At 70.5% G+C, this 55,498-nt stretch carries 53 protein-coding genes (1 of these 53 only partly in view); 34 read left to right on the top strand and 19 right to left on the bottom strand.

Translation table 11 applies throughout. The features are described from left to right. Positions 1–89: 89 nt before the first annotated feature. From ACWDEW_RS13715 to ACWDEW_RS13740, 6 genes are all read left to right on the top strand, one after another. Positions 90–1,154 carry an alpha/beta hydrolase gene (locus ACWDEW_RS13715; protein WP_450512531.1) on the top strand — a complete coding sequence of 355 codons (1,065 nt, stop codon included), beginning with the start codon at positions 90–92 and terminating at the stop codon, positions 1,152–1,154. After that, complete coding sequence (locus ACWDEW_RS13720) at positions 1,147–2,337, top strand: acyltransferase family protein (RefSeq protein WP_450512532.1); 1,191 nt, start codon at positions 1,147–1,149, stop codon at positions 2,335–2,337. Before ACWDEW_RS13715 ends, ACWDEW_RS13720 begins: the two co-directional genes overlap by 8 nt. A 187-nt stretch (positions 2,338–2,524) precedes the next feature. Then, positions 2,525–3,892: a sensor histidine kinase gene (locus tag ACWDEW_RS13725; RefSeq protein ID WP_450512902.1), complete on the top strand. Its 1,368-nt coding sequence runs from the start codon at positions 2,525–2,527 to the stop codon at positions 3,890–3,892. Then, the gene (locus ACWDEW_RS13730) at positions 3,889–4,566 is read left to right on the top strand and encodes a response regulator transcription factor (protein WP_450512534.1); all 678 of its coding nucleotides are present in this window, start codon (positions 3,889–3,891) and stop codon (positions 4,564–4,566) included. The genes ACWDEW_RS13725 and ACWDEW_RS13730 overlap by 4 nt, the downstream gene beginning before the upstream one ends. A gap of 101 nt (positions 4,567–4,667) precedes the next feature. Next, on the top strand, positions 4,668–6,011 hold the full coding sequence (locus tag ACWDEW_RS13735) for a sensor histidine kinase (protein WP_450512536.1): 1,344 nt from the start codon (positions 4,668–4,670) through the stop codon (positions 6,009–6,011). Further along, entirely contained in the window at positions 6,008–6,676 is a 669-nt protein-coding gene (locus ACWDEW_RS13740; RefSeq protein ID WP_450512538.1) for a response regulator, read from the top strand. Before ACWDEW_RS13735 ends, ACWDEW_RS13740 begins: the two co-directional genes overlap by 4 nt. Before the next feature lie 90 nt (positions 6,677–6,766). Here ACWDEW_RS13740 and ACWDEW_RS13745 read toward each other — a convergent pair whose 3' ends face one another. Further along, positions 6,767–7,045, bottom strand: coding sequence for a hypothetical protein (locus tag ACWDEW_RS13745; protein WP_450512540.1), 279 nt, complete (start codon positions 7,043–7,045; stop codon positions 6,767–6,769). 231 nt (positions 7,046–7,276) lie between these two features. Between ACWDEW_RS13745 and ACWDEW_RS13750 the strand changes: the two genes are divergently transcribed. Further along, entirely contained in the window at positions 7,277–8,482 is a 1,206-nt protein-coding gene (locus ACWDEW_RS13750; RefSeq protein ID WP_450512542.1) for a cytochrome P450, read from the top strand. Between the two features lie 84 nt (positions 8,483–8,566). Here the strand turns inward: ACWDEW_RS13750 and ACWDEW_RS13755 are convergent, their stop codons facing one another. Both ACWDEW_RS13755 and ACWDEW_RS13760 read right to left on the bottom strand, forming a co-directional pair. Beyond that, entirely contained in the window at positions 8,567–10,183 is a 1,617-nt protein-coding gene (locus ACWDEW_RS13755) for an ABC transporter permease (protein WP_450512544.1), read from the bottom strand. After that, positions 10,180–11,067: an ABC transporter ATP-binding protein gene (locus tag ACWDEW_RS13760; protein WP_450512546.1), complete on the bottom strand. Its 888-nt coding sequence runs from the start codon at positions 11,065–11,067 to the stop codon at positions 10,180–10,182. Before ACWDEW_RS13760 ends, ACWDEW_RS13755 begins: the two co-directional genes overlap by 4 nt. A 73-nt stretch (positions 11,068–11,140) precedes the next feature. Between ACWDEW_RS13760 and ACWDEW_RS13765 the strand changes: the two genes are divergently transcribed. Continuing rightward, on the top strand, positions 11,141–11,638 hold the full coding sequence (locus tag ACWDEW_RS13765) for a GbsR/MarR family transcriptional regulator (protein WP_450512548.1): 498 nt from the start codon (positions 11,141–11,143) through the stop codon (positions 11,636–11,638). Positions 11,639–11,699: 61 nt separating this feature from the next. Here the strand turns inward: ACWDEW_RS13765 and ACWDEW_RS13770 are convergent, their stop codons facing one another. Then, positions 11,700–13,211: an APC family permease gene (locus ACWDEW_RS13770; protein WP_450512550.1), complete on the bottom strand. Its 1,512-nt coding sequence runs from the start codon at positions 13,209–13,211 to the stop codon at positions 11,700–11,702. A gap of 160 nt (positions 13,212–13,371) precedes the next feature. On the opposite strand from ACWDEW_RS13770, the gene ACWDEW_RS13775 reads away from it, so the two are divergent. The 3 genes from ACWDEW_RS13775 to ACWDEW_RS13785 are packed head-to-tail and all read left to right on the top strand — an operon-like array spanning position 13,372 to position 16,168. Continuing rightward, the gene (locus ACWDEW_RS13775) at positions 13,372–14,760 is read left to right on the top strand and encodes an ethanolamine ammonia-lyase subunit EutB (RefSeq protein WP_450512552.1); all 1,389 of its coding nucleotides are present in this window, start codon (positions 13,372–13,374) and stop codon (positions 14,758–14,760) included. Then, positions 14,757–15,524, top strand: coding sequence for an ethanolamine ammonia-lyase subunit EutC (gene eutC, locus ACWDEW_RS13780; protein WP_450512554.1), 768 nt, complete (start codon positions 14,757–14,759; stop codon positions 15,522–15,524). The genes ACWDEW_RS13775 and eutC overlap by 4 nt, the downstream gene beginning before the upstream one ends. A 35-nt stretch (positions 15,525–15,559) precedes the next feature. Beyond that, positions 15,560–16,168 (top strand): Uma2 family endonuclease, encoded by a 609-nt coding sequence (locus tag ACWDEW_RS13785; RefSeq protein WP_450512556.1) that lies wholly within the window; start codon positions 15,560–15,562, stop codon positions 16,166–16,168. Here the strand turns inward: ACWDEW_RS13785 and ACWDEW_RS13790 are convergent. Then, positions 16,149–17,009, bottom strand: coding sequence for a diacylglycerol kinase (locus ACWDEW_RS13790; protein WP_450512558.1), 861 nt, complete (start codon positions 17,007–17,009; stop codon positions 16,149–16,151). The genes ACWDEW_RS13785 and ACWDEW_RS13790 overlap by 20 nt on opposite strands. Before the next feature lie 187 nt (positions 17,010–17,196). On the opposite strand from ACWDEW_RS13790, the gene ACWDEW_RS13795 reads away from it, so the two are divergent. The 3 genes from ACWDEW_RS13795 to ACWDEW_RS13805 all read left to right on the top strand — a co-directional run bounded on the left by ACWDEW_RS13795 (position 17,197) and on the right by ACWDEW_RS13805 (position 20,795). Beyond that, positions 17,197–18,480, top strand: a complete 1,284-nt coding sequence (locus ACWDEW_RS13795) for an adenylosuccinate synthase (protein ID WP_200691664.1) — start codon at positions 17,197–17,199, stop codon at positions 18,478–18,480. Between the two features lie 163 nt (positions 18,481–18,643). After that, positions 18,644–20,464: a bifunctional metallophosphatase/5'-nucleotidase gene (locus ACWDEW_RS13800; protein ID WP_450512560.1), complete on the top strand. Its 1,821-nt coding sequence runs from the start codon at positions 18,644–18,646 to the stop codon at positions 20,462–20,464. Between the two features lie 40 nt (positions 20,465–20,504). Continuing rightward, the gene (locus tag ACWDEW_RS13805; protein WP_450512562.1) at positions 20,505–20,795 is read left to right on the top strand and encodes a hypothetical protein; all 291 of its coding nucleotides are present in this window, start codon (positions 20,505–20,507) and stop codon (positions 20,793–20,795) included. 1 nt (position 20,796) lies between these two features. Here the strand turns inward: ACWDEW_RS13805 and ACWDEW_RS13810 are convergent, their stop codons facing one another. Next, the gene (locus ACWDEW_RS13810; protein ID WP_450512564.1) at positions 20,797–21,399 is read right to left on the bottom strand and encodes a hypothetical protein; all 603 of its coding nucleotides are present in this window, start codon (positions 21,397–21,399) and stop codon (positions 20,797–20,799) included. 179 nt (positions 21,400–21,578) lie between these two features. Here ACWDEW_RS13810 and ACWDEW_RS13815 point away from each other — a divergent pair, with 179 nt between their 5' ends. Next, on the top strand, positions 21,579–21,869 hold the full coding sequence (locus ACWDEW_RS13815) for a hypothetical protein (protein ID WP_450512566.1): 291 nt from the start codon (positions 21,579–21,581) through the stop codon (positions 21,867–21,869). Between the two features lie 4 nt (positions 21,870–21,873). Here ACWDEW_RS13815 and ACWDEW_RS13820 read toward each other — a convergent pair whose 3' ends face one another. Continuing rightward, positions 21,874–22,089: a tautomerase family protein gene (locus tag ACWDEW_RS13820; protein WP_450512568.1), complete on the bottom strand. Its 216-nt coding sequence runs from the start codon at positions 22,087–22,089 to the stop codon at positions 21,874–21,876. Positions 22,090–22,245: 156 nt separating this feature from the next. Here ACWDEW_RS13820 and ACWDEW_RS13825 point away from each other — a divergent pair, with 156 nt between their 5' ends. Then, positions 22,246–23,121 (top strand): helix-turn-helix transcriptional regulator, encoded by an 876-nt coding sequence (locus ACWDEW_RS13825; RefSeq protein ID WP_450512570.1) that lies wholly within the window; start codon positions 22,246–22,248, stop codon positions 23,119–23,121. 34 nt (positions 23,122–23,155) lie between these two features. Here the strand turns inward: ACWDEW_RS13825 and ACWDEW_RS13830 are convergent, their stop codons facing one another. Then, positions 23,156–23,785: a TetR/AcrR family transcriptional regulator gene (locus tag ACWDEW_RS13830; RefSeq protein ID WP_450512572.1), complete on the bottom strand. Its 630-nt coding sequence runs from the start codon at positions 23,783–23,785 to the stop codon at positions 23,156–23,158. A gap of 88 nt (positions 23,786–23,873) precedes the next feature. Here ACWDEW_RS13830 and ACWDEW_RS13835 point away from each other — a divergent pair, with 88 nt between their 5' ends. After that, positions 23,874–24,608, top strand: coding sequence for an SDR family NAD(P)-dependent oxidoreductase (locus ACWDEW_RS13835; protein ID WP_450512574.1), 735 nt, complete (start codon positions 23,874–23,876; stop codon positions 24,606–24,608). A gap of 31 nt (positions 24,609–24,639) precedes the next feature. Here the strand turns inward: ACWDEW_RS13835 and ACWDEW_RS13840 are convergent, their stop codons facing one another. From ACWDEW_RS13840 to ACWDEW_RS13855, 4 genes are all read right to left on the bottom strand, one after another. Continuing rightward, the gene (locus ACWDEW_RS13840) at positions 24,640–25,290 is read right to left on the bottom strand and encodes a hypothetical protein (RefSeq protein WP_450512576.1); all 651 of its coding nucleotides are present in this window, start codon (positions 25,288–25,290) and stop codon (positions 24,640–24,642) included. Between the two features lie 89 nt (positions 25,291–25,379). Further along, positions 25,380–27,812: a dolichyl-phosphate beta-glucosyltransferase gene (locus ACWDEW_RS13845; protein ID WP_450512578.1), complete on the bottom strand. Its 2,433-nt coding sequence runs from the start codon at positions 27,810–27,812 to the stop codon at positions 25,380–25,382. 26 nt (positions 27,813–27,838) lie between these two features. Next, positions 27,839–28,540, bottom strand: a complete 702-nt coding sequence (locus ACWDEW_RS13850; RefSeq protein WP_362980869.1) for a GntR family transcriptional regulator — start codon at positions 28,538–28,540, stop codon at positions 27,839–27,841. Between the two features lie 222 nt (positions 28,541–28,762). Beyond that, entirely contained in the window at positions 28,763–30,118 is a 1,356-nt protein-coding gene (locus ACWDEW_RS13855) for an aminotransferase class III-fold pyridoxal phosphate-dependent enzyme (RefSeq protein ID WP_450512580.1), read from the bottom strand. A gap of 290 nt (positions 30,119–30,408) precedes the next feature. On the opposite strand from ACWDEW_RS13855, the gene ACWDEW_RS13860 reads away from it, so the two are divergent. Continuing rightward, positions 30,409–31,287, top strand: coding sequence for a helix-turn-helix domain-containing protein (locus ACWDEW_RS13860; RefSeq protein WP_450512582.1), 879 nt, complete (start codon positions 30,409–30,411; stop codon positions 31,285–31,287). On the opposite strand, the gene ACWDEW_RS13865 is transcribed toward ACWDEW_RS13860, so the two are convergent. Next, positions 31,242–31,673: a DUF397 domain-containing protein gene (locus ACWDEW_RS13865; protein ID WP_450512584.1), complete on the bottom strand. Its 432-nt coding sequence runs from the start codon at positions 31,671–31,673 to the stop codon at positions 31,242–31,244. The genes ACWDEW_RS13860 and ACWDEW_RS13865 overlap by 46 nt on opposite strands. A gap of 412 nt (positions 31,674–32,085) precedes the next feature. Between ACWDEW_RS13865 and ACWDEW_RS13870 the strand changes: the two genes are divergently transcribed. Both ACWDEW_RS13870 and ACWDEW_RS13875 read left to right on the top strand, forming a co-directional pair. Next, a complete protein-coding gene (locus tag ACWDEW_RS13870) occupies positions 32,086–32,211 on the top strand; it encodes a hypothetical protein (RefSeq protein ID WP_403644961.1) in 126 nt (41 codons plus the stop codon). Positions 32,212–32,469: 258 nt separating this feature from the next. After that, the gene (locus ACWDEW_RS13875; protein ID WP_450512586.1) at positions 32,470–34,716 is read left to right on the top strand and encodes a serine/threonine-protein kinase; all 2,247 of its coding nucleotides are present in this window, start codon (positions 32,470–32,472) and stop codon (positions 34,714–34,716) included. Between the two features lie 108 nt (positions 34,717–34,824). On the opposite strand, the gene ACWDEW_RS13880 is transcribed toward ACWDEW_RS13875, so the two are convergent. Continuing rightward, a complete protein-coding gene (locus tag ACWDEW_RS13880; protein ID WP_450512588.1) occupies positions 34,825–35,544 on the bottom strand; it encodes an SLATT domain-containing protein in 720 nt (239 codons plus the stop codon). Positions 35,545–35,818: 274 nt separating this feature from the next. Here ACWDEW_RS13880 and ACWDEW_RS13885 point away from each other — a divergent pair, with 274 nt between their 5' ends. From ACWDEW_RS13885 to ACWDEW_RS13900, 4 genes are all read left to right on the top strand, one after another. Further along, the gene (locus ACWDEW_RS13885) at positions 35,819–36,166 is read left to right on the top strand and encodes a YbaB/EbfC family nucleoid-associated protein (protein WP_200690759.1); all 348 of its coding nucleotides are present in this window, start codon (positions 35,819–35,821) and stop codon (positions 36,164–36,166) included. 72 nt (positions 36,167–36,238) lie between these two features. After that, entirely contained in the window at positions 36,239–36,838 is a 600-nt protein-coding gene (gene recR / locus ACWDEW_RS13890; RefSeq protein WP_019070339.1) for a recombination mediator RecR, read from the top strand. Continuing rightward, positions 36,831–37,493, top strand: coding sequence for a DUF5063 domain-containing protein (locus ACWDEW_RS13895; protein ID WP_381245312.1), 663 nt, complete (start codon positions 36,831–36,833; stop codon positions 37,491–37,493). Before recR ends, ACWDEW_RS13895 begins: the two co-directional genes overlap by 8 nt. Positions 37,494–38,510: 1,017 nt before the next feature. Beyond that, positions 38,511–39,587: a hypothetical protein gene (locus ACWDEW_RS13900; protein ID WP_450512591.1), complete on the top strand. Its 1,077-nt coding sequence runs from the start codon at positions 38,511–38,513 to the stop codon at positions 39,585–39,587. 81 nt (positions 39,588–39,668) lie between these two features. Here the strand turns inward: ACWDEW_RS13900 and ACWDEW_RS13905 are convergent, their stop codons facing one another. After that, positions 39,669–40,388, bottom strand: coding sequence for a TSUP family transporter (locus ACWDEW_RS13905; protein WP_450512593.1), 720 nt, complete (start codon positions 40,386–40,388; stop codon positions 39,669–39,671). Positions 40,389–40,487: 99 nt separating this feature from the next. On the opposite strand from ACWDEW_RS13905, the gene ACWDEW_RS13910 reads away from it, so the two are divergent. Both ACWDEW_RS13910 and ACWDEW_RS13915 read left to right on the top strand, forming a co-directional pair. Beyond that, entirely contained in the window at positions 40,488–40,679 is a 192-nt protein-coding gene (locus ACWDEW_RS13910) for a hypothetical protein (protein WP_019070330.1), read from the top strand. Between the two features lie 105 nt (positions 40,680–40,784). Then, positions 40,785–41,285: an SgcJ/EcaC family oxidoreductase gene (locus tag ACWDEW_RS13915; RefSeq protein WP_450512595.1), complete on the top strand. Its 501-nt coding sequence runs from the start codon at positions 40,785–40,787 to the stop codon at positions 41,283–41,285. Here the strand turns inward: ACWDEW_RS13915 and ACWDEW_RS13920 are convergent. Further along, positions 41,251–42,540 (bottom strand): ATP-binding protein, encoded by a 1,290-nt coding sequence (locus ACWDEW_RS13920; RefSeq protein WP_450512597.1) that lies wholly within the window; start codon positions 42,538–42,540, stop codon positions 41,251–41,253. The two genes, ACWDEW_RS13915 and ACWDEW_RS13920, sit on opposite strands and share 35 nt — an antisense overlap. After that, positions 42,537–43,223: a response regulator transcription factor gene (locus ACWDEW_RS13925; RefSeq protein WP_450512599.1), complete on the bottom strand. Its 687-nt coding sequence runs from the start codon at positions 43,221–43,223 to the stop codon at positions 42,537–42,539. The genes ACWDEW_RS13920 and ACWDEW_RS13925 overlap by 4 nt, the downstream gene beginning before the upstream one ends. Before the next feature lie 187 nt (positions 43,224–43,410). Between ACWDEW_RS13925 and ACWDEW_RS13930 the strand changes: the two genes are divergently transcribed. The 4 genes from ACWDEW_RS13930 (at position 43,411) to ACWDEW_RS13945 (ending at position 48,176) form a co-directional block, all read left to right on the top strand. After that, positions 43,411–44,685, top strand: coding sequence for an aspartate kinase (locus ACWDEW_RS13930; RefSeq protein ID WP_450512601.1), 1,275 nt, complete (start codon positions 43,411–43,413; stop codon positions 44,683–44,685). Then, positions 44,685–45,752, top strand: coding sequence for an aspartate-semialdehyde dehydrogenase (locus ACWDEW_RS13935; RefSeq protein ID WP_450512603.1), 1,068 nt, complete (start codon positions 44,685–44,687; stop codon positions 45,750–45,752). The genes ACWDEW_RS13930 and ACWDEW_RS13935 overlap by 1 nt, the downstream gene beginning before the upstream one ends. Positions 45,753–46,230: 478 nt before the next feature. Continuing rightward, a complete protein-coding gene (locus tag ACWDEW_RS13940; protein ID WP_450512904.1) occupies positions 46,231–46,806 on the top strand; it encodes a SigE family RNA polymerase sigma factor in 576 nt (191 codons plus the stop codon). Beyond that, positions 46,803–48,176 (top strand): hypothetical protein, encoded by a 1,374-nt coding sequence (locus ACWDEW_RS13945; protein WP_450512605.1) that lies wholly within the window; start codon positions 46,803–46,805, stop codon positions 48,174–48,176. The genes ACWDEW_RS13940 and ACWDEW_RS13945 overlap by 4 nt, the downstream gene beginning before the upstream one ends. 55 nt (positions 48,177–48,231) lie before the next feature. Here the strand turns inward: ACWDEW_RS13945 and ACWDEW_RS13950 are convergent, their stop codons facing one another. Then, positions 48,232–49,026 carry an SURF1 family protein gene (locus tag ACWDEW_RS13950; protein ID WP_450512607.1) on the bottom strand — a complete coding sequence of 265 codons (795 nt, stop codon included), beginning with the start codon at positions 49,024–49,026 and terminating at the stop codon, positions 48,232–48,234. 159 nt (positions 49,027–49,185) lie between these two features. Between ACWDEW_RS13950 and ACWDEW_RS13955 the strand changes: the two genes are divergently transcribed. Beyond that, complete coding sequence (locus ACWDEW_RS13955) at positions 49,186–51,003, top strand: prolyl oligopeptidase family serine peptidase (protein WP_450512609.1); 1,818 nt, start codon at positions 49,186–49,188, stop codon at positions 51,001–51,003. 105 nt (positions 51,004–51,108) lie between these two features. On the opposite strand, the gene ACWDEW_RS13960 is transcribed toward ACWDEW_RS13955, so the two are convergent. Further along, complete coding sequence (locus ACWDEW_RS13960) at positions 51,109–53,004, bottom strand: NAD-binding protein (protein ID WP_450512906.1); 1,896 nt, start codon at positions 53,002–53,004, stop codon at positions 51,109–51,111. 180 nt (positions 53,005–53,184) lie between these two features. Here ACWDEW_RS13960 and ACWDEW_RS13965 point away from each other — a divergent pair, with 180 nt between their 5' ends. The 3 genes from ACWDEW_RS13965 to ACWDEW_RS13975 form a co-directional block, all read left to right on the top strand. Continuing rightward, positions 53,185–54,309: a permease gene (locus ACWDEW_RS13965; RefSeq protein ID WP_450512611.1), complete on the top strand. Its 1,125-nt coding sequence runs from the start codon at positions 53,185–53,187 to the stop codon at positions 54,307–54,309. Then, positions 54,306–55,103 carry a TIGR03943 family putative permease subunit gene (locus ACWDEW_RS13970; protein ID WP_450512613.1) on the top strand — a complete coding sequence of 266 codons (798 nt, stop codon included), beginning with the start codon at positions 54,306–54,308 and terminating at the stop codon, positions 55,101–55,103. The genes ACWDEW_RS13965 and ACWDEW_RS13970 overlap by 4 nt, the downstream gene beginning before the upstream one ends. Positions 55,104–55,312: 209 nt before the next feature. Further along, positions 55,313–55,498, top strand: partial view of a hypothetical protein gene (locus ACWDEW_RS13975; RefSeq protein ID WP_450512615.1) — the beginning only. 483 nt of this gene lie beyond the right edge of the window; the window shows 186 of its 669 coding nt (coding positions 1–186); the start codon lies at positions 55,313–55,315; its stop codon lies off the right edge, out of view.

Below are 55,498 nucleotides of genomic sequence, written 5' to 3' on the forward strand. Positions count from 1 at the left end.
TCCCTGGCGGGACGCGGACGACGACCGCGGATCCGTAATTTCCCTTCCAGATCGGCCCGACGGCGGCCGGTGCGGGAGGGGAGACGGACATGGGGGTCGTTGATACCTGGGCGGAGACCGGTAAGACGGTGGCCGACCCGGTGGAGAGGGGCCCGGCCGGGGAGCCCGAGGCAGCACGCGCCGACCACAACAAGAGTGGCCGTAAAGGCAGTTGGGGTCGCGCGCTCCTCGCCGCGCTCGTGATGGGCGCCGTCGTGATCCCCCTGTCGGCCGCGGCCCGGCCCGAGATCCCCGCCCCCGCCCCGGCCGCGCTCGCCCCGCTCACCGCGGACACCTTGGACGAGACGTACGCGGCGAACGGCGCCAACGCCGCCGAGGCGTCCCGCATGGCCGCCGCCGACGGAGACGAGCGCCGCGCCGCCACGGACCGCGCCCTGGCCGACCCGGCCCGGCACCTCCTCGCCTACGACGGCCGCGGCCCGGGCCTCGCGACGGAGGTCCTCGGCGACCTGGCCCACGCCGACCGCATAGCCGTCCTGGTCCCCGGCTCGGACACCTCGCTCGACACCTACGACCGCTTCCGCGCCACCGCGCTGAACCTCCGCCGCCAACTGACCCACGACGCCCCGGACTCCCGTACGGCGGTGGTGTCCTGGCTCGGCTACGCCACCCCGCGCACGGTGAGCGCCACGGTGCTGACCGCGGGCCGGGCGGACCGAGCGGCCCCGCACCTACGGGAGTTCATACGGCAGCTGCGCGGCATCACCGGCCGCACGGCGCGGATCGCGCTGCTGTGCCACTCCTACGGCACGGTCGTCTGCGGGCGGGCCGCCGCCGGCCTGGACGTGTCCGACCTCGTGCTCGTCGGCAGCCCCGGCACGGGCGCCGGCTCCGCCGCGGGACTGCGTACCGCGGCCCGTGTCTGGGCGGCGCGCGGCGCCGACGACTGGGTGGGGGACGTCCCGCACGTCCGCGCCGACCTGTTCGGCACGACCGTCGGCTTCGGCACCGACCCGGTCTCCCGGGAGTTCGGCGCCCGCGTCTTCGCGGCCGGAGCCGGCGGCCACAGCGACTACTTCTCACCGGGCTCGGTCTCCCTGGCCAACCTCGCCCGGATCGTCCTCGGCGAGACCAGGGAGGTGACCCATGCGTGAACGCCTCCGCCGGGCCGCCCTCCGCCTCGACGCCGCGACCCCGCCCGACCGGGACCGTGCCGTGGACGCCCTGCGCGCCTTCGCGATCCTCGGAGTCGTCCTCGGCCACTGGCTGGTGACCGCGCTGGTCGCGGACGGCGGCACCCTGCACACGGCGAGCCCGCTGCGGGACATGCCGTGGCTGGCGCCCATCTCCTGGGTGTTCCAGACACTGGCGGTGTTCTTCCTGGTGGGCGGCCATGTGGCGACCCGGGGTTACGCCTCCGCACGCGCCCGGGGCACGACGTACGGACAATGGCTGGCCGCCCGGCTGGCCCGGCTGTTCACCCCGGTCGCCGCGGTCCTCGTCGTGTGGACGGTGACGGCGCTCGCGCTGCTCCTGTCCGGCACGGACTTCGACACGGTCCGCGCCCTGGTCAAGCTGGCGCTGTCACCGATGTGGTTCCTGGTCGTGTTCGCGGGCCTGACCGCGGCCACCCCGCTGCTGGCCCGGCTCAACCCGCTGTGGCCGCTGGCCGTCGTACTGCATGTGGACCTGATCCGTTTCGGGCTCGGCGGCCCGTCCTGGCTCGGCTGGGTCAACGTGGCGGCGGGCTGGCTCGTGCCCTACACCCTCGGCGCGGCCTGGACCCGGGGCGAGCTGGACCGGGCCCGGGCGGGCTGGGTCCTGCTGGCCGGCGGTACGGCGGCGACGGCGGCACTCGTCCTGTGGGCGGGCTACCCGGCGTCGATGGTCGGCGTCCCCGGCACCACGATCTCCAACCTGGACCCGCCGACCCTGGCCGCCGTCACCTTCGGCCTGGCCCAGTGCGGCCTGGCCCTGCTGCTCCGGGACCGGCTGCGCCGCGCGCTGCGCAGGCCGCTCGCCTGGTCGGCGGTGGCCCTGGTCAACCTCTCGGCGATGACCGTCTTCCTCTGGCACCAGACGGCCCTGATGGCCACCACGGCAGTGACCCTGCCCGCCGGCCGTCTGGCCGGCCTGCACACCCGCCCCGACGACCTGACCTGGGTGGCGGCCCGACTGGCCTGGCTCCCGGTGTTCGCGCTGGCGCTGACGGTCTGCTGGGCGGCCTTCCGGATGTACGAACAGGGGCCGCGGAACCGCTCGTTCAGCCGCTCCCGCGTCGTCCGGGCCCACACCCGACCGTCTCACACGCCGCCGAAGAGGCCGCACCGTGCCTAGGGTTGACGACGTGACCAGTGAGGAGCCTCGGAACCGGAGCGACGAACCCGCCACGGGCCGCGCGTTCCACGCCTCCGAGTCGGACGCCCAGGGGGTCCCCGGAACCGACCGGCTCCGTGGCGCACGCGTCACCCGCGTACCGGAGCAACGCTTCGCCCCCGTGCTGCGCGGTGTGCTGAAAGACCTCATGTCACCGTCGGCCGCACCACTCCCGCCGTTGTCCAGGCCCCGGTTCCTGCGCCGACTGCCGCACGTCTTGGTGTGCGCGATCGCCGTGGGGTTGGCGTTCGGTGACATCCACGACATGAAGGTGAACTACCAAATCGGCCTCCCGCTGGCCGCGCTGACCGGCTTGGCGCAGGGTGCGGCGATGGTCCTCGCCCTGTGGCGTCCGGTGCCGGCCTGGTGGATCTCGCTGGGCGCCACTGCGCTGGCCGCCTCGGCGGCCAGGACGCACTTGGGGGTGGACATTCCGTCCCCGGGCCCGGACTGGCCGTGGACCACGCCCGCGACGGTCGTCCAGGCCTTCGTGCTGTTCCTCCTCGCCCTGCGGGTGCCGACGCTCGTGGCCGCCGGCGCGCTGTTCGGGACCGCCTCGGTCACCTACGTGATGGAGGGGCTGGTCGGTGGACAGGTCTACCGCGCCACGGGGCTGCAGGCGATGGTTCTGCTCGCCCTGGTCGTCTTCTTCGGCACCGCTCTCCGAGGGCGCCGCGAGGCCCGTACGCAGCTGGTCGAACAGGCCTCGTTGACCGAGGAGGAGCGCGCCCGCCGCACCCTCCTGGAGGAGCGCAGCCGTATCGCCCGCGAGCTGCACGACGTGGTCGCCCACCACATGTCGGTGATCTCCATCCAGGCGCAGGTGGCGCCCCTCCTGGTCGAGAACCCGTCGGAGGAACTCAGGGAGAACCTCGCCGGCATCAGACAGAACGCCCTCGAAGCCCTCGCCGAACTGCGCCGGGTCCTCGGCGTGCTCCGCTCCGAGAACCCGGAGTATCCCGACGACCCCTACGCCCTGGGCGGCCCCGGCACCGGCGCGGCCCCCGACGCCCCGCAGCCCACCCTCGACCGCCTGGACGCCCTGATGGAGAACACCCGGGCCGCCGGTCTCGACGTGCGCGGCGACGTCAGGGGCGAGGTGCGTCCGCTGGCACCCGGCGTGGAGCTGTCGGCGTACCGGATCGTCCAGGAGGCCCTGAGCAACGCGCTGCGGCACGCCCCCGGTTCCACCGTCTCCGTCGAGGTCGCCCACGATCCCGACGGACTGCGGCTGATCGTCACCAACTCCCGCCCGCAGCAGGCCGCCCCGCCCTCCCCGGGCGCCGGACACGGCCTGCTCGGCATGCGGGAGCGCGCGGCGATGCTCGGCGGACACCTGACCGCGACGAGAACGTTCCAGGGCGGCTTCGCGGTCGTCGCGTTCCTCCCCAGGGACGGCGTCACACTCCCCGAGGGATCCGAGGGCCCCCACGGCCCCGACGGGCCTGCCGCCCCCGGCGCCTCCGCATCCGCCGCCCCCGAGATCATCTTCCCGACAGGAGACGAGACCCCATGACGAGCGGCACCATCCGTGTACTCATCGCCGACGACCAGCAGATGGTCCGCCAGGGCTTCACCGTGCTGCTGAACGCCCAGCCCGGCATAGAGGTGGTCGGCCAGGCGGTCGACGGCCTGGACGCGGTGGCCAAGGTGGCCGAACTCGCCCCGGACGTCGTCCTCATGGACATCCGCATGCCCGAACTCGGCGGCATCGAGGCCACCCGCCGCATCACGGAGGACACCCCGCACATCAAGGTGCTGGTGCTCACCACCTTCGACCTCGACGAGTACGTGTACGAGGCGCTGCGCGCCGGTGCCTCGGGTTTCCTCCTGAAGGACGCGTCCGCGGAGCAGCTGGCCGAGGCGGTGCGGGTGGTGGCGGCCGGTGACGCACTGCTCGCGCCGGGCGTCACCCGCCGGCTGATCGCCGAGTTCTCCCGGCTGAACGGGACACCGCGCACCCCCCTCAAGTCACGCGTCGGCGACCTCACCGAACGCGAGACGGAGGTGCTCGCACTGATCGCGCAGGGCCTGTCCAACGCGGAGATCGCCGAGTACCTGGTCGTCGCCGAACAGACCGTGAAGACCCATGTCGGCCGGATCCTGGTGAAGTTGGGCCTGCGCGACCGCACGCAGGCGGCGGTGTTCGCGTACGAGTCGGGGTTGGTGCGGCCGGGCGGGGGCCGCTGAAGCCCGGTCGTCGGGCATACCCGTAGTACTTGAGAAGGACGCCCCAGGACCCTTCTCACAGGTGACGACGGCTACCCGCCCCTCCGCCTACCGTTTTGAATGTGACCGAGACGACCCAGCAGTTGCCGCAGACGGGCGGGGCCAAGCCGCGCAGCCCGGAGTTCAGGCTTGCCGCGGACGCCCTGCGCGGACTGCGGCAGGACCTGTTCCACGACGCCTTCGCCTACCGCCCGTTGCCGCCCTCCACCGCCGACGGCCTGCTGACCCGGCGCTTCAAGGGGCGGCTCGGGGAGTACGCGGCCTGGGGCCCGCACGCCCTGATCACCGCGATCGGCCTGCTCGCGATGTTCGTCGCGACGAACGACGAGGCCCGCGGCGCGGGCGGCAACCTGATCCTCGGCCTGCTCGCCCTGGTCCCGGTGCTGCTGACCATGATGCGGCCGGTCGGCGCGTTCTGGCTGTCCATGGCCGCGACCCCCGTCGCCACCGCCCTTTCGACCGGGTTCGACGACGAGTGGCCGTGGCGGAACGGCAGCTTCCTCTGCCACCTGTCCGTGCTCGCGATCGTGGCGATACGCACCCGACCGCGCACGGCCGCCTGGATGTGGGTGCTGACAGCGGTCTATGGCATCGGCGCCACCAGCTTCGCCGGCGGACACGCCTTCGGTTCGAACAGCGCGCAGATGCTGTTCCTCTCCGCTCTGGTGCTGCTCGGTGTCGCCGTCTGGCAGATACGTCGGGAGGCTCGCCAGGAGGTGACCGCGCAGCAGACGGTGACGGCGCACGAGCGGTCCCGGCGCACCCTCCTTGAGGAGCGCACGACGATCGCCCGTGAGCTGCACGACGTGGTGGCCCACCACATGTCGGTGGTCGCCATCCAGGCGGAGGCCGCGCCCTACCGGGTGGAGAATCCGCCGCCGGAGCTGGAGCGCGCGTTCGTCACGATCCGGGAGAACGCGGTGGCGGCCCTGACGGAACTGCGCCGTGTCCTGGGCGTGGTGCGCGCGGAGGACTACGAGGCGCCGGACGCCCCGCAGCCCACCCTCGCCGACATGGACGCGCTGCTGGCCAATGTGCGCGACGCCGGCCTGAGCGTCGAGAAGGCGGTGACGGGGGCGGTGCGTGAACTCCCGCAGGGCGTCGAGCTGTCGGCGTACCGGATAGTGCAGGAGGCGTTGAGCAACACCCTGCGGCACGCGCCCGGTGCGAGCGCCCGCGTCGAGATCGGTTATGTGCTGGGCGGGCTGGGCCTGCGGATAGTCAACGGCCCGATGCCCGAGCCGAGTCTGGTGAAGCCCTCGCCCGGTGCGGGGCACGGCATCACGGGGATGCGGGAGCGGGTCTCCATGCTGAACGGCGAGATGACGGCGGCCCCGGCGGACGGCGGCGGCTACGAGGTGACGGTGTTCCTGCCGGTTCCGAGTGCGGGCGAAGGTGAGGCATGACGATCCGCGTGCTGATCGCGGACGACCAGATGATGGTGCGCGAGGGCTTCTCGGTCCTGTTGGGCGCGATGCCGGACATCGAGGTCGTCGGCGAGGCGGTGAACGGACGGGACGCGGTCGAGCGGGTGCGTGAACTGGCCCCGGACGTCGTCCTGATGGACATCCGGATGCCCGAGATGAACGGCATCGAGGCGACCCGGGAGATCGTCGCGGCGGACGGCGCGGCGAAGGTGCTGGTGCTCACCACCTTCGACCTCGACGAGTACGTGTACCAGGCGCTGCGCGCGGGAGCCTCCGGTTTCCTGCTCAAGGACGCCTCGGCACGCCAACTGGCCGACGGGGTGCGGGTGGTGGCGGCCGGTGAGGCGCTGCTGGCCCCCTCCGTGACCAAGCGGCTGATCAAGGAGTTCTCGAAGCTGTCCGAGTCGCCCCGGCTGATACCGGCCGCGCAGCAGGCGGCGTACGGAGAGTTGACCGAGCGGGAGACGGAGGTGCTGGTTCTCATCGCCCAGGGGCTGTCGAACGTGGAGATCGCGGAGCGGCTGGTGGTCGCCGAGTCGACGATCAAGACCCATGTCAGCCGTGTCCTGGTGAAGTTGGGGCTGCGGGACCGGACGCAGGCGGCGGTGTTCGCGTACGAGGCACGGCTGGTGACGCCGGGGTAGGGACGGGTACGGGGTGCTCGTGGCCGGGGAGGGGCGGTCGGGGGAGCGTTCTCGGGTCACGTCTGACGCACCTTCGGTCAAGGGGATCTGTCAGGCCTCACTCCCCAGGCTGACGACCAAAGGGTTGTCCATGTACGTCCGCCCGCCGCGCGGATCGCGCACCGCGTAGCTGCGGCCGCTGGGCCCGAAGCCGATCCGGTACGACGACGGCAGCACCCGCGCGGGCCCGGTCCACTTCCCGGTGGCGGTGTCCAACAGCCGCCTTCCGCCCGGCACGTGAACCGCCACGACCCGGGCGTCGGGACCGGCGGCGAGCACCGTGGCCGCCCCGGGCAGGGGCCCGGAAGCGATACGGCGGTGGCTCGCCACGTCCCACCTGCGGCACGCCGACTCGCCGACGGGGTACGGGTGATGGCGTAGTCGACGATCAAGACCCGGGTCGGATCGCCGAGCGTCACTCGCTCAACCAACCTGGCTTCATCCTGGCGGAGATCGAGAGGGGCACGCAGGGGTGACCGGTGGTCCCGCGGCCTCCCGGGTCACCGGGGTCACGGAGGTCGCCCCTGGTCAGACCGGGTGCTGTCGGTCTAACGTCCGTCCATGGCAGCCTTCGACCCGTGGGACCCGGACTTTGTCGCCGACCCGTACCCCTCCTATGCCGACCTGCGCGCCCGGGGCCGGGTGCACCACTACGAGCCCACCGACCAGTGGCTGGTGCCCCGGCACGCGGACGTCTCGGCCCTGCTGCGCGACCGTCGGCTGGGCCGCACCTACCAGCACCGTTTCACCCACGAGGACTTCGGCCGTACGGCACCCCCGCCCGAGCACGAGCCCTTCCACACCCTCAACGACCACGGGATGCTCGACCTGGAGCCCCCGGACCACACCCGCATCCGGCGCCTGGTGTCGAAGGCGTTCACCCCGCGCACGGTCGAGCAACTCAAGCCGTACGTAAGCCGGTTGGCCGGTGAGCTCGTGGACGGCCTGGTGGCGCGGGGCGGCGGCGACCTGCTCACCGATGTGGCGGAGCCGCTCCCCGTCGCGGTGATCGCCGAGATGCTCGGCATCCCGGAGTCCGACCGTGCCCCGCTCCGCCCCTGGTCGGCGGACATCTGCGGGATGTACGAACTGAGCCCGTCCGAGGACACGGCGGCCAAGGCGGTCCGTGCCTCGAACGAATTCTCCTCGTATCTACGCGAGTTGATCGCGGCCCGGCGCAAGGAACCCGGCGACGACCTCATCTCCGGCATGATCGCGGCCCACGACGAGGACGACGACCGCCTCACCGAACAGGAGCTGATCTCCACCGCCGTCCTGCTGCTCAACGCGGGTCACGAGGCGACGGTGAACGCCACGGTCAACGGCTGGTGGGCGCTGTTCCGCAACCCGGACCAGTTGGCGGCGTTGCGCGCGGACCACTCGCTGATCCCGTCCGCGGTCGAGGAGTTGATGCGCTACGACACCCCGCTCCAGCTCTTCGAACGGTGGGTGCTGGACGAGATCGAGATCGACGGCACGGTGATCCCCCGGGGCGCGGAGATCGCGATGCTGTTCGGCTCCGCCAACCACGACCCGGACGTCTTCGCGTCCCCCGAGCGTCTGGACCTCACCCGCGCCGACAACCCGCACATCAGCTTCAGCGCGGGCATCCACTACTGCATCGGCGCACCCCTGGCCCGTATCGAACTGGCCGCCTCCATGCGGGCGTTGCTGGAACGGGCCCCCACGCTCACCCTGGCGGCGGACCCGGTCCGCAAGCCGAACTTCGTGATCCGGGGGCTGGAGGGACTGAGCGTCACGGTGTGACGCGGACGGCTGTTCGGCGCCCGTGTCGGGTGGCGGGTCCGGTCGTCGGGGTTCCGGACCCGCCGGAGGTTTCCGTGCCGTCGGTCAGGTCGTGAGGTCGCGTCGCCGCAGGCCCGCCAGTCCTACGGCGACCAGGGCGGCGGCGATCGCGGTGAGCACGGCCACCGGCCCCCACGCCATGTCGCCCCCCGGCAGCTTCGGCAGGTGGCCGAAGGGGGAGATGTCCAGGACCGCCTGGGGGAGGTTCAGTGCCGGGCCGATCCAGCCGAGGAGGAGGGCGAGGCCGGCCGCCGCCCAGGAGAGTGGCGACAGACGGGGGGAGAGGCCGTGGAGGAGGACCGCCAGGGCGCCCAGGGTCCAGACCGCCGGGAGCTGGACCAGGGTGGCGGCGAGGATCGGGCCCGGTTCGGCGCCGTAGCCCAGGGACAGGCCGAGGCCGCTCAGGAGCATGATCAGGGCCGCGCCCGCGAAGGCGATCGTCAGGTGGCCGGCCGCCCAGCGCAGCCGGCCCACCGCGTTCGCCAGGACGGGTTCGGCGCGCCCGGTCGTTTCCTCGCTGTGCAGGCGCAGGACCGATGACACCGCGTACAGCGCGGCCAGCATGCCGAACATGCCGACCATCGTGGCCAGGAACGCGTCCTCGATGCCTGACTGGCCGCCCATCCGCTCGATGATCTCGCGGGTCTTCGCGTTGTCGCCTACCAGGTCCGCCGCGCCCTTGGTGATGCCGCCGAAGGCGACCCCGGCCGCGAGGAAGCCGAGGCTCCAGCCCAGTACGGCACCTCGCTGGAGGCGCCAGGCCAGTGCGCCCGCCGTGCCGAGGCGGCCGTTCGCGGGTCCCGGGCGGGCAGGCAGGAAGCTCATGCCCACGTCCCGGCGGCCTGCCAACTCGTAGGCCGCGAAGCCCTGTACGAGGGCCGCCGCCGCGAACAGGGCCAGCACCCACCAGCGTTCGGACGCGAACGGGCGCAGGTTCTCCAGCCAGCCGATCGGGGAGATCCACGTCGCGGGCGAGGAGCCGTCGTCGGACGTCGAGTCGCCCACCGCGCGGAGGACGAACGCCGCACCCACCAGGCCGCCGGTCAGGCCCTTCGCCAGCCGGCCGCTGTCCGTGAACTGCGCGACGATCGCCGCGAGCGTCGCGAACACCATGCCCACTCCGCCGATGCCGAGACCGAGCGCCAGGGCGCCCGCCGTGCCTTGGCCGGCCATCCCGGCCGTGATCAGCAGGGCCAGCGCGGAGTTGGCGACGAGCGCCGTCAGCAGGGCCGCCGTCAGCGGCGCGCTGCGGCCCACCATCGCGGAGGAGACCAGTTCCTGCCGGCCGCTCTCCTCCTCGTCCCGCGTGTGCCGTACGACGACCACCAGGCTCATGATTCCGGCGAGGATCGCGGCGTAGCCGCCGATGCGCCAGGCGGTGAGGCCGCCCAGGGAGTCGCTGAACACCGGGCCGTAGGTGGCGCGGAGTGAGCTGTTGGTGAGCATCTGGCGGGCGATGTCGGCGCGTTCGGCGGGGGTGGAGTAGACGCTCTTCAGGGAGCTGGGCAGCGACAGCACCAGCAGGCCCGTGACCGCGACCCAGGTCGGGATCACCACCCGGTCGCGGCGCAGGTTGAAGCGCAACAGGGCACCTGTGCCCGCGAGTTGGCGGGAGGTGCCGCTCCGGGCGCCGGTGTGTGCGGGGAGCGCGGTGGCGGTCATTCCGCCTCCTGGTAGTGGCGCAGGAAGAGTTCCTCCAGCGTCGGTGGCTTCGAAGTCAGCGACCGTACGCCCGAGTCGCTCAACGACCGCAGTACGGCGTTGAGTTGGTCCGTCTCCACCTGGAGGCGGACGCGATGGCCCTGTACGTCCAGGTCGTGCACGCCGGGCAGGGACGCCAACCCGTCGGGTTCACCGGTGAGTTCGGCGCTCACGCTGGTGCGGGTCAGGTGGCGCAGGTCGGCCAGTGAACCGCTCTCCACCGTGCGGCCCTTGCGGATGATGCTCACCCGGTCGCACAACTCCTCGACCTCGCTGAGGATGTGGGAGGAGAGCAGAATCGTCCGGCCCCGGTCGCGCTCCTCCTCCACGCAGCGCTGGAAGACCTCCTCCATCAGCGGGTCGAGTCCCGAGGTCGGTTCGTCCAGGATCAGCAGGTCGACGTCCGAGGCGAACGCGGCGACGAGGGCGACCTTCTGGCGGTTGCCCTTGGAGTACGTGCGGCCCTTCTTGGTGGGGTCGAGTTCGAAGCGGTCGATCAGGTCGGCGCGGCGCTTCCTGTCGAGGCCGCCGCGCAACTTCCCGCAGAGATCGATGACTTCGCCCCCGGAGAGGTTGCGCCAGAGCGTCACGTCGCCGGGGACGTAGGCGACCCGGCGGTGCAGTTCGACGGCGTCGGCCCAGGGGTCCCGGCCCAGGAGCTGGGCGGTGCCCGAGTCGGCGTGGAGCAGGCCGAGCAGGACGCGGATGGTCGTGGACTTGCCGGAGCCGTTGGGGCCCAGGAAGCCGTGCACCTCGCCGGTCTCGACGTCCAGGTCGAGGCCGGCGAGGGCTTGCGTCTTGCCGAACGACTTGTGCAGTCCGGAGACGGTGATTGCCTTCGTCATGGAGCCGAACGTACGCTTCTTTCAGAACTTTGTGAAGTTAAGGAAGTGTGTGAAGCGCGGGTAGGGTGGGCTCATGACGGATACAACCGGTGGGCGGGACGCGGAGGCCGTGTCGAAGTTCGTCGAGTCCTTCGCGGCGCAGCTCGTCGAGGCGGGGATGCAGCGGATGCCGGCCCGGATCTTCGCCGCGTTGCTGTCCTCGGACGAGGGGGCGATGACCTCTGTCGAGCTGGGGGAGCAGCTGCGGATCAGTCCGGCGGCGGTGTCCGGTGGGGTGCGGTATCTGGCGCAGCAGCACATGGTGTCGCGGGAGCGCGAGCCGGGTTCGCGGCGGGAGCGGTATCGGGTGCAGGGCAACCAGTGGTACGAGGCGCTCACCAATCGCGAGGCGGTTCTCAAGCGGTGGGAGGCGGCTCTGGGCGAGGGGGTCGCGAGCCTCGGTGCGGATACTCCGGCGGGACGCCGTATGGCCGAGACCCTCGCCTTCTTCGAATTCGTCGACGGCGAGATCTCGGCCATGATGGAACGCTGGCGGGTCCATAGGGAGAAGCGGTTCGGCAACGCGCCCTGAAGGGGCGCGGGGAACTGCGCGACCAGCCCCCACCGGCCCGCAGCGAACGACCTGCCTGGCGCTAACGCTCCTTGGTTTCCTCCAGGACCGTGCGGCCGAGCAACGCATAGCGCTCAGGGGACCGGCGCTTCAAGTACTGGGCGTAGCCGATGCCCGTCGCCGCGACCAGGGCTACCAGCCAGGGTGTTGCCTTCAGGAGGAGTGAGTCGGACTCCGAGCCCGCTGCCACGCTCATGTTGGAGACGAGGAGCAGGACCACCGCCAGCATCGCCACACCGCCGAGCAGCGGAGCGGTGAACGTGCGGAACCAGTGGCGGCTCTCGGGGTGGTGGGTCCGGAAGTACGCCAGTACCGCGAACGAGCACACCGCCTGCACGACCAGGATGGCCATCGTGCCGAGGATGGCGAGCAGGACGTACATCGCGTTGGCCGGGTCCTTGCTCGTGGCCCAGAACGCGAGGATCAGGGCGGCGCTGATCACGGTCTGCACGAAGCCCGCGATGTGCGGGGAGCCGTGCTTGGCGTGGGTGCGGCCGATGGTGTTCTTGAGGGAGGGGAGGACGCCCTCGCGGCCCAGCGCGTACATGTAGCGGCTGGCGCAGTTGTGGAAGGCCATGCCGCAGGCGAGCGAGCCGGTGATCATCAACCACTGCATGAGGTCGACCGCCCAGTGGCCGACGTAGTGCTCGGTGGGGTTGAAGAAGAGGGCGAGCGGGTTCGCGGACGAGGCGACCTTGACGGCCTCGGTCTCGCCGTTGCCGATGATGGCCATCCAGGAGACGAAGACGTAGAAGACGCCGACACCGAGGACCGAGATCATCGTCGCCTTGGGGATGATCTTCTTGGGGTCGCGGGACTCCTCGCCGTACATCGCCGTCGACTCGAAGCCGACCCAGGACCAGAAGGCGAAGAAGAGGCCGAGACCGGCGGACGTGCCCTTGAACGCGTTGACCGGGTTGACCGGGCCGAAGGTGAAGCCGTGCGGGCCGCCGCCGTGCAGGGCGACCGAGATCGCCATCGCGGCGAGGACGGTCACCTCGGTGCCGAGGAGGACGACGAGCAGCTTCTCCGCGACCGAGACCCCGAACCACGTGCCCGTCGCGTTGACGGCCAGCATCACGATCGCGCAGGCCCACCACGGGACGTCAAGTCCCGTCTGGTCCTTGAGGGTTCCGGTGGCGAAGACCGAGAAGATGCCGATCAGGGCCGGCTCGAACACGACGTACGCGAAGGTGGCGAGGAGGCCCGACGCGAGTCCGACGGTGCGGCCGAGGCCGTAGGAGATGAAGCCGTAGAAGGCGCCCGTCGAGGTGATGTGCTTGGCCATCGAAGTGAAGCCGACGGAAAAGATTGCCAGGACGACCATTGCGACGAGGTAGCTCGCCGGGGCGCCTATGCCGTTGCCGGACGAGACCATGAAGGGCACGTTGCCGGTCATCGCGGTGATCGGGGCGGCGGTCGCGACGGCCATGAAGACCACGCCCAGCAGGCCGATGGCGTTGGGCTTGAGCCGGTGAACGGCGCCGTCCTCGCTTGTGTTCGCCGCGGGGGCGATTCCTTCGTCCACTGCCATCGGGATGGCTCCTCTCCTGCTGCTCGGGTGGTCCTACGGTGCGGAACTCTGTCGGCCGAATGAGTCCGGCAAGGGCCGCGGTGCGTTAAATGTTTGTCAACCAGACCTTTAGAAATCTGAGGAAATCCGGTGGCAACAAGCGCCTCGTACGGTCGCCGCCATGAGTACGTACACCTCGACCCTCGGCGGCCACCGTTACCGCTTCGGCTCCCTCGCGCGCCTGCTCGCCGCCGCGAGCCCCGAGCGCTCCGGCGACCGGCTGGCGGGGCTGGCCGCATCGTCCGCCCAGGAGCGGGTCGCGGCGCGGTGGGCGCTGGCGGACGTACCGCTGACCGCCTTTCTCGCCGAGCCGGTGATCCCGTACGAGACCGACGACGTGACCCGGCTGATCCTCGACACGCATGACGCGGCGGCTTTCGCGGCGGTGGCCGGGCTGTCGGTCGGCGGTCTCCGGGAGTGGCTGCTGACCGCGGACACCGCTCAACTGGCCGCCGTGGCACCCGGGTTGACGCCGGAGATGGTGGCGGCCGTGTCCAAGCTGATGGGCAACGCGGATCTTGTCGCCGTCGCGCGGAAGGTTCGGATCGTCACCGCCTTCCGGTCGACGATCGGGCTGCCGGGGCGGCTCGCCACGCGGCTCCAGCCCAACCACCCCACCGACGACCCGGCGGGCGTGGCCGCCGCCCTGCTCGACGGGCTGCTGCTCGGCTCCGGCGACGCGGTGATCGGCATCAACCCGGCGACGGACAGCCCCAAGGCGGTACGCGACCTGCTGGAACTCCTGGACGGAGTCATCCAGCGCTACGCCATCCCCACCCAGTCCTGCGTCCTGTCCCACGTCACGACGAGCATGGACCTGATGGCCCGCGGGGCGCCGGTCGACCTCGTCTTCCAGTCCATCGCCGGCACCCAGGCGGCCAACGCCTCCTTCGGCGTGACGCTGGGCCTGCTCGACGAGGCGTACGAGGCCGCCCGGGCGCTCGGCCGGGGCACGGTCGGCTCGAACGTCATGTACTTCGAGACCGGCCAGGGCAGCGCGCTCTCGGCCGACGCGCACCACGGGGTGGACCAGCAGACGGTGGAGGCACGGGCGTACGCGGTGGCCCGCCGCTACGACCCGCTGCTCGTGAACACGGTGGTGGGCTTCATCGGCCCGGAGTACCTCTACGACGGCCGGCAGATCCTCCGCGCCGCCCTGGAGGACCACTTCTGCGGCAAGGTGCTCGGCCTGCCCATGGGCCTGGACATCTGCTACACCAACCACGCCGACGCGGACGACGACGACATCGCCACGATGCTCACCATGCTCGGCGTGGCCGGCGCGTCCTTCGTGATCTGCACACCGGGCGGCGACGACATCATGCTCAACTACCAATCCGCCTCGTACCACGACGCGTTGTACCTCCGCGAGGTCCTCGGGCTGCGCCCGGCACCGGAGTTCGAGGCCTGGCTCGACTCGATCGGCTTGCTGGAAGAGGGCGGGGCGATCCGGGATGTGTCCGCCGCGGCCCACCCGTTGACGGCGATCGGAAGGGAACTGGCAGCATGACGACCGGTCAAGTGGAGTTGGCGGACGGGGAGTTGTGGCCGACCCTGCGCCGTCATACGCAGGCGAGGATTGGCCTGGGGAGAGCGGGCTCGGGCCTCCCGACCCACCACCGGCTGGAGTTGCAGGCCGCGCACGCGGCGGCGCGGGACGCGGTGCACTCGCCGTTCGCGCCGGATGTGGTGGCGGCGGCGCTGGGCGGCGAGCCGACGATACGGGTGCGCAGCGCGGCGCCCGACCGGCTGACCTACCTCCAACGCCCCGACCTGGGACGCCGGTTGGACCCCGCCGACCGCGCGCACCTCCCCGTGGGCGACTGGGACGTCGTCTTCGTGGTCGCCGACGGCCTGTCCAGCCGGGCGGTGCACGAGCACGCGGCGGCGATGGTGCGCGCGACGACGGCACTGCTGCCCACGTCCTGGCAGGTGGCCCCGGTCGTCCTCGCGGAACAGGCCCGCGTGGCCCTCGGCGACGACATCGCCTCGGCGATGGGCGCGACGATGGTCGTCGTCCTCGTCGGCGAACGCCCCGGGATGTCGGCGGCGGACTCCCTGGGCGCGTACCTGACGTACCGCCCGAAGCCGGGGGTGACGACGGACGCGGACCGGAACTGCCTGAGCAACATCCGGCCGCCGCTGGGGCTGACGTACGAGGTGGCGGCGGGGAAGCTGGCGGGGTTGATGGGGCGGGCGCGGGAGTTGGAGATCACGGGGGTGGGCTTGAAGGACGAATCCGATCACATGGAAGTGAGTGAGCGACTACTCTGAGTTGCGGCTGGTCCGCATCAAGGGGAGGGCGCATCATGACACTCATGACAGAGCGACCGGTGATGAGCGGCACTGAGCCCAGTGGCGGTTTCGAGGAGCTTCTGGACCTCCTCGACGAACTGCATGTGCCCGACGGCTACAAGGCCGAGATCATCAGGGGGAGCATCGTTGTGGCGCCGTGGTCGAAGGCCTACTACTTCGACGTCCTGGAGTCGGTTTGTGAGCAACTGCGGCCACACCTCCCCCAAGGGCACCGGATCAGTGCCAGTCCGTTCCTCTATGTGTTTCCGGGCTCCGAGCGTGCCTACGGTCCTGACGTTCATGCGGCGCACCGGAGTGTCAGCCGGCACACGAGCAACCACCTGGACGGTGAAGCTCTGTCCTTCGTCGCCGAGCTCACCTCCCCCTCCACTCGGGCAGTCGACCTCACCGACAAGGTCGAGACCTACGGCAAGGCGGGCGTTCCCGTCTACCTGGTCCTCGACATGCAGGAGGAGCAGGCCATCGTCTTCGGGTCGCCGTCCGCCAAGGGATACGAGGCCCGCTTCACCAAGCCCTTCGGAGAGGGGCTCCACATCCCCGAGCCTTTCGGCTGCACCCTCGACACCACCGCCTTCCAAGCCCCTACCCCGTCGGCAAAGTAAGCCCCCAAGCCCCCTCCCGAACCACCCACGTCCGAGTTCGCACAGGCCCCGCCACCATCGCGTCCGCCCGGTACCGGAAATCCGCCCCCGACACCGTCACGCTCCGCCCTCGCGCGCACAGCGGTGTCGCCTCCGCGCCCACCGACACCGGCCGCACCTCCACCTCGGCCAGCCCCGACGCCCCCGGTCTCACGGAGACCGTCTCCACCGGCTGGTCCAGGTCGACCAGGGTGACCCCGTCGACCTCGACCCGCAGACGTGCCGGTCCGAACCGGGGCTCACCGACGAGCTGCTCCCGTGACGGGCGGGCCGGCACCAGGGTCCGTACCAGCGACTGGCAGGTCCGCAGCCACGACGCGTGCCCGGAGCCGGCCGGCGAGGGCACCGCGGGCGAGGGGAGCGAAGGGATCCGCAGCGCGCCCAGCACCACCCCGTCGCTGTCGTCGACCAGCAGATCCATCCGCCGTACGACCCCGTCGAGCACCGCCCGCGCCGCCGCCACCGCCCCCGTGGGCACCCCCAGCGCCCCCGCAAGCGACAGCGCGCCGCCCACCGGCACCATCGACAGGGCGCATCCGGCCAGCTCCCGCTGGCGGTGCAACAGGGACACGGTCCGCATCAGGGCCCGGTCGTCGCCCACCAGCACGGGTCGCCGTGAGCCCCGCCGCGCGAGGACCCGGGCGAATTCCTCGAGCCCCTCCGGCATGCACACCTTGGTCGCAGCACCCGCGCTGAGCACGTCTTTCGCGATACGGACGGACTCTCCGTCGGTGCGCCGGGCGACCGGATCGATGACGACCAGGAGCTGATCGGAAGTCGCGGAAGTCGCCACCTCGGCCATGCCTCGCTTCCTCGGGTAGCATCTTTGTGCAAGAGCCCCTTGCGCTATTGCGCCAGGGGCTTCGTCTATTCCGGGGCATCCGGTCCGACGGGTTGCGGCCGACGAGGGTCGCTGACGTACGAGGCACACGCTGTGCGGCGTACGTCTCTGACCTTGGACATGCCCCGCCCGGAAGGGGTGTACGCGCGTGCCCGCACTTGTGCTGCTCGGTGCTCAGTGGGGTGACGAAGGCAAGGGAAAGGCGACGGACCTGCTAGGTGGGTCCGTCGACTATGTGGTGCGCTACCAGGGCGGCAACAACGCCGGCCACACGGTAGTCGTGGGCGATCAGAAGTACGCCCTTCACCTGCTCCCTTCCGGGATCCTCACACCGGAGTGCACTCCGGTCATCGGCAACGGTGTCGTCGTCGACCCGTCGGTCCTGTTCTCCGAGCTGAACGGGCTGAACGAGCGCGGCGTCGACACGTCCAAGCTCCTGATCAGCGGTAACGCTCACATCATCACGCCCTACAACGTGACGGTGGACAAGGTGACGGAGCGCTTCCTCGGGAAGCGGAAGATCGGGACGACGGGCCGCGGTATCGGGCCCACCTACGCGGACAAGATCAACCGCGTCGGCATCCGGGTCCAGGACCTTTACGACGAGTCGATCCTGACGCAGAAGGTCGAGGCCTCCCTCGACATCAAGAACCAGATGCTCACCAAGCTCTACAACCGGCGCGCGATCGCCGTCGAGCAGGTCGTCGAGGAGCTGCTGTCCTACGCGGACCGCCTCAAGCCCTACGTCGCCGACACGGTCCTCGTCCTCAACCAGGCGCTGGACCAGGACAAGGTCGTCCTCTTCGAGGGCGGGCAGGGCACCCTCCTCGACATCGACCACGGGACCTATCCCTTCGTCACGTCCTCGAACCCCACCGCCGGTGGCGCGTGCACGGGCGCGGGTGTCGGCCCCACCAAGATCAGCCGGGTCATCGGCATCCTGAAGGCCTACACGACCCGGGTCGGCTCGGGCCCGTTCCCGACCGAGCTGTTCGACGCGGACGGCGACGCGCTGCGCCGCATCGGCGGCGAGCGGGGCGTCACCACCGGCCGTGACCGGCGCTGCGGCTGGTTCGACGCGGTCATCGCCCGCTACGCGACCCGCGTGAACGGCCTGACCGACTTCTTCCTCACCAAGCTCGACGTCCTCACCGGCTGGGAAGAGATCCCGGTCTGTGTGGCCTACGAGATCGACGGCAAGCGCGTCGAGGAACTCCCGTACTCGCAGACCGACTTCCACCACGCGAAGCCGATCTACGAGAACCTGCCCGGCTGGAGCGAGGACATCACGAAGGCCAAGACCTTCGCGGACCTCCCGAAGAACGCGCAGGCGTACGTGAAGGCGCTGGAGGAGATGTCGGGCGCGCCGATCTCCGCGATCGGTGTCGGACCGGGACGTACGGAGACGATCGAGATCAACTCGTTCATCTAGGGCGGCGGTTGCCTGCCGCACTTGGGCCGGTCTTGGGAAACCTTGACCGGCCCTTGGGCTGTCCGTGGTTACGCCGGTAACAGGTGGAGGCCAGCATCTACGCGGGTAGCCCGCCGCGCCCCGCACGCACCACCCGCCCTCTGTGCCCTTCCAGGAGCCCTGAATGCCCGTCAATCCCATGAACCGCCGTGAGTTCGTGCAGAAGTCCGCCGTCACCGGCGCTGTCGTGGCCGTCGCGGGGACGGCGGCGGCGACCCCGGCCGAGGCCGCCGACCGGCACAAGCCGAAGCCCAAGCCGAAGACCTGGTCGTTCTCCGTCCTGGGCACGACCGACCTGCACAGCCACGTCTTCAACTGGGACTACTACACCAACGCCGCCCCGGTGGACTCCAAGGGCAACACCTACGGCATCGCCCGTATCGCCACCCTGGTCAAGAACCTGCGCGCCGAGAAGGGCGAGGACCGGGTGCTGCTCGTCGACGCGGGCGACATCATCCAGGGCACGTCCCTCGCTTACTACTACGCGAACGTCGACCCCATCACGGGCAAGGACGGCAAGCGCGGCCCCAAGCACCCCATGGCCGTGGCCATGAACGAGATGCGCTACGACGCCGCCGCCCTCGGCAACCACGAGTTCAACTACGGCGTGGACGTGCTGCGCGCCTTCGAGAAGCAGTGTCACTTCCCGCTGCTCGGCGCCAACGCCCTGGACGCGAAGACCCTGAAGCCCGCCTTCGAGCCCTACACGGTCAAGTGCATCAAGGTGCCCGGCGCACCGGACATCAAGGTCGGCATCCTCGGCCTCACCAACCCGGGCATCGCGCTGTGGGACAAGGACAACGTCAGCGGCAAGCTGGTCTTTCCCGGGCTCGTCGAGCAGGCGAAGAAGTACGTGCCGCGGCTGCGCGCGCTCGGCTGTGACGTCGTCTTCCTCACCGACCACTCCGGTCTGGACGGCTCGACGTCGTGGGGCGACGAACTCCCGTACGTGGAGAACGCGTCGAACCTGGTCGCCCAGCAGGTCCCCGGCATCGACGCGATCCTCGTCGGCCACACCCACGTCGACGTCCCCACCTACACGGTGAAGAACGACGAGACCGGCGAGGACGTCCTCCTGTCCGAGCCGTACTGCTACGGCTACCGCCTGTCCGTCTTCGACTTCGAGCTGGAACTCGTGCGCGGCTGCTGGAAGATCACCAGCAAGACGGCGACCACGCTCAACAGCAACACGGTCGCGGAGGACAAGAGGATCACCGAACTCCTCACCGCCGACCACGAGTTGGTCGTCAAGTACGTCAACACGGCGATCGGCACGAGCACCGAGGACATGTCGACCGCGGAGGCCTGCTGGAAGGACGTCCCCGCCATCGACTTCATCCACGAGGTCCAGATGGAGACGGTGAAGGCGGGCCTGTCGGCGGCGGACGCCGCACTCCCGCTGATCTCGGTGGCGGCCTGCTTCAGCCGCACCGCCGACATCCCCAAGGGCGACGTGACCATCCGCGACGTCGCCGGCCTCTACATCTACGAGAACACCCTCTACGGCAAGAAGCTCACCGGCGCCCAGCTCAAGGACTACCTGGAGTATGCGGCGAAGTACTACCACCAGGTCCCGGCCGGCACCGCGGTCGACACCGCGACCCTCACCAACGCCAACAGCTTCTGGGACTACATGTACGACACGGCGGCCGGTGTCTCCTACGAGATCGACATCGCGGCGGCCGAGGGCTCCCGCATCAAGAACCTCACCTACAACGGCGCCGCGATCCCCGACGACCAGGTCTTCGTCGTCGCGGTCAACAACTACCGCGCCAACGGCGGCAGCGGCTACCCGCACATCGCCGCCGCGGAGTCCGCCTACAGCTCCACCAACCAGGTCCGCGACTTGATGATCGCCTACGCCACGGCCAAGGGCACCATCGACCCGTCGACGTTCGCGGCGACGAACTGGAAGCTGACGCAGGCCGGCACGCCGGTCTTCTAGACTCCGCGCCCACCTTCTTCGCCGAGTGTGAGGAGCACGGATGTCCATGGCAGTCCTGGAGCGGGGCGAGGCACGCACCGCTCTGATCCTGGAGTCCGTGCTCAGCACGGCGGCCGTGGCGTGGTGGTCGGCCCTCGTGTGGGCGCACCGCGACGCCTTGTACGCGGTGCCCGACGCCGTGGCGCTGATCCTCACCGTCGTGTTGTCGCTGCTGGTGACATGGACCGTGTGGCTGCGGGCCGGCCGGCTGCGGAGCGCGAATCTGGCGCTGGTCGCGGTGCGTGGTGTCGCGGTGCTGACGTTGTCCCTCTGGTTCCTTCAGGACCTGTAGGTCAGCCGGGGCAGGTGGGTGGCAGGCCGATGCAGGCGTGCAGGGCTTGGCTCAACCGGCTGTCCACAGCCGCCCGTTCGGCCTCGGAGGGCGGTTCCTCCGGCGGGATCAGTGCGTAGGGCAGTGCCGTGGTCAGCACGGCGAGCGTGACCATGTCCCGTTCGGCGCTGCCGCGCAGATGCGGGGTCACATGCTCGGTCAGCCACTGCCAGGCGATCCCGTGCCACTCGGTGTCCGTGCGGAGGACGGCGGCGTACGTCATCGCCGGTTCGGTCCGTGCCATGGCCGCGACGACGGGATGCTCCCGCAGCATCCGGGCCGCACGTGCCACGAAGTGCACCCCCAGACACTCCGGCGCCGGCGGCGGGCTGGGCACTTCCAGGGCCAGGTGCAGTACGCGCTTCAGCTCCTGCAAGGTGGCTTCGCGCAGCAGCACCTGTGGAGAGGTCCAATTCCGGTAGAAGAACTGGCGGTTGGAGTCGGCCAGTCTCGCGATGTGGGTGACACCCACCCGCCGGGGTCCGCGCATGGCCATCGCGTCCAGCGTCGCGCGATACACCGTGCCCATTCCTGGCGGAGCCTGGACATGCTTCGAGCTGCTCATGTGAGCAGTCTGGTGCGGGGGGAGGGAGGGTGTCCCAGAAAAGTGTGTCGGTTTCGCCTGAAAGTGTCACGCTTTTTTGGGGAAGGGGTAGGGGACACTCTCACCGGGACGCCCCCTTTGTCCGGGCATATCCTGAAGTGGTCCGCCCGGCGCACGCCGACCAGGAGAAGGTGACTGCGATGCGCATGATGCTGAAAGCGTCCATGGACACGGAGAAGGGGAACGAGGCCATCCGCAACGGGACCCTCGGGAAGTTGATGGAGGAGGCCATGGAGCAGATCAAGCCCGAGGCCGCCTACTTCACCGCCGACGGCGGCAAGCGCACCGCGTTCCTGTTCTTCGACCTGAAGGACCCCTCCGACATTCCGTCGATCAGTGAGCCGTTCTTCCTCAACCTGGGTGCCGAGCTGACCTGGACCCCGGTGATGAACCGGGAGGACGTCCAGACGGGTCTCGGCAAGATCCGCTAGGCGCTCACTCCTGCGGTGTCCCCTGGATCTTGGCGAGGGTCAGGACACCGCCGCCGATGCCCCATCCGGCGTCGGCGACCTCTTCCACCAGGACGAGCGTGGTGGCGCGCGCGCCGTCACCGAAGATCTCGGCGTACAGGTCCGTGGTGCGCGTGATGATCTGCTCCTTCTGCGCTGCGGTGAGGGCGCCGGCGGGGACCTTGAAGTTCGCGAAAGGCATGGTGCTCTCTTTCCTCGTGTTCCTCGTGCTGCTGTGGGGATGCGGCAACCGATGCGGCAACCATCCGCCCCGGTTGCCGCGTCCCGCCAGGGCTGAGCCCACCCAGGGGTTGCCGACCCCTGGCTCGGACCCCGCCGGAGAGGCGACGATGAGCGGGTGAACCTTCCCGAGCTCGCGGCCTTCCTCAAGTCCCGGCGTGACCGGGTCCGGCCGGCCGATGTCGGTCTGCCCGTCGGGCCCCGGCGCCGGGTGCCCGGTCTGCGGCGCGAGGAGGTCGCGCAGCTGGCGGGCCTGTCGGCCGACTACTACACCGAGCTGGAGCGCGGGCGCGGCGCCCAGCCCTCGGCCCAGACACTGACCGCACTGGCCCGGGCGCTGCGGCTGGGCGGCGACCAGCGCGACCACCTGTTCCACCTCGCCGACCGGCCGCTGCCCGAGTCGGCGCGCGGTACGGGCGCGCGGCACGTACAGCCCGCCCTGCTCGGGCTGCTGGACCGGCTGGCCACCACTCCGGCCCAGGTCATCACCGATCTGCACGAGACCCTCGTACAGAATGAACTGGCCGTCGCCCTGCTCGGGCGGGCGCCGGAACCGCGCGGGCCCGCCACCGGGTTCGCGTACCGCTGGTTCACCGATCCGGCCGCCCGCGCCGTCTACCCGCCCGAGGACCATCCGCACCACTCACGGGTCTTCGTCGCCGACCTGCAGGCGGTCGCGGCCCGCCGCAGCCGCGACAGCGAGGTCGCCGGGATGACGGCCGCGCTGCGGCGGCGCAGCGCGGAGTTCGCCGCCCTGTGGGACACCCACGACGTGGGCCTGCGCCGCACCGATCACAAGCGCATCGTGCACCCGACGCTGGGGATCATCGAGCTGGACTGCCACAGCCTTTTCAGCGAGGACGGCCGTCAGCGCCTCCTGTGGTTCACGGCCCCGCCCGGTACCGAGGGCGCCGCCCAGCTCGAACTGCTCGGCGTCATCGGCACACAGGACATGGCGACGGCGACCGAGGACCCCTCCCGCACCACTGGCTGACATCGCCTGCGCTCCGGCCGGGAACGGTCACCCCTCACGCTTGCCTCCTGTGGGCCTCGATGTGGTCGAGCATCGCGTTCAGCGCCACCTCCAACGGCCTGACCTGGCGCTGCAGTTGGGTGAGCAGTAGGCCGCCCTGGAGCGCGGCGAGCGTCGCGAGGGCGAGGTCGTCGGGGTCGGTGTCGAGTTCACCGCGGTCGTGCATCGCCCGGAGGCCGCCGCGGATCGCCGACTCCCAGCGCAGGAAGCCGCTGGCCACGGCGAGCCGTGCCTCGGGGTCGGTCTCGGCGATCTCGCTGCCGAGGGAGCCGATCGGGCAGCCGCCGCGGCACTGCATCCGGAGCTGGTACTCCACCAGCGCGTCCCGCCACTGCCGTAGGCCCGACATGGTGTCGAGTCCGGCGAAGAGCGGTTCCTGCATGTCGAGTACCGCCTCGGTCTGGAACTCGATCACGGCCAGCAGCAGTTCCTGCTTGTCGGCGAAGTAGTGGTAGATCTGCGAGCCGCTCACCCCGGCGGCGGCCCGCACATCCTCCAGCGTCGCCTCGGTCACGCCCCGTTCGTACATGAGCTGCGCGGCGGCGGCCACGATCCGGCGCCGGGTCTCCTGACCCTTGCGGGTCAGCTTCTTCTTCTCGGGGGGCCGGCGTACGTCGGTGCTCATGCCCGCAACGCTAGCAGATTCTGGATTGGACAACCCATTTTTTTCGGACGAGTGTGGGTCATCCAATCCATTCCTGGAAGGACTCGCCATGGAACTCTCCGGCAAGGTCGCCCTCGTCACCGGCTCGACGGGCGGTATCGGTGCCGAGACGGCACGGCTGCTGGCCGCGGCCGGCGCCGAGGTCGTCGTCTCCGGCCGCAATGCCGAACGCGGGGCCGCGACCGTACGGTCGATCACGGACGCCGGCGGCAGGGCGCGCTTCGTCGCCGCCGACCTCACCGACCCGGACGCGCTGCGCCGCCTCGCCGAAGCGGCCGGGACGGTCGACATCCTGGTCAACAACGCGGCGATCTTCCCCGGGGCACCGACCGTGGACCAGGACCCCGGCACGCTCGACGAGACCCTCGCGGCCAACGTCCGCGCCCCGTACCTCCTCACCGCGGCCCTGGTTCCCGCGATGATCGCCAAGGGCTCCGGCTCCATCGTCAACGTCAGCACCATGGCCGCCCGGATCGGCCTGCCCGGGCTGTCGGTCTACAGCGCCACCAAGGCCGCGCTGGAGTCGCTGACGCGCACCTGGGCGGCCGAGTTCAGTCCGGCGGGCGTGCGCGTGAACACCGTCTCGCCCGGCCCCACGCGGACCGACATGGTCCTGGCGAGCATGGGTGAGGAGAACGCCGTGCAGTTCGCGAAGACCACCCTGCTCGGCCGGCTCGCGGCCCCGCGCGAGATCGCCGAGGTGATCCTGTTCCTCGCCTCGGACCGCGCGAGCTACCTCACCGGCGCCACCCTCGCGGCCGACGCCGGGCGCACCGCCGTCTAGCAGGGAGAGGCGGAAGCCGGATCGTGCGGTACTAGCTGAACACGATCATCGAGCCCTGGGCCAGGCTGCGCGTCGCCGCCGCGTGCAGCCCGAGCCAGACGTGCCGCTCGCGCGCGAACGGGCTGGGATCGTACGGCGCGGCGAGTGCCGGTTCCTCCAACTCCGTGGGTGCGGAGGGGGGTTGCGGGGGCGTGGGCGGGTTCGCGGGGTCGATGCCGATCGTGGGGGCCACGAACTCCAGCTCGCGCAGGAGGGTTTGGGAGGAGCCCAAGGGGCCACCGCCCGCGAGGAGTTCGTCGTTCGCGAGCGGGTGCGGGAAGTCGACCGGGACGTAGGCGCCCGCGTGGTCGTAGTGCCAGACCAGGTGGGACTGCTGGGCCGTGGTCTCGAACATCTCCAGGAGCTGCTCGTAGTCGCCGCCCAGGTCGTCCACCGGGGTCACCGGGAGGCCGCAGACCTGGAGCAGGTAGGCCCGGCGCAGGAAGTGCAGCGCGTCGTAGTCGAATCCGGCCACCGGAGCGACCTCCCCGGACAGTCCCGGCATGTACTGGTACACCGGCACCGGAGGGAGCCCGGCCTCGGCCAGCAGCGAGTTGTAGAGCGCGAGTTCGTCGGCGAACGGATTGTCGGGGGTGTGGCACAACACGTCGACGAGCGGGACCAGCCACAGGTCACAGGCCAAAAGGGGCTCCTCGGTTACTCGCTGCGCAGCGTGGATCTCGCATGGTGGTCAGGCAAGAGTAGGGGGAAGATTAGTCGGTGCGGCCCGGGTCAGCTCCCCTCGTGCAGGTCCCATACCCACACGCCGTCCACCCACTTACCAGGTTTGCCGGTCAGCTTCTCCACCGCCGTGCGGAGCTTGTCGTCGTGGGGCTGCGGCGCGATCACCAGGGCGCCCGCGTGCCAGTACGCGAAGTCCGCCCTGGCCTGCGCCTGCCAGTTCTTGCCGATGGTGGGGATGACGCCGGTGTAGCGCACGTCCCGCAGCATGTTCGAGGTGTAGCGGGGCGAGGCGCCGTAGATGCCGATGCGGTCGGCGCCGTAGGGGCCGTTGAAGTAGCCGCCGGGCATCTTGAAGCCGAGGTGGGCGGCCGTCTGCCAGTGCAGCGCCTCCGCCGCGCCGGGGTCGGCGAGCGGGACCGGGACCAGGGATTCGCCGGCGCGGACGTACGACTTGTAGGTGCCGTCCGTGAAAAAGGCGGGCACCGCGGCCCGGTCCACGGCCTTCAGCGGTGCGGGGACCAGGGGGAGCAGCGCCAGGCATACGGCGAGCAGGCCCACGTACTGCGTGCCCAACTCCCGTGTCGCAGCGAGCCGTTCGACCGCGAGCGCGACGAGCATGCCCAGCGCGGGTGCGCAGATCATCGCGACCCGGCCCTCGATCACCGACTCGAAGAGCGGTTTGTGGGCGAGCAGGGCCCAGGGGCCGGGGTAGATCGTGTCCGTGAGCGGGATGCGGATCTTGGGGCCCATGGAGAGGACCGCCGCCGCGATCGCCGTGAACGCCAGCGCCTTGACCAGGGCGTGTTCCCACAGTCGTACGACGATGGCGAAGGCCAGGGCGACCAGCGGCCAGCCGTAGAAGGCGTTCTGTTCGGTGGGGTTGAGGGAGAGGGAGTTGGCGCGGATCTCGTCGCCCGCCATCAGGGAGCGTTCGGCGAAGGAGAGGAGCGCGAGGGGGCTGTTGCCGGCGTTGTCGCCGTGCAGGACGCTCTTGTAGCTCTGCGGACCGACGAACTGATACCAGAGCGGGATCAGGATGATCGGGGCGCAGACCAGCGCCGCGAGGCCCAGGCCCTTCAGCAGGGGGCGCCAGGACGCGCGGACGACGTCCCTGTTGAGGACGCCGTGGGACGCGGCGAACAGGACCATGCCGATGGAGGCGAGGAGCAGGGGCTCCTCGCCGAGGAAGATCTGGTAGGCCGCCATCAGGCCGAGCACGACGCCGTCGCGGACCACGCGGGTGCCCGCGCAGAGGCGCAGGGCGCGGTCGATGATCAGCGGGATCATGAAGAGGATGACGAAGTTGGGGTGCGCGTTGGCGTGGCTGACCATCGGCGGGGCGAAGGCCGCCAGCGAGGCGCCGACGAAGGCCGCGGCCCGTTGCCGTACGACCCGCTTCACGATCAGCCAGTACCAGGCGGCGGCCGTGGCCGCGAGGCCGAGCGCCATGCAGACGCTGAGGGAGACCGCGGGTCCGGCCAGCAGGGTGAGCGGCGCGAAGGGGACCGACAGGCCGAGCATGACCGTGTTGGCCATCAGGTTCACGCCGTCGGGGAAGCCCTGGAGGTTGGAGAAGAACGGGTTGTGGAGGTGGGCCACGTTGTCGGCCGTCACCGCGAAGAACCACTCCCACTGGTTCTGGTCCTGGAGCGAGTCCTCCAGGTAGCGGTGGTTCGGGTCGAAGAAGCGGCCCGAGTAGAGGGCGACCGACATGAGGAGGAAGAGGACGGGGACCAACACGTCCACCGGGCGCAGGGAGCGGGCGCGCAGGCGGACGAGTTCGGTGAGGACCCGGGCGTAGTCCAGGGGCCGTACCTTCGAACCGGACTGGTGGGCCCAGCGCACCGGGACCTCGGCCACGTCCCAGTCGGCGCGGCGGAAGTGCTGGAGGACCTCTACGTCTATGCCCCAGCCGTTGATGCGGGAGGCGGCGAAGGCCTCGCGGGCGCGGTCGCCGTCGAAGAGCTTGAAGCCGCACTGGGTGTCGCGTATGCCGGGGACCGCGGCCTGCCGTATGAGGAAGTTGCCGGCGCGGCCCAGGAGTTCACGGACCGGGTGCTGGTGGCTCTCGATGGTCGCGCCCGGCGCGGCCCGGGAGCCGATCGCCGCCGCACGGCCCTCGCTCAGTTCCTTGTCGAGTTTCTCCAACTCCTCGATGGGCGCGGCCAGATCGGCGTCGGTGACCAGGACCCGGCGCCCGCGCGAGGCGGCGACCCCGAGGCGCAGGGCGTGGCCCTTGCCGCGGTTGCGGGGGCTGGTGACCAACTGCACACGGGGATTGTCGAGCGAGCGGGAGGTGACGACCTCCCGCGTCCCGTCGTCGGAGCCGTCGTCCGCGACGACGATCTCCCAGTCGCCGAAGCGGCCTTCGTTGTCGCGCAGATACGCGGTGATCGCGTCGAGTGTCGGCCCGAGCCGCTGTTCCTCGTTGTAGGCGGGCACGACGACACTGAGGTCCACGACGACGACACTGGGGTCCACGGCCGGAGCGGCCCTTTCCGGTCCGGTCACCGCGCGGCCAGCCGCTCGATGAGGTCGAGGGAGTGCTTGTTGTACGCCAGGACGATCGCGCGCGCGGCAGGGGTGTCGCGGCGCGCCAGGGCGTCGACCAGTTCGGTGTGCTCGGACCACAACTGCCCGCGCAGATCGGTCAGTCGGCGCAGATGCTGCACCGTGCACACCCAGGACTGGACGCGCAGCCGGTGCAGGAAGTCGCCGAGGTAGGGGTTGCCGAACATGGTGCTCAGCTCGCGCCAGTACCGCAGGTCGTAGCCGATCAGCACGGTGAGGTCGCCGGCCTCGGCGGCGCGCTGCGCCTCCTCGCCGCGGCGGCGGACCCCGGCGAGCGCGGCGACCGTGCGCGGGTCGTCGGTGCGGTCGAAGACGGGGTGGCCGCCGGCCAGCGCCAGGAACATGCCCTCGGTGACCAGGGCACGGGCCTCGATCATGCCGCGGTGGTCGGCCACCGAGTACTCGTGGACGCGGAAGCCGCGGTGCTGGTCGGCCTCCAGGAGTCCCTGCGCGGAGAGATCGACGAGCGCTTCCCGGACCGGGGTCGCGGAGACGCCGTACTGCTCGGCGATCTCCTTGACCGTGAACTCCTGGCCGGGCTGGAGCCGTCCGGCCAGGACCTCGTCGCGAAGCGCGTCGGCGATCTGCTGCCGCAGGGTGCTGCGGGTCACGGCGCCGTTGCCGCTGCTTCCGGGCATCGTCGGAGCGTCTCCCTCGTCGCGTTCGATGGCGTACTCGTATATGTCTACGAGCACGTCACCTTACGCGTTCGGGTTCCCGCCCTGCCCGTATCCGGGCAGCAGCGGAACGGACCCGACCATTCCGGGTACTACGAGGTGAATTCGACGGCGTACCGGGAGGTGTGTTGGATCACCTTGGCTCACCTTGGGTCCGCATCCGGTCCGCGTCCGGTCCGTGTCCTACGAGGTGAACTCGTCCGCCACGGACAGCGCCGTGTCCAGGGCGGCGAGGCCCTCCTTCAGCTCGGCCTCGGTCACGTTGAGCGGCGGGACGACGTGGGTGCGGTTCATGTTCACGAACGGCCACAGCCCCTGCTGCTTCGCGGCGGCCCCGAACGCGGCCATCGCCGCGTTGGCCTCACCGGCCGCGTTGTACGGCACCAGCGGCTCGCGCGTCTCCCGGTCCTTCACCAGCTCAAGCGCCCAGAACATCCCGACGCCCCTCACCTCACCGACACTCGGGTGCCGCTCCGCCAGCGCCCGCAGCGCGGGCTCCACGACGGTCGTACCAAGGGTCTTCGCATTCTCTACGACACCCTCCTCGGCCATGACGTCGATCGTCGCGACGGCCGCGGCACAGGCCAGCGGATGCCCGGAGTACGTCAGGCCGCCCGGGTAGGCCCGCTTGCCGAAGGTGTCCGCGATCGCGCCGGAGATGGCCACCCCGCCGAGCGGCACGTATCCGCTGTTCACGCCCTTGGCGAAGGTCATCAGGTCCGGTACGACGCCGAACAGGTCGGCCGCGAACCACTCACCGGTCCGCCCGAACCCGGCCATCACCTCGTCCAGGACGAACACGATCCCGTACTTGTCGCAGATCTCCCGCACCCCGGCGAGATAACCCGGCGGCGGCACCATGATCCCGGCCGTCCCCGGCACGGTCTCCAGCACGATCGCGGCGATGGTCGCGGGCCCCTCGAAGGCGATCGTCGTCTCCAGGTGCTCCAGCGCCCGCGCGCACTCCTGTTCCTCGGTCTCGGCGTAGAAACGGGACCGGTACAGGAAGGGCGCCCAGAAGTGCACGACCCCGGCGGCGGCACCGTCACTGGCCCAACGGCGCGGATCCCCGGTGAGGTTGATCGCCTGCTGCGTACCACCGTGGTACGAGCGGTACGCCGACAGCACCTTCGGCCGCCCGGTGTGCAGCCGGGCCATGCGAACGGCGTGCTCGATGGCGTCGGCACCGCCATTGGTGAAGAAGATCTTGTCCAGATCCCCCGGCGTCCGCTCCGCGATCAGCCGGGCCGCCTCCGACCGGGCCTCGATCGCGAACGCGGGCGCGAAGGTGGTGAGGGTCGCGGCCTGCTCCTGGATCGCGGCGACGACCTTCGGGTGCTGGTAGCCGATGTTCGTGTAGACGAGCCCACTGGTGAAGTCCAGGTAGCGCCTGCCGTCGTAGTCCCAGAAGTACGACCCCTCCGCGCCGGCCACGGCGAGCGGGTCGATGAGCTCCTGCGCGGACCAGGAGTGGAACACATGCGCACGGTCCGCGGCCTTCACGGCGGCGCCGGCCTGGGGATTGGGCTGAGGGGTCATGACGGCGAGCGTAAATGTCCGCGATGCGGAAAAGGTATCGGCGGTCTGTCTGCGGGACGGGGCGAGACGCGACAGTGTGTCGACATCGTCCGGACTCGGCGCTTGTCGGGCCGGTCTTTCTGCTCGATGCTGAATTCCAGGTGGCCGTTGTGCACCCGGCCTGTCGCCGCATCGCTGGTTGCGCGCTGGCAGAGCTCCTCTGACGCAGTTCTGGAACGCACGGACATGACGGGGGGTGGCAGTTGCCGCTCACAGATCCTGCTCTTCAGCGCCGCAAGCTCCGTGACCGGTTGCGTAGGCTCCGGGAGTCCGCGGGTTTCACACAACGCCAGGTGGCCGACGAGATGGAGTGGTCCCTCTCGAAGATCATCCGCATCGAGACGGGGACGGTCGGGATCTCGATCACCGACCTGAGGGCGCTGATCGGCTACTACGGAGTTGGCGACCCGGCCGAGTCGAGCACCCTGATCGGTATGGCGCGTGCCGCTAAGGAACGGCCGTGGTGGGACCGCTACCGGGGCAAGGCGGACCCGGCGTTCCTGCTGTCCCTGGGATACGAGGGCGCCGCCTCGATCATGCGCAGCTTCGAACCCTCGCTCGTCCCGGGGCTGTTACAGACCGAGGAGTACGCCCTGGAGGTGCTGAGGGTGGTGGAGGCCCCCGATGTGGAGACGCTCGTGGAGTTACGTCTGGAGCGGCAGGAGCGCCTGCTGCGGCCGGACGGCCCGGAGATGCACTTCATCATCGACGAGAGCGTGATCACCCGGGCGGTCGCGAGCGCCGCTGTGATGCGCCGACAGATCAGACGCCTCAAGACACTCGTCGATCACCCCAAGATCACCCTCAGGATCCTGCCCTTCGAGGGGGGCCTGCACAAGCATTACAAGACGCCCTACGTCCTCTACGAGTTCGAGGACCCCGAAGAGGACTTCGTGCTCTACCTGGAACAGGACACCCAATCCGTCATACGTGAGGGACAGGGCTGGGCCGACTCGGATGCTCCCGCCCGCTATCTGGAGTCGTTCTTCGGCATCGAGCAGCTCGCCAAGAGAGATGCGGCCGAGGGGCTACTCGGTCTCGCCCTCTCACGGCATTCGGCGCCGACGGAGAGCCCTCATCCGGATCAGACCGACGGGAACGCCCCACCGGACACTCCGGATACTCCTTGAGCGGAAGTCGAGGCGACGGTGCTGACGAAGTCCGTCCAACTGCCCTGGGAAAAGCTCAGAAGGAAAGCGTTACTGTTCTTGGAATCCCGAACAAGAACATCGCTGCCGAGGGCGACTTCGACGCAATTCCCTGTCTCGCTGGCACTGGATTTGCGAAACAATGCTGGCGGTACGACAGGTTGGTTCATCGAGATCTCCGGCGCATCGATCTGGGCATGACGGACGACCCCTGGGCCGAGAGCCGAGCGAGCGGGGCACCATGGTTTACCACAAGCCGGGTTGGCAATGCCATCTGGCGTGGCCAGGGGCCTCTCCGGTATACCTCGTTCCGCTTGCCGTGGGGTGCCATCCGGCTCAATGGCCGTCCGCCACCTGGCTCTATGCATATGCAGGGCTGCGCCGGTAGCTCTGCGTACTCGCAGCCGAGCGCGGTGAACCCCGTATCCTGGCTTAGCGCGTCACAGCTTTTGGAAAATGGGCGATCTGACACTTGGCAGATCGCTTCCGGGCTCGGATACTGAAGGCAAGAGGTATCCGTTGTCCCGTGTTGGCGGACAGCGAGCGGTTCGCAGCGGCTACTGCGGGCCGGTGAGTGAATCGTCCTGATGATCCCGTTTTGCTGGAGTTGTCGGGGCGATTCGCTCCTCCTTTTTCGTTGAATGCGCCCCCTGCCGCCCTGGCGAAACAGAAGACCGTCATGTGAAAATTGCATTGCCAGGGCGTTGCGCTTCTTTCGATCGAATGGGCGCTTCCCTTTGTCCCCTGCTGAATCAATTCGCGGGGAAGGGGGTGAAACACATGTATGGAGTGCTGGGCAAAGTCGTCACCGAAGCCATGCAGAGCTGGTCCAAGACCGCGCGCCTGTGCCTGCTGGTAGTCGTGATAGCCGTCGCGGCGGCAGTGGCGTTCCGGCTTCAGGGGTGAGTCTCTGCCCGTTTTCACGAGCCGACGGATACCTCTTTCGTCCGTGGCCGAGCCAGTTGACAGCACGCTGCTTCCCGGCAGTGTGCTGTCGGCTGTTGCAGACCTCCTCCTGCTGCTGCCGAGCCCGGCTCCGCCGTTACGGAACCGTAGACACCGCTCCGGCCGTCTCGTCGATTCCCCGCACTATTCTCGGTCTGTCGCGGAGCGCAGGGGTGTGGCCGGGGCGTGACCGGGGATTTCAGGGGAGGCGGCGCGGTCGTGGAGAAACTCGGGGCGGCCGATCCGCAGCGGATCGGGGCGTATCGGCTGTTGGGCCGGCTCGGCGCCGGGGGCATGGGGCAGGTGTACCTGGCCCGGTCGGACCGGGGGCGCACGGTCGCCGTCAAGCTCGTGCGGGAGGACCTGGCCGCGCAGGAGGAGTTCCGCGCCCGGTTCCGGCAGGAGGTGCAGGCCGCGCGGCAGGTCGGCGGGCACTGGACCGCGCCCGTCCTGGACGCCGACACCGAGGCCCCGGTGCCGTGGGTGGCCACCGGGTACGTCGCCGGGCCGACCCTGCAACAGGTCGTCGGCCGCGACCACGGAGCACTGCCCGAGCGTTCGGTACGGATCCTCGCGGCCGGGCTCGCGCACGCGCTCCAGGACATCCACGCCGCCGGCATCGTCCACCGCGACCTCAAACCGTCCAACGTGCTGGTCACCATCGACGGCCCCCGCGTCATCGACTTCGGCATAGCGCGCGCCCTGGAGACCGAGGTCGGCGACGGGCTCACCCGCACCGGCTCGCTCGTCGGCTCGCCCGGATTCATGGCGCCGGAACAGGTGCGGGGCGACCGCATCACCCCGGCCTGCGACGTCTTCTGCCTCGGCTCCGTCCTCGCCTACGCCGCGACCGGCACCCTCCCCTTCGGCAGCGCGAGCAGCGGTGTCCACGCGCTGATGTTCCGCATCGCCCAGGAGGAACCCGACCTGACGGGCGTCCCCGAGGGCATCGCCCAACTGATCCGCGACTGCCTGCGCAAGGACCCGGCCGCCCGGCCCACCCTGGACCGCATCCTCGACCGTACGGGCGCGGAGGACACGGTCTCCGGGGGCCGCTCCCGTGACCCCTGGCTGCCGAGCGGCCTGGTCGCCCAACTCGGGCGCCACGCGGTGCGGTTGCTCGACACGGAGGATCCGCAGACGGCGGAGCGGGTCCAGTTGGAGAAGAGCACTCCGGTGGTACGGGCCCTTCAGTCCCGGGCTTCCGAGCCCCTGGCCCTGGAGGCGGCTCAGGGGACCACGCCTGACACACCTCCCGTACCAACTACACCTCCCGCGCCCGCCACATCTCCCGCACCAGCTACACCTCCCGCACCAGCTACAACTCCCGCACCCGCCACGCCTGCACCTCCTGAACCCGCGTCCGCATCCCCCGCGCCCGCATCCGGATCCCCCGCCTCCGCGTCCGCACCCCTCGCGCCCGCATCCGCATCCGCATCCCCCGCCTCCACACCCCCCGCACCCCCGTCCGCGGAGCCCGCCCCCTCCGCCGTAGAACACCCCGTCGTCTCCGAGGCCTCCCCCGAACACGCCCCCGCCTCCGACGACTCCTCCCCGCCGCCCCCCGCGCCGGCGGACAGCGGCGCGCCGACCACCCACCTCCCGACGGTGGTCGAGAGCCAGGCCGGACCCACCGGGACACCACCCCCGCCCACCCCGCACCCGGCCTACGGCCACCCGCAGCAGCACCCCCAGCCCGCCCCCGGTTACGGCTCTCCGCAACCACCCGCGCAGCCCGCCCAGCCCGCCGCCGACTACGGCTACCCCCAGCTCCCCGCCCGGCAACTCGTCGGCTGGGGCGGGCAGGTGCCGTACAACCCCTACCCCCACAACCCCAGCCTCGGCTCCACCCCGCCCTACGGCCCGGGCCCCTACCTGGAACCCCAGGAGCCGCGCCGCAGCAAGCGGTCGACCGCGCTGCTCGTCGTGGTCGCGCTGGTCGTCGCGCTGGGGGCGGGCGGTTCGGTGTACGCGCTGATGAAGGGCGGCGGCAACGGCAGCCGTACGGCGGCCGGTTCGGGCGGCCGGGCCACCAGCGCCGCGCCCACCAAGCCGGGTCCGACCACCGGCGAACCGTCGACAGCGACATCCCCGTCCCCCTCGGCGACACCGTCCGGCGCCGACGCCGTACCGAGCGGCTATCTGGGCACCTGGAACGCGTCCATCGACAACTCCACCGGCCACAACACCCGCCAACTCACCATCGAACAGGGGAAGGTGGGGGACCCCGTGCTGAAACTGGTCGCGGACGGCCCCGGCTACCACTGCGTGTTCAGCGCCGACCTCACCCAACGGCCGGGCGGCGACGGCCCGTTGCGGATCGGTGCCTCCACCGTCACCTCGGGACAGCCGCTGTCGTCCTGCAGCCCGGGCGCGGCCAGCGAGGTCACCCTGCTGTCGGACGGCACGCTCCAGCGGGTGAACACCGACAACGGCGAGAAGCTGACGTACACGAAGTCGGGCTGAAGTCCCTTGATCCCGTGAGGTCCGGCGCCCGCATCCGTGCGCTCCCGCTCACCTCACCACGGCTCCGGCGGTCGCATCCGTGCGCTCCCGCTCCCGCTCCCGCTCACCTCACCGCGGCTCGGGCGGTCGCTGCCGTGGCATGTTGGGCCGGCTGCCGCCGCCCGGTCCGCCCGGGCCCGGTGGCATCGGGAACCTGCCGTGTACGACGGCCCCCTCCTGCCGCCCCCCACCGGTCACCGTCGACTGGATGCCCAGCGGTGCCGAACCGGTCCGGAACTCCACCATCCAGTCGGCCGTCTCCATCCGCACCAGCTCCGTCACGTCCTCCGAGAAGCGCCGCAGCACCCCCAGGCACCGGTCAGCGGCCTCGCTCGCCGTCCCGTCGGCCGGCCCCAGCACCTCCCGTACGCCCTCCGACGCCCAGTCGAACTGGAGCACCTGAAGACGCCGCTGTACCGCCTGCGCCGTAGCCACGTCCCTCATCCACCCGGACGTCATCCCGAAGAGCCGGTCCCCGGCCACGCACGCCGCCCCGAGCAGCAGCGCCAGATAGCCCCAGGCGGCCAGCCCGGCCACCACCCCGGTGAGGTCGAGCAGCGGCAGCCCGGCTCCGACGACCGCGCTCAGCGCCGCACCCGTGCGCAGCACCCGCGCCCCGCGCCGCTTCCACACCCGGTCCGCGAGGTACCAGGCCGCCGTCTCCAGCGCCCCGCGCTCGACCCACCGGTACAGCTCGTCCAGCCGGGCCGCGGGCTCGCCCCAGTCACCGAGCGGAAACGCCCGCCCGGCCAGATCGCCACCCTCGGGCTGAATCTCCGGCTGACCCACCCGGCACTCCCTTACGTTGTGTGACACCTGATGCTGATGTGCCGGATCCTTCCTACCGCCCAATGGGTGGCGAAGGCTCCGGTTTCACCTCTTTTCCGCCCGGAAGTGGGTCTTGATCAGGTATAGGACGCGGTAAGGACTCACTCGAAAGAGTGCTGAAGCGATGACTGCTCGGACCACGTAGGCTCGTGCCGAGCGGGGAAAAACCTCGCCCGGACAGCCGTACCCCTGCCCGAACCCCTGACTGACAGCCGTACGAAACCAGGAGCTGATCGTGATTCCCGGTGGTGGCCAGCCCAATATGCAGCAGCTGCTCCAGCAGGCCCAGAAGATGCAGCAGGACCTGGCGAACGCGCAAGAGGAACTGGCGCGGACCGAGGTCGACGGACAGGCCGGCGGCGGCCTGGTCAAGGCCACCGTCACCGGTGCCGGCGAGCTGCGCGCACTGAAGATCGACCCGAAGGCGGTCGACCCCGACGACACCGAGACGCTCGCCGACCTCATCGTCGCGGCCGTCCAGGCGGCCAACGAGAACGCGCAGACCCTCCAGCAGCAGAAGCTCGGCCCGCTCGCGCAGGGACTGGGCGGCGGCGGCAGCGGTATCCCGGGTCTGCCTTTCTAAGACGACCCGCGGCCAACTACGGTACGTACGTACATACCTCCCGCACGATCCCGAGGAAGGGCAGGCAGTCCGTTGTACGAGGGCGTGGTCCAGGACCTCATCGACGAGTTGGGGCGGCTCCCCGGCGTCGGTCCCAAGAGCGCGCAGCGGATCGCCTTCCACATCCTGCAGGCCGAGCCGACGGACGTCCGCCGGCTCGCGCAGTGCCTGATGGAGGTCAAGGCGAAGGTCCGCTTCTGCGCGACCTGCGGAAACGTTGCGCAGGAAGAGCTGTGCGGCATCTGCCGCGACCCGCGCCGCGACCTCTCGGTGATCTGCGTGGTCGAGGAGCCCAAGGACGTCGTAGCGGTCGAACGCACGCGCGAATTCCGGGGTAAGTACCACGTCCTCGGCGGCGCGATCAGCCCGATCGAAGGTGTCGGACCGGACGACCTGCGTATACGAGAACTTCTCGCGCGGTTGGCCGACGGTACGGTCACGGAGCTGATCCTTGCCACGGACCCGAATCTGGAAGGCGAGGCCACGGCCACGTACCTCGCCCGCATGATCAAGCCCATGGGCCTCAAGGTCACCCGCCTGGCCAGCGGCCTCCCGGTGGGCGGAGACCTGGAATACGCGGACGAGGTGACCCTCGGCCGCGCCTTCGAGGGGAGACGACTCCTAGATGTCTGACGCCACACTGCATGCCACCGCGCAGGACCCGGACGACTTCGCGGTCCAGATCGCGGACCAGGTCGAGAGCTTCCTGGTGGCCGTGTCGGAGGTAGCGAAGGGCGAGGACCCCGACTCCGCGGTCCCCTTCCTCCTCCTGGAGGTCTCCCAACTCCTGCTCGCGGGAGGCCGGTTGGGCGCACACGAGGACATCGTCCCCGACGAGCGCTACGAGCCCGACCTGGGCCCGGAGCCGGACGTGGACGAACTCCGCGAGCGCTTCGCGGTGATGCTGGAGCCGATCGACGTCTACTCGGAGGTCTTCGACCCCTACGAGCCGCGCAAGGCCCCGGTCCCGGCCCGCATCTCCGACGACCTCGCCGACCTCATCACCGACCTCCGCCACGGCATGGCCCACTACCGCGCGGGCCGCACCACGGAGGCCCTGTGGTGGTGGCAGTTCTCCTACTTCTCCAACTGGGGCTCCACGGCGTCGGCGACGCTGCGTGCACTCCAGTCGGTGGTCGCGCATGTGCGGTTGAACCAGCCCCTTGCGGAACTCGACGGCCTCGACACCGACCAGAGCGTCATGGGCGACGAGACGCTGGAGTTCGAGGCGGGCGCGGTGATGGCGGAGGAGATCGCGGGGCCGTTGGGGATCAGGCCGGTCAAGTAGGGCTTTTCCACGGCACGTTTCCAAATGGCCTGCGGCGGGGGTGTTGTGGCCGCTGACGGAGCCACTGCCTGATCTTGGGCGGGAGCCTCGGGTGGACGGGGCGTTGGTCAGGATCACGGATCCGGGGTGGGTGCCGCCTGCGGGAGTTGAGCCTGTCGGATGGGGCCGGATCGACGGCTCGGTGGTCAGGGACGAGCGGTTGAGGTGTGTTCCGGTCGGCTTTCCCCGTTCGGAGGTGCGGGACGGCATCCGTGACACCAAGGAGATCTGCGGCCACATCGAGACGCTGACCGGGTTCAAGTCCGGTGGTCTGATCGCCGCGTACGTCGACGAAGTCGCCGTCCTCGGCAGGCCGGACGAGAAGTCACGGTGGGCGGGAGCGTCGGGCGGGGCGTTGTTCGCGCGGGGTCGGCTTGTCGGGGTCGTGGCGACCTACCGACAACGGGACTACGACGGGGACCAGTTGACGGCGGTGTCGGTGGCGTCACTGGCGGCGCGGCCCGGGTCTGTTGCGGCGGTGGGGGAGCAGGTTCCGGAGGACGCTACGGCTGCCGGCAGTGAAGGCCCACCGCGTACGGCAATGATGTACGACGTCGAAGTTCCGCCGGGTGTGAACAACTTGCTGGAGCTGGAGAGTCCTCGGCTGGATCACTCACGTCGAGAAGCGCTTCGAATCCTGGCCAGTCCCAACACAGCGTGCCGAGGTCTCCGCAGCTCACCCCGGAGCTTGAGCCCCGGGCTTCGAGCTCTTTTCTTGGGTTCTGGGCTGGGTGAAAACAACCCAACCAACCAAGCCTGTACGTGAGTTGAGGGGGGTTTAACCCGAACGGGTGACGTTCCGTGATCAGCTTGCGCTGCAACGTAAAGCCGCTCTAGGTTCGCGGCAAACGAGCAAATAGATCGGCCCCGGTCGGTGCGCCAACACCGGCTCCGGGGCCTGGACCTACAGATCGAATCGAGACTTCGACCGTGGTTTACACGCAGCCTAGCCCCGCCCTGCCGTCCCCGTCGCACCCCATGGCCAAAACGGGCTACGGAAAACGCGCCACGGGTGACGAAGACCCGCACGCGGACCCGGACTTCGCACATCTGAGCCCCCGCGACGCCGAGTTCGCCGTCTTCATCGACCACCTCGACAACGGCCACGCCATGGGCCACAAGGTGATCGCGGCCGAGCATCCCCGTTACGGCCAGCAGGCCTGCCGTACGTCGCTCAAGAGCCTCACCGAGGCCGGCCACCTGCGCTGGATCAAGGAACACATCACCGTCGAGGACAACTCGATGCGGTGGGTGACGCGGACGTACTGGTCGCGTACGCCCAGGTCGGCGCAGTGGTGGGCCGAGTTCGCGCGGGAGCGCCACGGCAGGGACGTAACGCACGACTACCAGCCGGGCCTGGCGAGGACGGAAGACCCGACCCCGACCCCGACCCTTGCGCCGGAGAGCGACAGCGAGAGCGAGATCGACGGGACGCCGGCGCCGGACCCGACCCCGGCGCCGGACCCGACCCCCGAGCCCAGCGCCGCGTACCGCGCACTCGCCCAACTCCGCACCGCAGACCCCCGTATGTCCCTCTCCGAAGCCGAGTGCCGCGCCCTCGAACCCCTCGCCGCCGAGTGGCTGACACGAGGCGCCACCCCGGCCGGCATGGCCCGCGCGCTGACCGACGGACTGCCACCCACCATCACGAACCCGGGCGGACTGGCCCGCAACCGATTGGAGACGAAGATGCCCCCGAAGAAGAACGACGCCGCCGAGACCCGCCCCCTCCGCGCCCGTGTGACCCGCGTGCTCATGGCCTGCGCCACCTGCGACGCCGACGAGCGGACGGCGAAGATCGTCAACGGCATCTGCGAGGAATGCCGCGCGGAGCCGGATCTGAGCGAGGAGGAGATCAAGAAGGGGTTCGAGGAGATCGCCTACCTGGGAACCACGACGGCCCGCTTCCTGAAGCAGAAGCTGGAACGCCGCACGGGCGGGCCCGTCCCCGACACGTTCCGCCCCGTGCTGATCGAGGACCGCGTCCACTACCACTACCGCGACAACCGCGACCGCATCGCGAACGGCCTCCCGCCGAGGCGGTGGAACCCGTGACGGTCGGGAAGCGGCACGGAGGAGAGGGCGGCGGCGTATGAGCGTGCAGGAGGTGCCGGTCGGGCGCTGTGGAGCCGAGGGTCACAACCCCCAAACCCCCTTCCCCACCGCCGTCACCCCGCCCGCCAGCGCCAGCGTCAACACCAGTGCCCGCGCCCGCGGTTCGGGTATCCGCCCCGCCAGCCCCCGCCCGATCACCCCGCCCACAACCATCGCCGCGCCGACCGCCACCCACCGCGCCCCGCTCAACGACGGCACCCCGTTCGCCGCCACCGAGAACGCGTTGACGATGACGCCGTAGAACTGCGCGTTCGGCACGAACTCCCGTACCGTCCAACCCGCGTTGACCGCGTAGAGGGAGATCGGCGGACCGCCCACCCCCGCCGCCGCGTTCATGAAACCGCCTGCCGCTCCCGCCGCCACGGCACCGCGAGTACCCCGAAGTGCCGGCACCCGGGCGCCCTTCATCACCAGCAGGACAGCCACCGTCACCAACCCGCCCATCACCAACAGGAGGACGGGCGGCGGGAGTTGGCGGGTCATCCACGCCCCCGCCGGCACCGTGCACACCGCCGCCGCGCACAGCGGGACCATCGCGCGTGCCCGGACACTGCGCCAGCCGCCCGCCAGGCCCACGACGCTGATCGCGCCGGCGGCGCAGTTCGCGAGGACGACCCCCTGCGTCGGGCCGAGCAGCAGTACCAGTGCCGGTACGGCCACCAGCGCGAAGCCCATCCCCGTCAGCCACTGGACGGAAGAGCCGAGCAGGACGATCGCGGCCAGCAGTATGTCCCCCGTCATGGGGCAACATCATCCAGGGGCGGGGTGCAGCCCGCTACACCCTCACTTCGGGACTGGGCTCCCTCGTTGCGGACCTGCGGAAACGGGATCGTTGGACGCATGAAGAACTTCCTCTCCTCCAAGCCCGTCCTCTGGTTCCTCTTCCTCTTCAACCTGGCCGTCGCCGCAGTCGCACCCTTCGTGGTCGACGGAACGCAGGGCGTCATGACCGCCGTCGGGATGGGGGTCGTGTCGCTGGGCGCCGGTGTCAGCCTCGTCCGGGACCGTGGTCAGTCGGCGACAGCGCGTTAATTGGAGCAGCCCTTCCTCGCCCCTGTACGTCCGCTGTACGGGCGCTAACCGGCCGAAAGCCAGTCTGGAGTCATCCCAAAAGGCACCAGTACAACTGGAGTTGAGATGACCCGCCGGTCCATCAGTAAGCGTGCAGCCGTCGTCACCGTCACCACCGCCCTGGCCCTCGGCACCGCCGGCACCGTCGCCGCGACCGCCGGGCCCCAGCACGATGCCAAGCCCTCCAAGAAGCAGATAGCCGCCCTCTTCGACGGCTGGAACGCCGCGCTCAAGACCGGTGACCCCAAGAAGGTCGCGGACCGGTACGCGCCGGACGCCGTACTGCTCCCCACCGTCTCCAACAAGATCCGCACCGACCGCGCGGAGATCGTCGACTACTTCGAGCACTTCCTGCCGAACAAGCCGGTCGGCAAGAAGGTCGAGACGATCGTCAACGTCCTCGACAGCAACTCCGCGATAGACACGGGCATTTACGAGTTCACGCTCACCGATCCGAAGACCGGCGCCAAGCGGGTCGTCGAAGCCCGTTACACCTACGAGTACGAGAAGCGCGGCGGCAAGTGGCTGATCGTCAACCACCACTCCTCGGTGATGCCCGAAGGGTGATCGCGACAACAAGTCCTCCGCCGGGCGCGTCCCGCAGCGTCACCGTGCCGCCGTCGTCCGTCACCAACTGGCGTACGACGGCCAGGCCCAGGCCCGAACCGGTGCGCCCGGTGAGGCCCTGGCCGCGCCAGAAGCGGTCGAAGGCGCGGGACTTGTCCGCGTCGGACATGCCGGGGCCCTCGTCCGTCACCGTCAACTCGACCTCGTCGCCCCGGGATTGGGCATTCACGGTGATCTTCGCGCCGTCCGGTGACACCTCCAGGGCGTTCGACAGCACGTTGTCCAGGACCTGTTCGAGATGACCGGGACTGGCCAGCACAAGCGGCCGGCCGTCGGCAAAACTCCCCCTGAGCGCGATCTCGACCCCGCGCTCGTCGGCGGCCGGTCTCCACACCGAGAGGCGTTCGGCCGCGATCTCCCGCAGCGGCAGCGGTTCCGCCGCCGTCACCTTCGCCTCGGCCCGCGCCAGCACCAGGAGACCGTTGACGAGGCGGCTCATCCGGACCACTTCGGCCGTCGCCTGGTCGACGTCCTCCCGTACGAACTCGTCGTCCACGCCGTCCGCGATGTTGTCCAGCGAGAGTCTCAACGCCGTGAGCGGGGTGCGGAGTTGGTGGGAGGCGTCGGCCACGAAGATGCGCTGCGAGGCGATGAGGGTGTCCAGGCGCTCGCCCGCCTGGTTCAACGTCCTGGCCAGCGTCTGCGTCTCGTGCGGGCCTGTCACGGGCGTACGTGCCGTCAGGTCGCCGTCGCTGAACTTGCTCGCCATGTCGTTGAGTTGGCGCAGGGGGCGGGTGAGGCGGCGGGCCACGAGCGCGCCCAGGCCGGCCGCCACCGCCAGGACCGCGAGAGCGAGGACCGCGCGGAAGCCCCAGATCTGCCAGAGCCGCCGGGTCAGGTCGGAGGTCGGGTACGTGATGCGTACGGCGCCCACCGTCCGGCCGTCGCGCTGCGCCGGTGCCGTCACCTCCAGCTTCCCGTCGCCCCAGTGCGTCGCGGTCTTCGCCTGTGCGGCGGGCAGTACCTCGGCCGTGCCGGGGGTCTCCTGCGCGTACGCCACCACCATGCGGTCCAGGGCGGCGCGCGAGGCGGCGTCGCCGCTCAGCAGCAACGCCATCGTCTTGGCCTCGCGCCGCACCGACTGCTCGGTGTCGCCCCGGAGTTGGGCGGTCAGCGTGAAGGCGACCGGTACGGTGAACGCCGTCAGCGCCACGGCCACGAGCAGGACGTAGCTGACGATCAGCTGCCGGATCATGAGGCCGGGGGCCCGTCGACGATCTCCAGGCGGAAGCCCACGCCCCGTACCGCCTCGATCGTGATCGCGCCCGCCAACTTCCTTCGCAGCGCGGCCACATGGACGTCGAGTGTCTTCGTCGGGCCGAACCAGTTCGCGTCCCAGACCGCTTCCATGATCTGCTCGCGCGACATCAGCGCGCCCGGCTCCTCGGTGAGGAACGACAGCAGGTCGTACTCCTTGGGGGCCAGCGGCACCTCCTCGCCGTCGAGGCGGACGCGGGCGGCCTTGCGGTCGACGGTGAGGCGGGCGCCGTACGCGTCGGGGCCGGCGGCCTCGGCGGCCGCGCGGGGCTGTGCGCGGCGCATCACCGCCCTTATGCGGGCGATGACCTCGCGGACACCGAACGGTTTCGACACGTAGTCGTCGGCGCCCAGCTCCAGGCCGACCACCCGGTCCGTCTCGTCGCTGCGCGCGCTGATCACGATGATCGGGACGTCGCCGCGGGCGCGCAGCGCCTTGCACACGTCGAGGCCGTCGGTGTCGGGCAGGCCGAGGTCGAGCAGGACGACGTCGTAGGGGGCGGAGTGGCTCAGCGCCGCGCCGCCCGTGGTGACCCAGTCGACCTCGAAGCCGTAGCGCAGCAGTCCGCGGCGGAGCGACTCGGCCACGGGTTCATCGTCTTCCACCAGAAGTACGCGCACACGGCGCACCTTAGTGCGGGAAACCCCCGTCTCGGCCGTCACCTGTGACGCTCGGCACTTTTCCCGCACCCTTGGATTGGGCATGCGCTGACCTGGGCGTCCGAATCTCACCATGCGATACCTGGGAAGGGAATTTCGGGCGCTCGTTAAACTGAGCCGACACACCAGGACTGAGCGAGGAGCGCACGTGGGCCTTGTCGTGCAGAAGTACGGAGGCTCCTCCGTAGCCGATGCCGAGGGCATCAAGCGCGTCGCCAAGCGAATCGTGGAAGCGAAGAAGAACGGCCACCAAGTGGTCGTCGTCGTTTCCGCGATGGGCGACACGACGGACGAGCTGATCGATCTCGCCGAGCAGGTATCTCCGATGCCCGCCGGGCGTGAGTTCGACATGCTGCTGACCGCCGGAGAGCGGATCTCCATGGCACTGCTGGCCATGGCGATCAAAAACCTGGGGCACGAGGCCCAGTCGTTCACCGGCAGCCAGGCAGGCGTCATCACCGACTCGGTCCACAACAAAGCCCGGATCATCGATGTCACGCCGGGGCGCATCCGGACCGCGCTGGACGAGGGCAACATCGCCATCGTCGCCGGGTTCCAGGGTGTGAGCCAGGACAAGAAGGACATCACCACGCTGGGGCGCGGTGGCAGCGACACCACCGCCGTCGCGCTGGCCGCCGCCCTCGACGCCGAGGTCTGCGAGATCTACACGGACGTCGACGGGGTGTTCACCGCCGACCCGCGTGTGGTGCCGAAGGCGAAGAAGATCGACTGGATCGCCTTCGAGGACATGCTGGAGCTCGCCGCATCCGGCTCCAAGGTGCTGCTCCACCGCTGTGTGGAGTACGCCCGCCGATACAACATCCCGATCCATGTGCGGTCCAGCTTCAGCGGACTTCAGGGCACGTGGGTCAGCAGTGAGCCGAAGCAAGGAGTCCAGCAGGTGGAGCAGGCCATCATCTCCGGTGTCGCGCACGACACCTCCGAGGCCAAGATCACGGTCGTCGGCGTGCCCGACAAGCCGGGCGAGGCCGCGGTGATCTTCCGGACGATCTCCGACGCCCAGGTCAACATCGACATGATCGTGCAGAACGTGTCGGCGGCCTCCACGGGTCTGACGGACATCTCCTTCACCCTCCCCAAGGCGGAGGGCCGCAAGGCCATCGACGCCCTGGAGAAGAACAAGGGCGGCATCGGCTTCGAGTCGCTGCGCTACGACGACCAGATCGGGAAGATCTCGCTGGTGGGCGCCGGGATGAAGACGAACCCGGGCGTCACCGCCGACTTCTTCACCGCCCTCTCCGACGCGGGCGTCAACATCGAGCTGATCTCGACCTCCGAGATCCGTATCTCGGTGGTCACCCGCGCCGACGACGTCAACGAGGCCGTCCGCGCCGTGCACACGGCGTTCGGCCTGGACTCCGACAGCGACGAAGCCGTCGTCTACGGAGGCACCGGCCGCTGATGGCCACCACCGGAGCGACCGTGCGTCCGACGCTCGCCGTTGTCGGAGCGACCGGGGCCGTCGGCACGGTCATGCTCCAGATCCTGTCCCAGCACGCGGACATCTGGGGCGAGATCCGCCTGATCGCCTCTCCGCGCTCGGCCGGCCGCAAGCTGGCCGTGCGCGGGGAGCAGGTCGAGGTGGTGGCCCTGACGGAGGAGGCCTTCGACGGGGTCGACGTCGCGATGTTCGACGTACCCGACGAGGTCTCCGCCCAGTGGGCGCCGGTCGCCGCAGCCAAGGGCGTGGTGGTCGTCGACAACTCGGGCGCCTTCCGGATGGACCCCGAGGTGCCCCTGGTGGTCCCCGAGGTCAACCCGCACAAGGTGCGCTGGCGACCGCGCGGGATCATCGCCAACCCGAACTGCACGACCCTGTCGATGATCGTCGCCGTGGGCGCGCTGCACGCCGAGTTCGGGCTGCGCGAGCTGGTGGCGTCGTCGTACCAGGCGGTCAGCGGGGCCGGACGGGCCGGCGTGGACACCCTGCGCCAGCAGCTCGCCCTCGTGGCCGGCACGGACCTGGGCACCAAGCCCGGTGACGTGCGCCGGGCCGTCGGCGACAACACCGGGCCGTTCCCGGAGCCGGTGGCGCTGAACGTCGTACCGTGGGCCGGGTCCCTGCGCGAGGACGGCTGGTCCTCGGAGGAGATGAAGGTGCGGGACGAGACCCGCAAGATCCTCGGCCAGCCCGCGCTGCCGGTCGCCGTGACCTGCGTGCGCGTTCCCGTGGTCACCACGCACTCCCTCACCGTCCATGCCCGCTTCCAGGGCGAGGTCACCGTCGACAAGGCGCGCGAAATCCTTGCTACGGCTCCGGGCGTCGTCCTCTTCGACAATCCGGCCGCCGGGGAGTTCCCCACCCCCGCCGACGTGGTGGGCACCGACCCGACCTGGGTGGGGCGGCTGCGGCGGGCGCTGGACGACCCGACGGCGCTCGAACTGTTCGTCTGCGGGGACAATTTGCGCAAGGGAGCGGCCCTCAATACGGCACAGATCGCCGAGCTGGTGGCGCGGGACCTCGGGTGAGAACCGGACCCGTCAACTCCGCCCGGTCGTAAATCCGCTGGCCAGTGGCGCAGGGGTTTGTAGGATCACTGTGCGCGATGTGGCCGGATTAATGGTTGGGACCACTTGAATCCAGCCACCTCCGCATCCGAAGATTTCACTCCCCGCTTCCCGCAACCGCGCGGTGAGCGGGGAGCGTCTTTGCGGACGCCCTTCAGCGGGCGCGGGGATGCGATGAGGGGCGTGGGGACGCCCCTGACTTTCGTGACACAGGGGAAGAGCGGGTAGGCATGAGGGTGTTCGACGCACTGTCGGTTGTGCTGCCTGACACCAGACGGGTGGGTGGACTGTTTGTTTCGTCTGACATAAATGTGACGGTCGACGCGTACAACCCCCAAGGGGGGAAGCGCGTCCAACTTGCGTGGCTCAGGTACTCGACTTCACTGCGGCACGCGGCACGGCCCTACGGCCTCCGCGTGGATCCCGTGCGCCCGGCGGCATGCCGGTGATCGCGCCGATGCCCGCAGCGCGGCCCGCCCGCATCCCGAACCAGCGCGAAGGTGTCGACGACACCGTCGCGGCCGGAACGACGGTCGACCACCTCACCGAGACCTATCGGGCGCACTACCGCTCGCTGCTCGGCCTGGCCGCGCTCCTCCTCGACGACACCGCCTCCTGCGAGGACGTCGTCCAGGAGGCGTTCATCCGGGTCCACTCGGCGCGCAAACGTGTCCGTGACCCCGAGAAGACCCTGGCGTATCTGCGCCAGACCGTCGTCAACCTCTCCCGCTCGGCCCTGCGCCGCCGCATCCTCGGCCTCAAGCTCCTCTCGAAGCCGATGCCGGACATGGCCAGCGCGGAGGAGGGCGCCTACGACCAGCTGGAGCGCGACTCCCTCATCAAGGCGATGAAGGGCCTGCAGCGCCGCCAGCGCGAGGTGCTGGTCCTGCGCTACTTCGCGGACATGACCGAGGCGCAGGTCGCCGAGTCGCTCGGCATCTCGCTGGGCTCGGTGAAGGCGTACGGCTCGCGCGGGATCGCCGCCCTCCGCGTCGCGATGGAGGCGACGGCATGAGCGACAACGTCGACGGGAGCGGCGCGCGCGAACGGCGCGAGCCGGAAGTCCGGCGCGGTCCGACCTGGGCGCGCAGGGAAGAACCGAACGCATCGCACGCTGGGAACGGAATTGTGAACCACGGCCCCGACGAACAGAGCCCCACGGGGCCGAGCCTCGACGGGAACTCCGGAGGTGCCTCCGGTGGCGCCCCCGGAGGGGAGAACCCCGAGAACCCGGACACCTCCGAGAACCGCGCGGGCACCGGGAGCCGCGCGGGCACCGAGAACCCCGAGACCGTCGAGGGGCGCGACCCCGAAGGATCCGGGGGACCCGGGGGATTCGCCGGGCTCGCCGCGCAGCTCGGCGGACTCGGCGACCACGACCCCGAGGGATTCGCCCCGGACGAGCTGGCGCTGCGCCGCCTGCTGCGCCAGGCGGTCCAGGAGGTCGAGCCGCGCGACGGCACGCTGGAGCACCTGCGCAAGGCGGTGCCCGCCCGCCGGGCCCGCAAGCGCCAGGCCGTCGTCGGCATGGCCGCCGCCGCGCTCTTCTTCGGCACCGCCATCCCGGCCCTCGTGCACGTCTCGAACTCGACCGGTTCGGTCGACCCGTCCATGGCGGGCAACAGTTCACAGGCCCAGGGCGGCACCAGTCAGGGCAAGAACCCGGACGGAGGTTCCAGCACCTCGGGCGGCTCCTCCGGGCAGACGTCGGGACAGAATCCGGGCGGCCACAAGAACGAGGGCGGGAACAAGAGCCCGGGCGCCGGCACGGTGAGCGCCAACCCCTCGTCCAGCACCGGGACGGCCGCGCCCATCTGCACCGCCACACAGCTCGGCTCGGCCACCTCGTCCGTGGCCGCCGCCGACTCGGGGGGCGTTGTCTACGGCACGTTCACCGTCACCAACACCTCCGGCACCAGCTGTACCGTCAGCGCCGCCGGCACCGTGGGATTCTCCCCGCTGGGGGCGGCCGAAAGCGCCAAGATCTTCGCGACGCGGCACACCGCGGGGGACATGGCGGCCGGCCTGCCCGACCCGTCGACGGAGCGCGCCGAACTGGTGCTGCTCCCGGGCTCCGCCTACCAGGTCAAGTTCGCCTGGGTGCCATCAGAGACGTGCCCCACCAGCAGTGGCGGCAACAGCGGCGGCACCACCAGCGGCGGCACCACGGCCAGCCCGTCGCCCTCGGAGGACACCAGCACGAGCAGCGGTTCCACGGCCGGTGACACCGGCACGTCCACCCAGCTGCTCCCCGAGGACGGCACGCTCGACGGCAGCGTCCAGGTGTCCCTCACGGCGGAGGGCGGCTCACCGACGACCTCGACCGTCGTCCCGAACGCGTGCGCGGGGACGATCTACTGGACGGGCCTGCTGTCGGGGTCGTAGGACGGCCGCCGGTCGCGCGTTCCGGTGGCCGGGTTCACGGGGGACCCAGGGCGCGTCAGACGGTGACGCGGGCCGCCTGCTCGCTCTCGTCCTCCGGCAGCAGCCCCAGTTCCGCGTCCCGCGCGAACTCCACCTCGCGGCGCAGCAGCCGGAACCACATGAAGACGACGAAGCCCGCGAAGACGAACCACTCGCCGGTGTAGCCCAGGTTCTGGAACGCCTTCAGGTCCAGGCCGGTGTTCGCGGGCGCGGTCGCCGGTACGGCCGTCATCCCCGAGTCGGCCCTGTCGAGCGTGATCCACGCGTCGTACACGGGGTAGGGCACCAGGTTCACCAGTGAGGCCGCGCTGATCGCCGCGGTCTGGCCGGACGGCAGGCCGCCCTGGGCGCTGACGCCGTTGTCGCCGGGGGTCTCGGAGGCCTGGAGCGAGCCGGTGACGGTGATCTCGCCGGTCGGCGCGGCCGGTGCTTTCGCCGCGTCGGGCGTGCCGGGCAGCCAGCCGCGGACCACGGGCAGCGCCTTGCCGTCGTCGGTGCGCAGCAGGGTGAGGACGTAGTAGCCGTTCTTCCCGTCCAACTGGCGGTCGGGGACCAGGAGTTGCTTGCCGTAGCGGCCGGTCGCGGTGGTCTGCCGGCCTGACGTGCTCTGGTCGACCGGCAGCAGTTCGGCGAGCGGGCGGGCGGTCTCGGTGCGGTCCGTCGCGACCTGCTTGGTGGCCTGGTGGCTGCTGTCCACGCGCGCCTGGAACCGGCTCAGCTGCCACGACCCCATGAAGATGCAGAAGGGGATGGCGAGCAGTACGAAGACGTTGATGCCCCACCAGCGCGATGTCAGCAGAAACCGGTACACGCCTTCCACGGTACGGGGCCGTCGCGAGGGCCCCGGCCCGGGGGTGGGCCCGAAGGTTCACCGGCCGTCGGCAATGCTCCGACCGGGTCTTGGTCGAAGTTATCCACAGGCTGAGGATCCAGTCAGTGCAATGTCTGTGAGGGCGGGCAGTATGGGGCCATGACTGAGAGCAACGGGTCCGCGTACACACCGGACTGGGAGAAGCGCTTCAGGGCGCCCCGAGTGTCCCTGCCCGACTGGGCGGAGGACGCACCCGACCGTTCCCTGTTCGTGTCGAACGCGACAGGGACGTATGAGCTGTACGCCTGGGACCGGGCGACGGGCGAGCAACGCCAGGTCACGGACCGGCCGAACGGCACGACGGACGGTGTGCTCTCCCCGGACGGGGAGTGGATCTGGTGGTTCGACGACAAGGACGGCGACGAGTTCGGCGTCTGGCGCCGCCAGCCCTTCAAGGGCGGCCCCGACGAACCGGCCGTCCCCGGCCTCGAACCGTCCTACCCGGCCGGGCTGGCCCTCGCGCGGGACGGCAGGACCGCCGTCGTCGGCCGCTCCACGGACGAGGACGGTACGACGATCCACCTCGCCCGCACCGGCGACGAGACCACGCTGATCTACCGCCACCGCGAGTCCGCGGGCGTCGGCGACCTCTCGCACGACGGCTCGCTGATCGCGATCGAGCACACCGAGCACGGCGACGCGATGCACTCGGCGCTGCGCGTCCTGCGCCCGGACGGCACGGCGGTCGCCGACCTGGACGACACCAAGGGCGGCACCGAGGAACTGGGCCTTGAGGTCCTCGGCTTCGCACCCGTGGAGGGCGACACCCGGCTCCTCATCGGGCATCAGCGGCGCGGCCGTTGGGAGCCCCTGGTGTGGGACGTGGTGAAGGGCGGGGAGACCGACCTGGCCCTGGACCTGCCGGGTGACGTGAGCGCCGAGTGGTACCCGGACGGCTCGGCCCTCCTCATCGCGCACAGCTTCGAGGCCCGCAGCGAGGTGTTCCGCTACGACCTCGCCTCGGGCGACCTGGAGAAGGTGGTGACCCCGCCCGGCACGGTCTCGGGCGCCACGGCCCGCCCCGACGGCAGCGTCGAATACCTCTGGTCCTCGGCCGCCGAGCCGTCCGCCGTGCGCTCGACGACCGGCGAGGTCGTCCTGGACCCGCCCGGCCTGAAGTCGCCCGGCTCGGTCCCGGTGGAGGACGTGTGGGTGGAGGGCCCCGGCGGCCGTATCCACGCCCTCGTCCAGAAGCCGGCCGGCGCCACCGGCCCGCTCCCCACGGTCTTCGACATCCACGGCGGCCCGACCTGGCACGACAGCGACTCCTTCGCGGCGGGCCCGGCTGCCTGGGTCGACCACGGGTACGCGGTCGTCCGGGTCAACTACCGCGGCTCCACCGGGTACGGGCGGGCGTGGACGGACGCGTTGAAGGTCCGGGTCGGCCTGATCGAGCTGGAGGACATCGCGGCGGTCCGGGAGTGGGCGATCACCTCCGGCCTCGCCGACCCCGCCCGGCTGATCCTCACCGGCGGCTCCTGGGGCGGCTACCTCACCCTCCTGGGCATCGGCACCCAGCCCGACGCCTGGACCCTGGGCATCGCGGCCGTCCCGGTCGCCGACTACGTCACGGCGTACCACGACGAGATGGAAGCCCTGAAGGCCATGGACCGCACCCTGCTGGGCGGCACCCCCGAAGAGGTCCCCGACCGCTTCGAGGCGTCCTCCCCGCTGACCTACGTCGACAAGGTCACGGCCCCCGTCTACATCTCGGCCGGCGTCAACGACCCCCGCTGCCCGATCCAGCAGATCGACAACTACGTCGAACGACTGGAGAAGCGCGGCGCCGTCCACGAGGTGTACCGGTACGACGCGGGCCACGGGTCACTGGTGGTGGACGAGCGGATCAAGCAGGTGAGACTGGAACTGGACTTCGCGGCAAGGCACTTGGGGGGAGTGGCCCCGGTGTCCGGCTAGCCGCGGGCAGTCGTGCCGCCGGGGCGGCACGGGTGGGCGCGGACGGCACCCCGCAGCGCCGGGTTGCGGTCCCACCCCCGGCCGACCCCGGCGCGGGGCGCCTGATCAGGTTGCGGCCCGGTCCCGCGGCCTGCGCCCCAGCAACTCCGCCAGCCCCCGCCGGGTAGCCGCAAGCACAACCCTGTCCGAGCCCCGCAGGACATACGTGTCGGGCAGTTCCCACACCAGCCCCGACCGCCGTACGTCCTCCGACGCGTCCCGGTTCGCCGTGTCCAGCGCCAGCACCCGCCACGACCCGGCCCGGAACGCCTCGGCGACCGTCTTCCCCTCCAGCTGGGGATGCCCACCCACGGTCATCGCCGCGAACAGCAGCACCCGCCGCTCGACGGGGATCGCGCCCAGGATCTGCCGCCCCATCATCGCCCCGGCGAACGCGGGCGCGGCCAGATGCGAGACACTCCGGCTCCGGGTGAGGGCACCGGGGTGGGCGGCGCGCAGGGTGCGGTACACGGCGGTCGCGAAGTCGTCGTCGTATAGCCGGAGCACGACGCGCAGATCGGTCCGCACGGAGCGGGCGTAGAGCACGGCTTCGAGGTTGGTGGTGTCGGAGCTGGTGACCGCGAGCAGGGCGTGGGCGCGGTGGATCTTGGCGGACTCCAGGACGCCCTCCTGGGTGACGTCCCCGAGGATCACCGGCACCCGCAGCCGGCGCGCGACCGCGAGACCGCGGGCCTCGGGGTCGGCCTCGACGCACACCACGGGGATGTCGAGTTCGCGCAGCCGGGTCAGCACCCGGGTGCCGATCTTGCCGAGCCCGAGCAGCACCACATGCCCGCCGAGCCCGCGCGGCGGCTTGCGCAGCGCGGACGCCGTACGGAACGTGCCGAGGGCCTCAAGGACCGCGGCCAGCAGCACCGGCAGCATCAGCAACCCGACGAGTCCGGACAGGAGTTGAAGGATCTGCCGGCCCAGCGGCGCCCCGATCGCGGGGTCGTCGATCGCGAAGAGATCGAGCAGCGTCAGATAGAAGGCCCGCACGGGATGGATACCGGTCACCAGCCACAGCGACACGGCGAGCGCGATCACGCACGCCACCATGCCCGCCAGCGACCAGCGCAGCCGCCGCGAGAAGAGGGAGGCGAAGGGCGGTACGACACCGCCCCCGCGCCCGCCCGGCAACTGCGGCCCGGCGTACGACACTTGTTCAAGAACGACGGTCCCGCGCCCGGTGGCCGAGGCGACGGCCGCCGCGTCGGGCAGCAGGCGCGGGCCCTGTTCGCCCATGCCCTCGGAGCCGTCCGCGCCGGCCGGGTCGCTGCTGGTGGCCGAGAGCAGGGCGAGCGTGGCCAGCCCCGGGTCGGCGACCTCGCCGGGGGCGGGCGGTGGCCGTTCCACCGCGCGCAGCAGCAGCCCGTCGGTCTGGACGACCTTGCTGGTGCCGGCGAGAGCGGTGGCGGCCAGCGCGGGCGCGGCGGTGTCGGCGTCGGAGAGGACGGTCGTGGACGCGTCGAGCCCGAGGCCGGTGCCGGAGCCCGTCCCGTCACCGGTCGCCAACGCGGCCGCCTGGTCGAGGAGTTCCTCGATGTGCTGGCCCAGGCGCCGGTTGTAGAGGCGGAGCACGAGCCGGATACGGGGGTTGAGGCGGCGGGCGGTGAGGGCGGCACGGATGTTGGTCTCGTCGTCGTCGTGCACGAGCGCCAGCGCGGACGCCCGCTCCACGCCCGCCTCCGCGAACACCGCCTCGGTCAGCTCGGGGACCTCCAACACCCGCTCCCCGCGCGGAGGTTCGGGGGCGGGCGGTACGCCGTTGCCGTTCGCCCTGGCCACCGCCGCGTTGACCCGGTCGCGCAGCGCCACCGAGGCCGCCCGCGCACGGCCCACGACCGGTGGCCGGGAGGCGGCTTCGGAGAGCGGTACGACGAGGGTGATCTGTTCGCCGTAGACGGTGCGCAGTTCGGCCGCGAGCCGGTGCGCGAGCGCGTCGTCGCCGCACACCACCATGTGCGCCCGGGGGGTGCCCGGCGGGGTCTGATGAGGAACGCTGCTCGCCACGAGGGGAAAGACTGCCCCAAGGAGGCGGGTGGTTCCAGTATTCCGCTGAACACCCGCGCCCCGGCTGCCGTATGCAGAGACAGGGAGCAAAACCCGCGAAACCCCGCACTTGCCGGAGGTAGCACACCCGTGGCCATCACCACCGAACCAGCCGCGCCGACCACGGAGACTCCGCCGACCCCGGAATCACCCCCGCAGCCGCACGCACCGGCCGAGGAGCCGCACGCACTGGCCACGGAGCCGCAGGCACCGCCCGAGGAGCCGCACGCACCGGCCAAGGAGCCGGGGGCACCGGCCAAGGACGGCTGGCAGCTCAACTCGCCGCTCGTGCTGACCATGGTGCTGCTCCTGGTGGTGCTGGCGCAGGGACCGATCCGTACGGCCCTGTCCGCGCCCGTGATGCAGAGCTGGATGACGGTGTTCGTGGCCGTGGTCGTGCAGGCACTGCCCTTCCTGGTGCTGGGCGTGCTGCTGTCGGCGGCCATCGCGGTGTTCGTGCCGGCCACGTGGTTCACCCGCGCGCTGCCGAACAATCCCGTTCTCGCCGTACCGGTGGCCGGGATGGCGGGCGCGATCCTGCCCGGCTGCGAGTGCGCGTCCGTGCCGGTGGCCGGGGCGCTGGTGCGCCGGGGTGTCACGCCGGCGGCGGCGATCGCGTTCCTGCTCTCCGCCCCGGCGATCAACCCGATCGTGCTGACCGCGACGGCGGTGGCGTTCCCGCGCAACCCGGAGATGGTCCTCGCCCGGTTCGCGGGCAGCCTGCTCGTGGCCTGTCTGATGGGCTGGCTGTGGACGCGGCTCGGCCGTACCGACTGGCTGAAGCTTCCCGCCCACGAGCCGCACGCGGGGGAGACGAAGGGGGCCGCGTTCTGGGGCTCGGTGCGGCACGACGTGATGCAGGCCGGCGGGTTCCTGGTGCTCGGCGCGATGTCGGCGGCGACGCTCAAGGCCGTGGCGCCCGCGAGCTGGCTGCGGACCGCCGCCGACAACCCTGTGGTGGCGATCCTCGCCCTCTCGATCCTGGCCGTCCTGCTGTCGATCTGCTCGGAGGCGGACGCGTTCGTGGCCGCGTCTCTCACCCAGTTCTCCCTGACGGCCAAACTCGCGTTCCTGGTGGTGGGACCGATGATCGACCTGAAACTCTTCGCCATGCAGGCGGGCACGTTCGGGCGCGGCTTCGCGATGCGTTTCGCGCCCGCCACCTTCGTCCTCGCCATCGCGGGCGCGGTCGTCACCTCGGCGGTGCTCCTGTGAGCCGGCAGGCACAGGCGGCCGTCCTGTTCCTGATCGGCACGGCCCTGCTGCACGCCGGCCTCACCAACCTCTACCTCCGCTACGTCAAGGCGGGCCTCCAGCCGCTGCTGCTGCTCTCCGGCGCGGTACTCATCGTGGCGGCACTGGCGACGGCCTGGTACGAGTGGCGCCGGGCGCGGGCGGAGAAGGCGCAGGCGGCGGCCCACGCGGAGGCGGCCCACGCGGACGCGGCTCACTCGGAGACCCACGCGGAGCCGGAGGGTGAGGGCCACGGCGGCCACGTACACCGCGAACCCCGCATCTCCTGGCTCCTGTTGCTCCCCCTCTTCGCCCTCATCCTGGTCGCCCCGCCCGCCCTCGGCTCCTACAGCGCGGTCCGCACGGGCACGGCCATCCAGCAGCCCTACGGCCTCTCCAAGCTCCCCGCCAGCAACCCGCTCACCATCGGCCTGGTCGACTACGCGACCCGCGCGGTCTACGACCACGGGCACTCCCTCGGCGACCGTCAGCTGAAGGTCACCGGCTTCGTGGCCCTCGACAAGTCCGGCGCCCCCTACCTCGTCCGCATGGCCCTCAACTGCTGTGCCGCCGACGCCCAGCCGGTCAAGATCGCCCTGACGGGCAAGATCCCGCCGGTCCTGCAGCCCGACACCTGGCTGCTGGTGACCGGCACCTACTCCGCCAAGCAGACCAAGGACCCCGTCAACAACCGCCCCATCCCCTACTTCCAGGTCACCGAGGCCAAGCCGGTCCCGACCCCGAAGGACCCGTACGACGAGAGCTGGAACCAGTGACGCGGTAGGGCCCGGGGCCGTAGGGGGCGGGCGGCCGGACCTCGTCTCCAGGCCGTGCCGCAGCCCGCGGGCGTACCGTGAAGAGACCGAGGATTTCTCGTGTGCCGGATCGCGCCGGTGCCGTCCTCGGCGAACGACGACGCCGGGGCGGACGTGTCCGCACCCGGGACAGGGCTCGCCCCATGACCGTGAATGTGCCCGGTCGGCCGATGACCACGAACCTCGTCGGGCACGGCGGTGCGGACGCGCACGCCGGTGCCGACGCGGCCCACGGGGAGAAGCCGTGGTCACCCGGCCGGGAGCGCGGCCCCTCACCCCGGCAGGGGGACCGACTCCGCCCGCTCAGCCGACGCCAGGTCGAGGACCGGTTCGAGGACCTGGGCGATCTCTACGAG

This window comes from Streptomyces sp. NPDC001100, assembly GCF_053598575.1.

Coding starts and splice junctions, on each gene's coding strand:
- ACWDEW_RS13785 (WP_450512556.1), top strand. CDS start 15,560: ATGACACTCATGACAGAGCGACCGGTGATGAGCGGCACTGAGCCCAGT.
- ACWDEW_RS13835 (WP_450512574.1), top strand. CDS start 23,874: ATGGAACTCTCCGGCAAGGTCGCCCTCGTCACCGGCTCGACGGGCGGT.
- ACWDEW_RS13750 (WP_450512542.1), top strand. CDS start 7,277: ATGGCAGCCTTCGACCCGTGGGACCCGGACTTTGTCGCCGACCCGTAC.
- ACWDEW_RS13765 (WP_450512548.1), top strand. CDS start 11,141: ATGACGGATACAACCGGTGGGCGGGACGCGGAGGCCGTGTCGAAGTTC.
- ACWDEW_RS13900 (WP_450512591.1), top strand. CDS start 38,511: ATGGCCAAAACGGGCTACGGAAAACGCGCCACGGGTGACGAAGACCCG.
- ACWDEW_RS13895 (WP_381245312.1), top strand. CDS start 36,831: ATGTCTGACGCCACACTGCATGCCACCGCGCAGGACCCGGACGACTTC.
- ACWDEW_RS13955 (WP_450512609.1), top strand. CDS start 49,186: ATGACTGAGAGCAACGGGTCCGCGTACACACCGGACTGGGAGAAGCGC.
- ACWDEW_RS13855 (WP_450512580.1), bottom strand. CDS start 30,118: ATGACCCCTCAGCCCAATCCCCAGGCCGGCGCCGCCGTGAAGGCCGCG.
- ACWDEW_RS13830 (WP_450512572.1), bottom strand. CDS start 23,785: ATGAGCACCGACGTACGCCGGCCCCCCGAGAAGAAGAAGCTGACCCGC.
- ACWDEW_RS13760 (WP_450512546.1), bottom strand. CDS start 11,067: ATGACGAAGGCAATCACCGTCTCCGGACTGCACAAGTCGTTCGGCAAG.
- eutC (WP_450512554.1), top strand. CDS start 14,757: ATGACGACCGGTCAAGTGGAGTTGGCGGACGGGGAGTTGTGGCCGACC.
- ACWDEW_RS13775 (WP_450512552.1), top strand. CDS start 13,372: ATGAGTACGTACACCTCGACCCTCGGCGGCCACCGTTACCGCTTCGGC.
- ACWDEW_RS13715 (WP_450512531.1), top strand. CDS start 90: ATGGGGGTCGTTGATACCTGGGCGGAGACCGGTAAGACGGTGGCCGAC.
- ACWDEW_RS13960 (WP_450512906.1), bottom strand. CDS start 53,004: ATGGTGGTGTGCGGCGACGACGCGCTCGCGCACCGGCTCGCGGCCGAA.
- ACWDEW_RS13905 (WP_450512593.1), bottom strand. CDS start 40,388: ATGACGGGGGACATACTGCTGGCCGCGATCGTCCTGCTCGGCTCTTCC.
- ACWDEW_RS13740 (WP_450512538.1), top strand. CDS start 6,008: ATGACGATCCGCGTGCTGATCGCGGACGACCAGATGATGGTGCGCGAG.
- ACWDEW_RS13815 (WP_450512566.1), top strand. CDS start 21,579: ATGCGCATGATGCTGAAAGCGTCCATGGACACGGAGAAGGGGAACGAG.
- ACWDEW_RS13770 (WP_450512550.1), bottom strand. CDS start 13,211: ATGGCAGTGGACGAAGGAATCGCCCCCGCGGCGAACACAAGCGAGGAC.
- ACWDEW_RS13800 (WP_450512560.1), top strand. CDS start 18,644: ATGCCCGTCAATCCCATGAACCGCCGTGAGTTCGTGCAGAAGTCCGCC.
- ACWDEW_RS13945 (WP_450512605.1), top strand. CDS start 46,803: ATGAGCGACAACGTCGACGGGAGCGGCGCGCGCGAACGGCGCGAGCCG.
- ACWDEW_RS13730 (WP_450512534.1), top strand. CDS start 3,889: ATGACGAGCGGCACCATCCGTGTACTCATCGCCGACGACCAGCAGATG.
- ACWDEW_RS13940 (WP_450512904.1), top strand. CDS start 46,231: ATGCCGGTGATCGCGCCGATGCCCGCAGCGCGGCCCGCCCGCATCCCG.
- ACWDEW_RS13850 (WP_362980869.1), bottom strand. CDS start 28,540: ATGCCCGGAAGCAGCGGCAACGGCGCCGTGACCCGCAGCACCCTGCGG.
- ACWDEW_RS13805 (WP_450512562.1), top strand. CDS start 20,505: ATGTCCATGGCAGTCCTGGAGCGGGGCGAGGCACGCACCGCTCTGATC.
- ACWDEW_RS13920 (WP_450512597.1), bottom strand. CDS start 42,540: ATGATCCGGCAGCTGATCGTCAGCTACGTCCTGCTCGTGGCCGTGGCG.
- ACWDEW_RS13915 (WP_450512595.1), top strand. CDS start 40,785: ATGACCCGCCGGTCCATCAGTAAGCGTGCAGCCGTCGTCACCGTCACC.
- ACWDEW_RS13720 (WP_450512532.1), top strand. CDS start 1,147: ATGCGTGAACGCCTCCGCCGGGCCGCCCTCCGCCTCGACGCCGCGACC.
- ACWDEW_RS13820 (WP_450512568.1), bottom strand. CDS start 22,089: ATGCCTTTCGCGAACTTCAAGGTCCCCGCCGGCGCCCTCACCGCAGCG.
- ACWDEW_RS13755 (WP_450512544.1), bottom strand. CDS start 10,183: ATGACCGCCACCGCGCTCCCCGCACACACCGGCGCCCGGAGCGGCACC.
- ACWDEW_RS13865 (WP_450512584.1), bottom strand. CDS start 31,673: ATGCATAGAGCCAGGTGGCGGACGGCCATTGAGCCGGATGGCACCCCA.
- ACWDEW_RS13935 (WP_450512603.1), top strand. CDS start 44,685: ATGGCCACCACCGGAGCGACCGTGCGTCCGACGCTCGCCGTTGTCGGA.
- ACWDEW_RS13870 (WP_403644961.1), top strand. CDS start 32,086: ATGTATGGAGTGCTGGGCAAAGTCGTCACCGAAGCCATGCAGAGCTGG.
- ACWDEW_RS13725 (WP_450512902.1), top strand. CDS start 2,525: ATGTCACCGTCGGCCGCACCACTCCCGCCGTTGTCCAGGCCCCGGTTC.
- ACWDEW_RS13790 (WP_450512558.1), bottom strand. CDS start 17,009: ATGGCCGAGGTGGCGACTTCCGCGACTTCCGATCAGCTCCTGGTCGTC.
- ACWDEW_RS13910 (WP_019070330.1), top strand. CDS start 40,488: ATGAAGAACTTCCTCTCCTCCAAGCCCGTCCTCTGGTTCCTCTTCCTC.
- ACWDEW_RS13810 (WP_450512564.1), bottom strand. CDS start 21,399: ATGAGCAGCTCGAAGCATGTCCAGGCTCCGCCAGGAATGGGCACGGTG.